The 55,878-nt window shown below is 72.8% G+C and carries 54 protein-coding genes (2 of these 54 only partly in view); 40 read left to right on the forward strand and 14 right to left on the reverse strand.

All coding sequences use genetic code 11. The features are described 5' to 3' along the window. Positions 1-209, reverse strand: the 5' end (the start) of a protein-coding gene (locus OG357_RS31960; protein WP_329624433.1) for an amino acid deaminase/aldolase. Its footprint begins 994 nt before the window's first position; only the first 209 of its 1,203 coding nucleotides appear in the window; it begins with the start codon at positions 207-209; its stop codon lies beyond the left edge, outside the window. Positions 210-332: 123 nt separating this feature from the next. Between OG357_RS31960 and OG357_RS31965 the strand changes: the two genes are divergently transcribed. Genes OG357_RS31965 through OG357_RS31975 form a run of 3 tightly spaced genes read left to right on the forward strand, consistent with a single transcriptional unit; the run spans position 333 to position 4,097 of the window. Then, positions 333-2,093, forward strand: coding sequence for a hypothetical protein (locus OG357_RS31965; RefSeq protein WP_329624434.1), 1,761 nt, complete (start codon positions 333-335; stop codon positions 2,091-2,093). A gap of 23 nt (positions 2,094-2,116) precedes the next feature. Beyond that, complete coding sequence (gene mycP, locus OG357_RS31970) at positions 2,117-3,319, forward strand: type VII secretion-associated serine protease mycosin (protein WP_329625758.1); 1,203 nt, start codon at positions 2,117-2,119, stop codon at positions 3,317-3,319. A 46-nt stretch (positions 3,320-3,365) separates the two neighbouring features. Further along, complete coding sequence (locus OG357_RS31975; protein ID WP_329624435.1) at positions 3,366-4,097, forward strand: SseB family protein; 732 nt, start codon at positions 3,366-3,368, stop codon at positions 4,095-4,097. A 33-nt stretch (positions 4,098-4,130) separates the two neighbouring features. On the opposite strand, the gene OG357_RS31980 is transcribed toward OG357_RS31975, so the two are convergent. Continuing rightward, a complete protein-coding gene (locus tag OG357_RS31980; RefSeq protein ID WP_329624436.1) occupies positions 4,131-4,508 on the reverse strand; it encodes a DUF1844 domain-containing protein in 378 nt (125 codons plus the stop codon). A gap of 357 nt (positions 4,509-4,865) precedes the next feature. On the opposite strand from OG357_RS31980, the gene infC reads away from it, so the two are divergent. The 10 genes from infC (at position 4,866) to OG357_RS32030 (ending at position 16,001) form a co-directional block, all read left to right on the forward strand. Further along, positions 4,866-5,561, forward strand: a complete 696-nt coding sequence (infC, locus tag OG357_RS31985; protein WP_329625759.1) for a translation initiation factor IF-3 — start codon at positions 4,866-4,868, stop codon at positions 5,559-5,561. Positions 5,562-5,683: 122 nt separating this feature from the next. Further along, positions 5,684-5,878 (forward strand): 50S ribosomal protein L35, encoded by a 195-nt coding sequence (rpmI, locus tag OG357_RS31990; RefSeq protein WP_024760685.1) that lies wholly within the window; start codon positions 5,684-5,686, stop codon positions 5,876-5,878. A 106-nt stretch (positions 5,879-5,984) separates the two neighbouring features. After that, complete coding sequence (gene rplT, locus OG357_RS31995) at positions 5,985-6,371, forward strand: 50S ribosomal protein L20 (RefSeq protein WP_024760684.1); 387 nt, start codon at positions 5,985-5,987, stop codon at positions 6,369-6,371. A 128-nt stretch (positions 6,372-6,499) separates the two neighbouring features. Continuing rightward, positions 6,500-7,339, forward strand: coding sequence for a TrmH family RNA methyltransferase (locus OG357_RS32000; protein ID WP_329624437.1), 840 nt, complete (start codon positions 6,500-6,502; stop codon positions 7,337-7,339). An 81-nt stretch (positions 7,340-7,420) separates the two neighbouring features. Further along, positions 7,421-8,599 carry a sensor histidine kinase gene (locus OG357_RS32005; protein ID WP_329624438.1) on the forward strand — a complete coding sequence of 393 codons (1,179 nt, stop codon included), beginning with the start codon at positions 7,421-7,423 and terminating at the stop codon, positions 8,597-8,599. A 169-nt stretch (positions 8,600-8,768) separates the two neighbouring features. Next, positions 8,769-9,896 (forward strand): phenylalanine--tRNA ligase subunit alpha, encoded by a 1,128-nt coding sequence (gene pheS / locus OG357_RS32010; protein WP_317593859.1) that lies wholly within the window; start codon positions 8,769-8,771, stop codon positions 9,894-9,896. Continuing rightward, positions 9,896-12,424, forward strand: coding sequence for a phenylalanine--tRNA ligase subunit beta (gene pheT, locus OG357_RS32015; RefSeq protein WP_329624439.1), 2,529 nt, complete (start codon positions 9,896-9,898; stop codon positions 12,422-12,424). Before pheS ends, pheT begins: the two co-directional genes overlap by 1 nt. A gap of 274 nt (positions 12,425-12,698) precedes the next feature. Then, positions 12,699-13,766 carry a PP2C family protein-serine/threonine phosphatase gene (locus tag OG357_RS32020; protein WP_329624440.1) on the forward strand — a complete coding sequence of 356 codons (1,068 nt, stop codon included), beginning with the start codon at positions 12,699-12,701 and terminating at the stop codon, positions 13,764-13,766. Positions 13,767-14,056: 290 nt separating this feature from the next. Next, on the forward strand, positions 14,057-15,400 hold the full coding sequence (locus OG357_RS32025) for a transcriptional regulator (protein WP_329624441.1): 1,344 nt from the start codon (positions 14,057-14,059) through the stop codon (positions 15,398-15,400). A gap of 70 nt (positions 15,401-15,470) precedes the next feature. After that, positions 15,471-16,001, forward strand: coding sequence for an NUDIX hydrolase (locus OG357_RS32030; protein WP_329624442.1), 531 nt, complete (start codon positions 15,471-15,473; stop codon positions 15,999-16,001). A 67-nt stretch (positions 16,002-16,068) separates the two neighbouring features. Here OG357_RS32030 and OG357_RS32035 read toward each other — a convergent pair whose 3' ends face one another. Then, positions 16,069-16,929: a 3-hydroxybutyryl-CoA dehydrogenase gene (locus OG357_RS32035; protein ID WP_329624443.1), complete on the reverse strand. Its 861-nt coding sequence runs from the start codon at positions 16,927-16,929 to the stop codon at positions 16,069-16,071. Between the two features lie 170 nt (positions 16,930-17,099). Here OG357_RS32035 and OG357_RS32040 point away from each other — a divergent pair, with 170 nt between their 5' ends. Next, complete coding sequence (locus OG357_RS32040; RefSeq protein WP_443066763.1) at positions 17,100-18,398, forward strand: glycoside hydrolase family 10 protein; 1,299 nt, start codon at positions 17,100-17,102, stop codon at positions 18,396-18,398. Here OG357_RS32040 and OG357_RS32045 read toward each other — a convergent pair. Beyond that, complete coding sequence (locus OG357_RS32045) at positions 18,374-18,577, reverse strand: DUF1918 domain-containing protein (protein WP_141298608.1); 204 nt, start codon at positions 18,575-18,577, stop codon at positions 18,374-18,376. The genes OG357_RS32040 and OG357_RS32045 overlap by 25 nt on opposite strands. 83 nt (positions 18,578-18,660) lie before the next feature. Further along, the gene (locus OG357_RS32050) at positions 18,661-19,629 is read right to left on the reverse strand and encodes a DMT family transporter (protein WP_329624445.1); all 969 of its coding nucleotides are present in this window, start codon (positions 19,627-19,629) and stop codon (positions 18,661-18,663) included. On the opposite strand from OG357_RS32050, the gene OG357_RS32055 reads away from it, so the two are divergent. The 4 genes from OG357_RS32055 to OG357_RS32070 all read left to right on the forward strand — a co-directional run bounded on the left by OG357_RS32055 (position 19,628) and on the right by OG357_RS32070 (position 23,692). Beyond that, positions 19,628-21,061, forward strand: coding sequence for an aminotransferase-like domain-containing protein (locus OG357_RS32055; RefSeq protein ID WP_329624446.1), 1,434 nt, complete (start codon positions 19,628-19,630; stop codon positions 21,059-21,061). The genes OG357_RS32050 and OG357_RS32055 overlap by 2 nt on opposite strands. A 104-nt stretch (positions 21,062-21,165) precedes the next feature. Continuing rightward, a complete protein-coding gene (locus tag OG357_RS32060) occupies positions 21,166-21,627 on the forward strand; it encodes a GNAT family N-acetyltransferase (protein WP_329624447.1) in 462 nt (153 codons plus the stop codon). Between the two features lie 69 nt (positions 21,628-21,696). Continuing rightward, entirely contained in the window at positions 21,697-22,272 is a 576-nt protein-coding gene (locus OG357_RS32065) for a histidine phosphatase family protein (RefSeq protein ID WP_329625760.1), read from the forward strand. Between the two features lie 238 nt (positions 22,273-22,510). Further along, the gene (locus OG357_RS32070; protein ID WP_329624448.1) at positions 22,511-23,692 is read left to right on the forward strand and encodes a methyltransferase; all 1,182 of its coding nucleotides are present in this window, start codon (positions 22,511-22,513) and stop codon (positions 23,690-23,692) included. A gap of 16 nt (positions 23,693-23,708) precedes the next feature. Here the strand turns inward: OG357_RS32070 and OG357_RS32075 are convergent, their stop codons facing one another. The 3 genes from OG357_RS32075 to OG357_RS32085 form a co-directional block, all read right to left on the reverse strand. Beyond that, positions 23,709-24,110: a VOC family protein gene (locus tag OG357_RS32075; protein WP_329624449.1), complete on the reverse strand. Its 402-nt coding sequence runs from the start codon at positions 24,108-24,110 to the stop codon at positions 23,709-23,711. A 122-nt stretch (positions 24,111-24,232) separates the two neighbouring features. Next, complete coding sequence (locus OG357_RS32080; protein WP_329624450.1) at positions 24,233-25,831, reverse strand: ABC-F family ATP-binding cassette domain-containing protein; 1,599 nt, start codon at positions 25,829-25,831, stop codon at positions 24,233-24,235. A gap of 165 nt (positions 25,832-25,996) precedes the next feature. Further along, the gene (locus OG357_RS32085) at positions 25,997-26,854 is read right to left on the reverse strand and encodes a sigma factor-like helix-turn-helix DNA-binding protein (protein WP_329624451.1); all 858 of its coding nucleotides are present in this window, start codon (positions 26,852-26,854) and stop codon (positions 25,997-25,999) included. 151 nt (positions 26,855-27,005) lie between these two features. On the opposite strand from OG357_RS32085, the gene argC reads away from it, so the two are divergent. The 5 genes from argC to OG357_RS32110 are packed head-to-tail and all read left to right on the forward strand — an operon-like array spanning position 27,006 to position 31,865. Beyond that, positions 27,006-28,034, forward strand: coding sequence for an N-acetyl-gamma-glutamyl-phosphate reductase (gene argC / locus OG357_RS32090; protein WP_329624452.1), 1,029 nt, complete (start codon positions 27,006-27,008; stop codon positions 28,032-28,034). Further along, positions 28,031-29,197, forward strand: a complete 1,167-nt coding sequence (argJ, locus tag OG357_RS32095; RefSeq protein WP_329624453.1) for a bifunctional glutamate N-acetyltransferase/amino-acid acetyltransferase ArgJ — start codon at positions 28,031-28,033, stop codon at positions 29,195-29,197. Before argC ends, argJ begins: the two co-directional genes overlap by 4 nt. Then, positions 29,194-30,114: an acetylglutamate kinase gene (gene argB, locus OG357_RS32100; RefSeq protein ID WP_329624454.1), complete on the forward strand. Its 921-nt coding sequence runs from the start codon at positions 29,194-29,196 to the stop codon at positions 30,112-30,114. The genes argJ and argB overlap by 4 nt, the downstream gene beginning before the upstream one ends. 4 nt (positions 30,115-30,118) lie before the next feature. Beyond that, positions 30,119-31,324, forward strand: coding sequence for an acetylornithine transaminase (locus OG357_RS32105; protein ID WP_329624455.1), 1,206 nt, complete (start codon positions 30,119-30,121; stop codon positions 31,322-31,324). 7 nt (positions 31,325-31,331) lie between these two features. Then, positions 31,332-31,865: an arginine repressor gene (locus tag OG357_RS32110; protein WP_329624456.1), complete on the forward strand. Its 534-nt coding sequence runs from the start codon at positions 31,332-31,334 to the stop codon at positions 31,863-31,865. A gap of 145 nt (positions 31,866-32,010) precedes the next feature. Here the strand turns inward: OG357_RS32110 and OG357_RS32115 are convergent, their stop codons facing one another. Continuing rightward, complete coding sequence (locus OG357_RS32115) at positions 32,011-32,145, reverse strand: hypothetical protein (RefSeq protein ID WP_329624457.1); 135 nt, start codon at positions 32,143-32,145, stop codon at positions 32,011-32,013. 210 nt (positions 32,146-32,355) lie between these two features. On the opposite strand from OG357_RS32115, the gene argH reads away from it, so the two are divergent. After that, positions 32,356-33,783, forward strand: coding sequence for an argininosuccinate lyase (gene argH / locus OG357_RS32120; RefSeq protein WP_329624458.1), 1,428 nt, complete (start codon positions 32,356-32,358; stop codon positions 33,781-33,783). Between the two features lie 11 nt (positions 33,784-33,794). Here argH and OG357_RS32125 read toward each other — a convergent pair whose 3' ends face one another. Further along, a complete protein-coding gene (locus tag OG357_RS32125; RefSeq protein ID WP_329624459.1) occupies positions 33,795-34,304 on the reverse strand; it encodes an HAD domain-containing protein in 510 nt (169 codons plus the stop codon). Positions 34,305-34,388: 84 nt separating this feature from the next. Here OG357_RS32125 and OG357_RS32130 point away from each other — a divergent pair, with 84 nt between their 5' ends. Continuing rightward, positions 34,389-34,940, forward strand: a complete 552-nt coding sequence (locus OG357_RS32130) for a TetR/AcrR family transcriptional regulator (protein WP_329624460.1) — start codon at positions 34,389-34,391, stop codon at positions 34,938-34,940. Continuing rightward, on the forward strand, positions 34,937-36,481 hold the full coding sequence (locus OG357_RS32135) for an MFS transporter (protein WP_329624461.1): 1,545 nt from the start codon (positions 34,937-34,939) through the stop codon (positions 36,479-36,481). The genes OG357_RS32130 and OG357_RS32135 overlap by 4 nt, the downstream gene beginning before the upstream one ends. A gap of 68 nt (positions 36,482-36,549) precedes the next feature. Here the strand turns inward: OG357_RS32135 and OG357_RS32140 are convergent, their stop codons facing one another. Further along, the gene (locus OG357_RS32140; RefSeq protein WP_329624462.1) at positions 36,550-37,221 is read right to left on the reverse strand and encodes a lysophospholipid acyltransferase family protein; all 672 of its coding nucleotides are present in this window, start codon (positions 37,219-37,221) and stop codon (positions 36,550-36,552) included. Between the two features lie 227 nt (positions 37,222-37,448). On the opposite strand from OG357_RS32140, the gene OG357_RS32145 reads away from it, so the two are divergent. The 3 genes from OG357_RS32145 to OG357_RS32155 all read left to right on the forward strand — a co-directional run bounded on the left by OG357_RS32145 (position 37,449) and on the right by OG357_RS32155 (position 39,895). Further along, entirely contained in the window at positions 37,449-38,624 is a 1,176-nt protein-coding gene (locus tag OG357_RS32145; protein ID WP_329624463.1) for a glycerophosphodiester phosphodiesterase, read from the forward strand. A gap of 124 nt (positions 38,625-38,748) precedes the next feature. Further along, positions 38,749-39,363 carry a sigma-70 family RNA polymerase sigma factor gene (locus OG357_RS32150; protein WP_329624464.1) on the forward strand — a complete coding sequence of 205 codons (615 nt, stop codon included), beginning with the start codon at positions 38,749-38,751 and terminating at the stop codon, positions 39,361-39,363. Between the two features lie 37 nt (positions 39,364-39,400). After that, positions 39,401-39,895: a GNAT family N-acetyltransferase gene (locus OG357_RS32155; RefSeq protein ID WP_329624465.1), complete on the forward strand. Its 495-nt coding sequence runs from the start codon at positions 39,401-39,403 to the stop codon at positions 39,893-39,895. A 16-nt stretch (positions 39,896-39,911) separates the two neighbouring features. On the opposite strand, the gene OG357_RS32160 is transcribed toward OG357_RS32155, so the two are convergent. Together OG357_RS32160 and OG357_RS32165 are read right to left on the reverse strand one after the other, a co-directional pair. After that, complete coding sequence (locus OG357_RS32160) at positions 39,912-40,343, reverse strand: hypothetical protein (protein ID WP_329624466.1); 432 nt, start codon at positions 40,341-40,343, stop codon at positions 39,912-39,914. Positions 40,344-40,345: 2 nt separating this feature from the next. Then, positions 40,346-40,708, reverse strand: a complete 363-nt coding sequence (locus tag OG357_RS32165) for a hypothetical protein (RefSeq protein WP_329624467.1) — start codon at positions 40,706-40,708, stop codon at positions 40,346-40,348. 627 nt (positions 40,709-41,335) lie between these two features. Here OG357_RS32165 and OG357_RS32170 point away from each other — a divergent pair. The 8 genes from OG357_RS32170 (at position 41,336) to OG357_RS32205 (ending at position 52,512) form a co-directional block, all read left to right on the forward strand. Beyond that, positions 41,336-42,409 (forward strand): methionine ABC transporter ATP-binding protein, encoded by a 1,074-nt coding sequence (locus OG357_RS32170; RefSeq protein ID WP_329624468.1) that lies wholly within the window; start codon positions 41,336-41,338, stop codon positions 42,407-42,409. Continuing rightward, positions 42,406-43,074, forward strand: coding sequence for a methionine ABC transporter permease (locus OG357_RS32175; RefSeq protein WP_329624469.1), 669 nt, complete (start codon positions 42,406-42,408; stop codon positions 43,072-43,074). Before OG357_RS32170 ends, OG357_RS32175 begins: the two co-directional genes overlap by 4 nt. A gap of 96 nt (positions 43,075-43,170) precedes the next feature. Next, complete coding sequence (locus OG357_RS32180; protein ID WP_317593830.1) at positions 43,171-44,034, forward strand: MetQ/NlpA family ABC transporter substrate-binding protein; 864 nt, start codon at positions 43,171-43,173, stop codon at positions 44,032-44,034. Between the two features lie 183 nt (positions 44,035-44,217). Then, complete coding sequence (locus OG357_RS32185) at positions 44,218-44,853, forward strand: GNAT family N-acetyltransferase (protein WP_329624470.1); 636 nt, start codon at positions 44,218-44,220, stop codon at positions 44,851-44,853. A 72-nt stretch (positions 44,854-44,925) separates the two neighbouring features. Continuing rightward, positions 44,926-46,206, forward strand: coding sequence for a precorrin-6y C5,15-methyltransferase (decarboxylating) subunit CbiE (cbiE, locus tag OG357_RS32190; RefSeq protein WP_329624471.1), 1,281 nt, complete (start codon positions 44,926-44,928; stop codon positions 46,204-46,206). 306 nt (positions 46,207-46,512) lie between these two features. After that, positions 46,513-50,058, forward strand: coding sequence for a nicotinate-nucleotide--dimethylbenzimidazole phosphoribosyltransferase (cobT, locus tag OG357_RS32195; protein WP_329624472.1), 3,546 nt, complete (start codon positions 46,513-46,515; stop codon positions 50,056-50,058). Between the two features lie 318 nt (positions 50,059-50,376). Beyond that, positions 50,377-51,618, forward strand: coding sequence for a uroporphyrinogen-III C-methyltransferase (gene cobA / locus OG357_RS32200; protein WP_329624473.1), 1,242 nt, complete (start codon positions 50,377-50,379; stop codon positions 51,616-51,618). Between the two features lie 75 nt (positions 51,619-51,693). Further along, positions 51,694-52,512 carry a TrmH family RNA methyltransferase gene (locus tag OG357_RS32205; protein ID WP_317593825.1) on the forward strand — a complete coding sequence of 273 codons (819 nt, stop codon included), beginning with the start codon at positions 51,694-51,696 and terminating at the stop codon, positions 52,510-52,512. A gap of 122 nt (positions 52,513-52,634) precedes the next feature. Here OG357_RS32205 and OG357_RS32210 read toward each other — a convergent pair whose 3' ends face one another. Next, complete coding sequence (locus OG357_RS32210) at positions 52,635-53,819, reverse strand: serine/threonine-protein kinase (protein ID WP_329624474.1); 1,185 nt, start codon at positions 53,817-53,819, stop codon at positions 52,635-52,637. A gap of 561 nt (positions 53,820-54,380) precedes the next feature. Between OG357_RS32210 and OG357_RS32215 the strand changes: the two genes are divergently transcribed. From OG357_RS32215 to OG357_RS32225, 3 genes are all read left to right on the forward strand, one after another. Next, complete coding sequence (locus tag OG357_RS32215) at positions 54,381-54,548, forward strand: hypothetical protein (protein ID WP_024758747.1); 168 nt, start codon at positions 54,381-54,383, stop codon at positions 54,546-54,548. Positions 54,549-54,850: 302 nt separating this feature from the next. After that, on the forward strand, positions 54,851-55,786 hold the full coding sequence (locus tag OG357_RS32220) for an aminoglycoside phosphotransferase family protein (protein WP_329625761.1): 936 nt from the start codon (positions 54,851-54,853) through the stop codon (positions 55,784-55,786). Positions 55,787-55,833: 47 nt separating this feature from the next. Next, positions 55,834-55,878 carry the beginning of a TFIIB-type zinc ribbon-containing protein gene (locus OG357_RS32225; RefSeq protein WP_329624475.1) on the forward strand. 237 nt of this gene lie beyond the right edge of the window, so the window shows 45 of its 282 coding nt (coding positions 1-45); its start codon is at positions 55,834-55,836; its stop codon lies off the right edge, out of view.

A 55,878-nucleotide genomic window follows, 5' to 3' on the forward strand; every position in this document is an offset into this window, starting at 1 on the left:
CCGGCGAACCCGTCCCGCGCGAGCACCCGCTCCAGGAGCGCGCGGCAGCGCACGGACTTGCTCGCGACGCGGATCGGCTTGCCGGCGGCCCGGCGGACGAGATCCGCCGCGTTGTCGTCGAAGGCCTCCAGGTCGACGATCGCCACGGGCGCGTCGAGGTGAGCGGTGGCACGGTCGTATCGGGCCCGGTCGGCGGCGCGGGGAGTCATGGCCCGAGCTTGCCAGACAGGTATACGGGTGGGTAGCCCCCGACCCCGGTCCGCCCGGTTCCCCCACGGCGGGGAACAGCCCGTAGAGTGGCGGGCATTGTCGACACGAGCAGGGGGACGGGGATGACTGCCGAACACCCACGTCCCACGTCCCGCATCACCGACGCCCTCCTCCCGACCCCACCCGCACCCCCGGCCCCGGAGGCCGCGGCGGCGCGCTCCGGTACCCCGCAGCCCCCCGCACCTCTCGCGGCGTCGAGTGCCCGGATCCTCTCCGAGCGCCCGACGGCGGCCGGCGATCCGCCGCCCCCGACAGCCCCGCCCCGCTCGGCCGCCCCGGTGCACTCCACGCCGAGGACCACCCCGGCCCCCGCGCCCCTCGCGCCACCGGCCGCCCAGGTCGGAACCGAGCGACCCACGGCAACGCCGGGCAGCCCACTGCCCGCTGGAAGACCCCTGCCCCCGATGGCGCCGCCGCGCCCCGCGTCGGCCGTGCCGGCGGCTCCCGAGCCGCCCGCGACTTCGGTCACCCGGGCGCCCGCGTACCCGCCCGCCCCGACCCACCCGGCCCCCGAGGCGCCCGCGCCCGCGGCCACCCCGCCGACGGCTCCTCAGCGCCCGGCCGCCCCCGAGGCGCTCCGATCGGCCACGGCCGGCGGCGCCCTGCGGCAGCCGCGCCCGGCGAGCCCGCCGGCGTCGTCCGTGCCCGCCCGCCCCGCCTCCCCGCCCGCCGCCGGCGGCCCGGCGGTCCCTCCGGCCGCCTCGGCTCCCGGGCCGTCCGGCCGGACCTCGGTTCCGCACCACGTTCCGGACACCTCCGAGGCGCGGCGCGGATCCGCGTCCCCGCGCCCTGCCGCCGACTCCGCCTCCGCGCCGCTGTCGCCCCGTCAGGCGCCCGCGCCCGCCCGCGCCTGGGCGTCGCCGAACGGAGCGGGCGACCTGCCGGCGGTGGAGACCACCACCCGGCTGCGGCCGATCCGTGACACGCCGCGCACGGCTCACCCGACGCGACCCGTGACCGCGCCCGTGTCCGCGCCCGTGACCGCGTACGGATACGGGCTCGCCGGCGCCCTGCCGCCCGAGGCGCCCGCCGAGACCACGACCCGGCTGCGCCCCGTACGCGAGCGCCGCACCGGGCGCGTGGTCGCGGTCACGGCCTGCGTCGTCCTCGGGGTCGGACTCATCGGCGGGGCCCTCGCCGGGATATGGCTGGCCTCCGCCGACCCCGCGCGCCCCGCCGAACCCGCCGGGTACACCGAGGCGAAGGACCTCTGGCACAACGCCCCCGTGGACACCCTCTTCCCCCGCACCCTCGCGGGCCCCGGCGCGGGCCCCGGTGCCGCCGCACGCACCTGGACCCGGATCGTCGTCGCCCCGGACACGCCCTGCTCGCCCGTCGTCCTGGCCAAGGGCCTGCTCGCCACCCTCACGCCGCTCGGCTGCGAGCGCGTCCTGCGTGCCACGTACACCGACGCCACCGCCAGCAGCGTGATCACCGTCGGCCTGGTCTTCACCCGAGCCGACGCCGAGGCGCAGCGCACGCTCGGCCAGGGCGGCCTCACCGCCCGCCTCGGCCCGGACGTCCCCCCGGCCCTCTCCGGGCCCTCCACCGTCGCGGCCCGCTTCGGCGCCCGGCAGCGCGCGAGCTGGTGGGCGAGTGCCCCCGCCGACCTCCCCGTCGTCGTCACCGCCGTCTCCGGCTTCGCCGACGGCCGGGCCGTCGACCGCCCGCTCCCCGCCGACCAGGCCATGGCCCGGGGCCGTACCGACGCTACCGCCCAGTCCGGCCTCGGCCACGAGGCCAAGGGCATCACCGCCCGCTTCGAAGCGCTGCTGCGCAAGACCGTCGCCGCGACCGTCAAGGAGAAGGAGAACGCCCGGTGACCCGCCCGACCTGCCCCCGGGCGATGACCTCCGCCCGGGCGATCACCTCCACCCGGGCGGCCACGTCCACCCGGGCGACCGCCGTCGTCCTCCTCGCCGCCGCCTTCTCCGTGCTGCCCGCGACCACCGCCCCCGCCCACGCCGACACCATCCGGGCCCGGCAGTGGGGCCTGGAGGCCATGCACACCACCGAGGCCTGGCGCACCACCAAGGGCGAGGGCATCAAGGTCGCCGTCCTCGACACCGGCGTCGACGCCGACCACCCGGACCTGGCCGGCTCCGTCCTCCCCGGCCGCGACCTCATCGGATTCGGCGCCTCCAAGGGTGACCGCGCCTGGGCCCGTCACGGCACCGCGATGGCCGGCATCATCGCCGGGCACGGCCACGGCCCCGGCGACGAGAGCGGCGTCCTCGGCGTCGCCCCCGACGTCGAGATCCTGCCCGTCCGGGTCATTCTGGAAAGCAGCGACAAGGCCCGCGACAAGGCCCGCAAGACCCGCGGCACCGCCCTCGCCGAGGGCATCCGCTGGGCCGCCGACCACGGCGCCGACGTCATCAACCTCTCCCTCGGCGACGACTCCAAGTCCGCCCACCCCGACGCGGGCGAGGACGCCGCCGTCCAGTACGCCCTCGCCAAGGGCGTCTCCGTCGTCGCCTCCGCCGGCAACGGCGGCGAGAAGGGCGACCACATCTCGTACCCCGCCGCCTACCCCGGCGTCATCGCCGTCACCGCCGTCGACCGCTACGGCACCCACGCCTCGTTCTCCACCCGCCGCTGGTACGCCACGGTCAGCGCCCCCGGCCTCGAGATCGTCATCGCCGACCCCGACCGCCGCTACTACGAGGGCTGGGGCACCAGCGCCGCCGCCGCGTTCGTCTCCGGCGCCGTCGCGCTCGTCAGGTCCGCCCACCCCGACCTCACCCCGGCCCAGATCAAGCAGCTGCTCATCGACACCGCCCGCAACCGCCCCAAGGGTGGCCGCAGCGACGCCAAGGGGTACGGGACGGTCGACCCGGCCGCCGCCATCAAGGCCGGGGCCACGCGCAAGGGCGGCGACCCCAAGAACACCACCACCGGCTACCGGGGGCAGTACTTCGGCCCCGGCCCGACCCCCGCCGTCGAGGAGAGCCGCCCCGTCGGCCTCCTCGCCCCCGCCGCCGGCGGACTCGGCGTCCTGCTGCTCCTGGCCGCGATCGCCCTCGGGCGTACGAGGCGCACCCGCTGACGACCCGGCGGACAGGACTGCCCGCGTAGCCCGTTAGGCTCGGTGCGTGGCGCTCAAGAACATTCCGGACCCTGGTTTCTCCGACGACGACGGCACCGCCGACCCGCGGCTCGCCGCGGCCCTCGCGGCCTGGGCGGAGGACAGGACCGCCCACGGCCCGGTCCTCGAAGCGCTCAAGGGCGCCCGGCTGCTCGTCCCCGTGGTCGCCCTCCTCGGCGAGGTGGAGACCGACGAGAACGGCCTGCGCCGTGAGAAGACCAGCGACATGGCGGTCCCCACCCTCACCGCGGGCGACCGCCGGGCCCTGCCCGCCTTCACCTCGATCGCCTCGCTCGCCCTGTGGGACCCGGAGGCCCGGCCCGTGGCCGTACCGCTCCACCAGGCGCTCCAGGCCGCCGCCCACGAGAAGGCCGACACCGTCGTCCTGGACCTCGCGGGCCCCGTCCCGTACCAGCTCACGGGACCGGCGCTGCTCGCCCTCGCCGAGGGCCGCTCCAGCACCGACCCGCTCGACGACCCGGCCGTACGGGAGGCCGTACGGGCCGCCGTCGCCGCCGAGCCCGCGGTCCTCCGCGCCCACCTGGGCCCCGGCAGCGCCGACGGCACCCTCGCCCTGGTCCTCGGCGGGGACGCCGCCCCGGCGGAGGCCGCCCAGCGCGTCGCCCGCGCCCTCGCGGCCGACGAAACACTGAGGGCCCGCCTGGTGCGGGGCCTCGACCTGGCACTGCTGCCGGCCTCGGCCACGCCTCCCGGCGAGCCCTTCTACGTCAAGCGGTAGTAACGGAGAGACGTCCTAGCCGTACACCGACTCCTAGCCGTACACCGGACCGGTGTACTTCTCGCCAGGACCCTGGCCCGGCTCGTCCGGGATCAGGGACGCCTCGCGGAAGGCGAGCTGAAGGGACTTCAGGCCGTCCCGCAGGGGAGCGGCGTGGAAGGAGGAGATCTCCGTCGCGCCGGCGTCCAGCAGGCCCGCGAGCGCGTGCACCAGCTTGCGGGCCTCGTCGAGGTCCTTGTACTTGTCGCCCTCCTCGGTGAGCCCGAGCTTCACCGCGGCGGCGCTCATCAGGTTGACGGCGACCGTCACGATCACCTCGACGGCCGGGACCTCCGCGATGTCGCGGGTCATGGCGTCGAAGTCGGGGTTTTCGGGGGAGTCCGCGGACTCGTTCTGGGGGGTCTCGCTCATGCCTCATACGATAGGCCGGTCCTCGGTTAGCGGAGACCGCCGGGTCCTGCTAACCTTGTGTAACGACCGGCCGGACACCTATGTGCCCGGCCCACAAGTGGAGGCTCCGTACTCCCACCTGACCACCCTCGCGGGTGGCGGGTCACCGGTCAGGTGGTCCCCATCGTTCCGTACGGACGATGGAACCGCCCGATTCTGCGCCCCGCGGTTGACTGCGGCGGTGCTCCGGTATTTCCGTGGAGCCCCGCCTGTGTCCCGTCCGGGGCGTTTTTTGTGCGCCGGCTCGGTTGGTCTCAGTGAAACAGACGTTGCGCGTCCGTCCGCCAGGCGGTCGCGTGGTGCTACCGAGGAGGATCCATCAGCGCCGAGCCCCGCATCAACGACAGGATTCGCGTTCCCGAGGTGCGACTTGTCGGACCCAGCGGCGAGCAGGTCGGGATTGTTCCGCTTGCCAAGGCCCTGGAGCTCGCACAGGAGTACGACCTCGATCTGGTCGAGGTCGCGGCGACCGCCCGTCCGCCCGTGTGCAAGCTCATGGACTACGGGAAGTTCAAGTACGAGTCGGCCATGAAGGCCCGTGAGGCGCGCAAGAACCAGGCGCACACGGTCATCAAGGAGATGAAGCTCCGGCCGAAGATCGACCCGCACGACTACGACACCAAGAAGGGTCACGTCGTCCGGTTCCTCAAGCAGGGCGACAAGGTCAAGATCACGATCATGTTCCGTGGTCGTGAGCAGTCCCGCCCCGAGCTTGGTTTCCGGCTGCTTCAGCGGCTGGCGTCGGACGTCGAGGAGCTTGGCTTCATCGAGTCCAACCCGAAGCAGGACGGCCGGAACATGATCATGGTTCTCGGCCCGCACAAGAAGAAGACCGAGGCCATGGCCGAGGCGCGTGAGGCCCAGGCCGCACGCAAGGCCGAGCGCCAGGGCGTCGCCGCCGACGAGGCGTCCGACGCTCCGGTCGAGGAGGCTCAGGTCGAGGAGACCGAGGCCGCCGAGGCTCCGGTCGCCGAGGCCGAGGCCGACGCTCCGGTCGAGAACCCCGAGGCGTGACCCGACGGGCTGCCATCCAGGCAGCCCCGGGCCCCGCCCGGAACCACCACACTAAGAATTGACGCTCCCGGCAGTCCGGTCTCCACACCGGGGGAGCGCCACTGACGAGGAGATACGGCGCGATGCCGAAGAACAAGACGCACTCCGGTGCCAAGAAGCGCTTCAAGGTCACCGGCACCGGCAAGATCATGCGCGAGCGCGCCGGCAAGCGCCACCTGCTCGAGCACAAGTCGTCCAAGCTGACGCGTCGCCTCACCGGCAACGCCGAGATGGCCCCGGGTGACGCCGCCAAGATCAAGAAGATGCTGGGCATCTGATCTGATCTCCCGCCCTCGGCGACGGGGGCATCCGGCTCAGACCGGGATCCATTCGTTTTTCGGGTCGTGTGAGGACCACCACGACCCCGCTACAAGGAGTTAACAAGTGGCACGCGTCAAGCGGGCAGTCAACGCCCACAAGAAGCGCCGGGCAATCCTCGAGGCGGCCTCCGGCTACCGCGGTCAGCGTTCGCGCCTGTACCGCAAGGCCAAGGAGCAGGTCACCCACTCGCTGGTCTACAACTACAACGACCGCAAGAAGCGCAAGGGCGACTTCCGCCGTCTGTGGATCCAGCGCATCAACGCCGCTGCCCGTCAGAACGGCATGACGTACAACCGCCTCATCCAGGGTCTGAACGCCGCCAACATCGAGGTGGACCGCAAGATCCTCGCCGAGCTGGCCGTCAACGACATCAACGCGTTCGCCGCGCTGGTCGAGGTCGCGCAGAAGGCTCTGCCGGCTGACGTCAACGCCCCGAAGGCCGCCGCCTGATCTTCCAGGCCGCAGTACCTCTGCCCGGACCCGCAGGCGCGTGCGCCTGCGGGTCCGGGTGCGTCGGCCCCGAAGTCGCCGTCCCCCTCGAAGACCTCGAAGACTCGAAGAGAGAACCGCCGCACCTCATGGTCACCCCCGAGCTGATCTCCCCGCGTTCCCCGCGCGTCGTCGCCGCCCGGCGGCTCGCCAAGCGCAACTTCCGGGGCAAGGACCGCCTCTTCATCGCCGAGGGCCCGCAGGCCGTCCGTGAGGCCGTCGAGCACCGCGGGGCGAGCGGGGAACCGACCCTCGTCGAGCTCTTCACCACCGTCGAGGCCGCCGAGCGGTACGCCCCGATCATCGAGGCCGCGCTCGCCTCCGGAGCCCGTGTCCACCACGCCTCCGACGCCGTCCTCGCCGAGGTCTCCCAGACCGTCACCCCGCAGGGGATCGTCGGCGTCTGCCGCTTCCTGGACTCGCCCTTCGAGGAGATCGTCGCCGCCCGGCCCAAGCTGGTCGCCGTCCTCGCCCACGTCCGGGACCCCGGGAACGCCGGCACCGTACTGCGCTGCGCCGACGCCGCCGGCGCCGACGCCGTAGTCCTCACCGACGCCTCCGTCGACCTGTACAACCCCAAGTCCGTCCGCGCCTCCGTCGGCTCCCTCTTCCACCTGCCGGTCGCCGTCGGCGTCCCCGTGGAGCAGGCCGTCGCCGGGCTCAAGAGCGCCGGCGTACGGATCCTCGCCGCCGACGGAGCGGGCCAGGACGACCTCGACGCCGAACTGGACGCCGGCACCATGGGCGGGCCCACCGCCTGGATCTTCGGCAACGAGGCCTGGGGCCTGCCCGAGGAGACCAGGGCCCTCGCCGACGCCGTCGTCCGCGTCCCCATCCACGGCAAGGCCGAGAGCCTCAACCTCGCGACCGCGGCCGCCGTCTGCCTGTACGCCTCCGCCCGCGCCCAGCGCCCCCGAACCTCCGCCTGAAGGGTCCATTCCGGCGCCCCCGCCCAGTAGAGTGACCCTTTCGGGGGCCCACTGCGCTACACGGAGGGGTGGGATACGGGGATGACGGTCGGCACGGACAGTCCCGCACAGGCACGGAGCGCCGCACCGCACGCCCCGGAGGAGCCCGGAGCCGCCGGGACACCCGCGGACGACACGGCCTCCACCGCCGACACCACCACCGCCTTCGCCGGGGTCCACCCCGACGACCTGCCCGACGGCCTCGTCATCGCCGACGAGAGCGGTCGGGTCGTCTGCTTCAACGCCGCCGCCGGCCGCATCACCGCCGTACCCGCCGACCGTGCCCTCGGCCTCCCCCTCGACCAGGCCCTCCCCCTTGAGGACCTCAAGGGGCGCCGCTGGTGGACCCTGACCGACCCGTACGGCGGACTCGCCACCCGCCGCGGCCAGCCCGAGCGCAATCTGCTGCTCCCCGGCGGCCGCGAGGTCCTCGTCTCCGCCCGGTACGTCCGCGAGTACCCCACAGGCCCCGTCCGCCGCGTCGTGGTCTCCCTGCGCGGCACCGACGCCCGCCGCCGCACCGAGCGCAGCCACGCCGAGCTCATCGCCACCGTCGCCCACGAGCTGCGTTCCCCGCTCACCTCCGTCAAGGGCTTCACGGCGACCCTCCTCGACAAGTGGGAGCGGTTCACCGACGAGCAGAAGCGGCTGATGCTGGAGACCGTCGACGCCGACGCGGGCCGCATCAAGCGCCTCATCGCCGAGCTCCTCGACATCTCCCGGATCGACTCCGGCCGCCTCGAGGTACGCCGCCAGCCCGTCGACCTCGCCGCCGCCATCGGCCGCCACATCCAGGTCCACACCACCGGCGGCCAGTCCCCGGACCGCTTCTTCGTACGGATCAGGCCGCAGCTGCCCGCGCTCTGGGCCGACCCCGACAAGATCGACCAGATCCTCGGCAACCTCCTGGAAAACGCGGTGCGCCACGGCGACGGAACCGTCACCATCGAGGTGGCACCCGGTACGGCGGGCGACGACGGAGAAGAGGGGACGGAGGTCACCGTGAGCGACGAGGGCCCCGGCATCCCCGAAGCGTCGATGAGCCGCGTCTTCACCCGCTTCTGGCGGGGCAGCAAACGCGGTGGCACCGGCCTCGGCCTCTACATCGTCAAGGGCATCGTCGAGGCCCACGGCGGCACCATCACCGTCGGACGGGGCCCCCGCGGCGGGGCCGAGTTCCGATTTACCCTGCCCGTCGGCACCCCGGCCCATCTCATCTGACGAGATCCGACCAGTTTCGGACAAGATCCAGACGAGATCAGAGGCCGCCCGGCCTGCCCACGGGCTCATCACCGTCCGAGCGCCCCGTTAGACTCGACCTTTGGCACGTTTGCGCCCTTGTCGTCGAGCGGGGCCGCGCCCAGCCAGCCAAACGGAAGCACGGGAAGAGATGTCGGCACCGAATAAGTCGTACGACCCGGTCGAGGTCGAGGCCTTGAAACCGGAAGAGATCGAGCGCATGCGGGACGAGGCGCTCGCCGCCTTCGCGGCCGCCGGCGACCTCGACGCGCTCGCGCACGCGAAGACCGCGCATACCGGCGGCACCTCGCCGCTGGCGCTCGCCAATCGCGAGATCGGCGCCCTGCCCCCGCAGGCCAAGGCCGCCGCCGGAAAGGTCGTGGGCCAGGCCCGCGGCGCGGTCTCCAAGGCGCTCGCCGCCCGCCAGACCGAGCTGGAGGCCGAGCGGGACGCCCGCGTCCTCGTCGAGGAGGCCGTCGACGTCACCCTGCCGTACGACCGTGTCCCGGCCGGCGCCCGGCACCCGCTGACGACGCTCATGGAGCGCGTCGCGGACGTCTTCGTCTCCATGGGGTACGAGGTCGCCGAGGGCCCCGAGGTCGAGGCGGAGTGGTTCAACTTCGACGCCCTCAACTTCGTCCCGGACCACCCGGCGCGCCAGATGCAGGACACGTTCTTCATCCAGGGCCCAGAGGGCACCACGGGTGACGAGTCCGGCGTCGTGCTGCGCACGCACACCTCGCCGGTCCAGGCCCGCACCCTCCTCGACCGGGAGCCCCCGGTCTACGTGGTGTGCCCCGGCCGCGTCTACCGCACCGACGAGCTCGACGCCACGCACACCCCGGTCTTCCACCAGATCGAGCTGCTCGCCGTCGACGAGGGCCTGACCATGGCCGACCTCAAGGGCACCCTGGACCACATGGTCCAGGCGCTCTTCGGCCCGGACATGAAGACCCGGCTCCGCCCGAACTTCTTCCCCTTCACCGAGCCGTCCGCCGAGATGGACATGCTCTGCTACGTCTGCCGCGGCGAGTCCGTCGGCAACCCGGACCGTCCCTGCCGCACCTGCGGCAGCGAGGGCTGGATCGAGCTCGGCGGCTGCGGCATGGTCAACCCGAAGGTGCTCGTCGCCTGCGGTGTGGACCCCGAGAAGTACAGCGGATTCGCCTTCGGGTTCGGCATCGAGCGGATGCTGATGTTCCGCCACAACGTCGACGACATGCGAGACATGGTCGAGGGTGACGTCCGGTTCACCCGGCCGTTCGGGATGGAGATCTGATGCGGGTCCCGCTTTCTTGGCTGCGGGAGTACGTCGACCTGCCGGCGACGGAGACCGGCCGAGACGTCCAGGCCAAACTCATTTCGGCAGGCCTCGAGGTCGAGACCGTCGAGCAGCTCGGCACCGGCCTGACCGGCCCGCTGGTGGTCGGCAAGGTCCTCACCATCGAGGAACTGACGGAGTTCAAGAAGCCCATCCGCTTCTGCACCGTCGACGTCGGCCAGGCCAACGGCACCGGCGAGCCGCAGGAGATCATCTGCGGCGCCCGGAACTTCGCCGTCGGCGACAAGGTCGTCGTGGCCCTGCCCGGCGCCGTCCTCCCCGGTGACTTCCGGATCGCCGAGCGCAAGACGTACGGCCGGGTGTCCCGCGGCATGATCTGCTCCGGCGACGAGCTGGGCATGGGCGACGACGGCACGCACGGCATCATCGTGCTCCCGCCGGAGTACGAGATCGGCATCGACGCCACGGTCCTCCTGGAGCTGTACGACGAGGTCCTCGACATCGCCGTCACCCCGGACCGCGGCTACTGCCTCTCCCTGCGCGGCATCGCCCGCGAGCTCGCCATCGCGTACGGCCTGCCGCTGCGCGACCCGGCGCTCCTCGACGTGCCCGCGCCGAACGCGTACGGCTACCCGGTCCAGGTCTCCGACCCGATCGGCTGCGACCGCTTCACCGCGCGCACCGTCGTCGGCCTCGCGCCCGAGGCGCGCTCCCCGATCTGGCTGCAGCGCCGCCTGCAGAAGGCCGGCATGCGCCCGATCTCGCTGGCCGTGGACGTCACCAACTACGTGATGCTGGAACTCGGTCAGCCGCTGCACGCCTACGACCGGAGCCGTCTCGACGGCCCCATCGGGGTGCGCCGCGCCGAGGCCGGCGAGAAGATCACGACCCTCGACGGCACCGTCCGCGTCCTGGACGCGGCGGACCTGGTCATCACCGACAACCGCGGTCCGATCGGCATCGCCGGCGTCATGGGCGGCGCGAACACGGAGATCGCCGACCCGGTGACCGACCCGGAGACCGGCTTCGTCACCGGCACCTCCGAGGTCGTCATCGAGGCCGCGCACTTCGACGCGATCTCGATCGCGCGCACCGCCCGCCGCCACAAGCTGTCCTCCGAGGCGTCCAAGCGCTTCGAGCGTGGCGTCGACCCGCAGGCCGCCGCCGCTGCCGCGCAGCGCACCGTCGACCTGCTCGTGCTGCTCGCGGGCGGCACGGCCGAGGCCGGCGTCACCGAGATCAGCGCCTCGTCCGCGCCGCGCACGATCACCATGCCGGCGAACCACCCGGACAAGGTCGCGGGCGTCGACTACGGCCGTGAGACCGTCGTCCGCCGCCTCCAGGAGGTCGGCTGCGACGTCTACGGCCAGGACGAGATCGTCGTCACGGTGCCCTCGTGGCGCCCCGACCTCAGCGAGCCGAACGACCTCGCCGAAGAGGTCATCCGTCTGGAGGGCTACGAGAACCTGCCCTCCACGCTGCCGAAGCCCCCGGCCGGCCGCGGGCTCACCGAGCGCCAGCGCACCCACCGCCGGGTGGGCCGCGCCCTGGCCGGCGCCGGCTACGTCGAGGCGCTCAGCTACCCGTTCATCGGCGAGCAGGCCCTCGACAACCTCGGTCTCGACGCGGACGACGCCCGTCGTCGGCTCGTGACCCTGGTCAACCCGCTCTCGGACGAGGAGCCCGCGCTCCGTACGACGCTGCTCCCGGGCCTGCTCGGCGCGCTCCGTCGCAACGACAGTCGCGGCAGCCACGACCTGGCGCTCTTCGAGACCGGTCTCGTCTTCCGGCCCGAGGGACAGCCCGGCGTCGCCGTCCGGCTGCCCGTCGACCGCCGTCCCACCGACGAGGAGGTCGCCGTCGTCAACGCCGCGCTGCCCGCGCAGCCGCGTCGCGCCGCCGTCGTCCTCGCCGGTGCGCGCGAGCAGGCCGGCTGGTGGGGCAAGGGCCGTCCGTCCGACTGGGCGGACGCGGTCGAGGCCGGCCGGACCGTGGCCGTCGAGGCCGGGGTCGAGCTGATCATCAGCGCCGATCAGCACGCCCCGTGGCACCCGGGCCGCTGCGCCGCGTTCCACGCCGAGATCGACGGCGAGAAGGTCCTCGTCGGCCACGCCGGCGAGCTCCACCCGCGCGTCGTGAAGGCGTTCGGCCTCCCGGCCCGCAGCTGCGCGATGGAGATCGACCTGGACCTCCTGGAGAAGGCGAACGAGGGCCCGCTCAAGGCCCCCCGGATCTCCTCCTTCCCGGTCGCCACCCAGGACGTCGCCCTGGTCGTCGCCACCGAGGTCCCGGCCGCCGAGGTCGAGGCCGCCCTCACCGAGGGCGCGGGTGAGCTCCTGGAGTCCATCCGCCTGTTCGACGTCTACACCGGCGATCAGCTGGACGAGGGCACCAAGTCCCTGGCGTACGCGCTGAAGTTCCGCGCCACGGACCGCACCCTCACGGTCGACGAGGCCACCGCGGCCCGCGACGCGGCGGTCGCCCTGGCGTCCGAGCGCACGGGGGCCGTCCTGCGCGGCGCCTGACGCGCACGAGCACGACACGGAGGGCCGCCCCGGGTACGCACCCGGGGCGGCCCTCCGCCGTTCTGATCGGTCGTCTGCTCGTGGTTCGTCCGCCCGTGCGCGTGGCGGAGGCCTGGCGAAAGGCGGCGCGCCGGGGGCGCTCACTCCTTCGGGTGAGATCGCCGAGGGGTGTTCCCCCGTGGCCCGTACGGTCGGCAGAATCGACGCGGCCGCAGGGGCGGACCTGTGGGCCGCAGGGCCTTCGGGCGCTGTCGGGGCTCGGGAAGGGCCGTGCATGATCCGTTCCAGGTCGTTGGTCTCCGCTGGCTCCCGGCTCCGCCGGCTGGCCCCGCTCGCTCTTCCCACCGCCTGGGGCGCGGTGGCCGTGGTGTGGAAGTTCGGCTGTCCGCTGGCCCGGCAGCCGGGGCTGCCCATGCGGATCGCCACCAGCGTCGTCTTCCTCACCGTCGGCACCGGGCTCGTCCTCGGCGTCCGGCGGGGGCTCGCCCGCGAGTTGGCCCGGGTCCGGGCCGTCGCCGACGCCGCGCAGCAGGTGCTGTTGCGGCCGCCGCCCGCCCGACTCGACGGACTGGCGCTCGCCGCCGGGCAGTTGTCGGCCTCGCGGGGCGCCTCCGTCGGCGGGGACCTGTACGAGGCGGTGGCCACCCCGTACGGCGTGCGGATCGTCGTCGGGGACGTGCGGGGGCACGGGCTCGCCGCGCTCGGTGCCGTGGTGGCCGTGCTGGGGAGTTTTCGCGAGGCCGCACATGACGAAGCGGAACTCGGCGGTGTCCTGCGGCGGTTGGAGCGGGCCCTCGAACGGCATCTGCGGGAGCGGGCGCGCGACGAGCATCCGGCGCGGAGCGGGGTGGAGCCGGAGCATCCGGTGGCCGAGGAGTTCGTGACCCTGCTGCTCCTGGAGGTCGCGGCCGACGGGCGGCTTTCGGTGCTCAACTGCGGTCACCCGGGCCCGTACCGCCTCGGACGGCGGGTGGAGCGGCTGCCGCTCGGCGATCCGCTTCCCCCGCTCGGGGTCCTTCCGCTGCCCGCCGTGCTCGCGCCGTACGCCGGCTCCCGGCTGCTTCCCGGCGAGACGCTGGTCCTGTACACCGACGGGGCGGAGGAGGCCCGTGATCACCGCGGCCGGTTCTTCGCCCTCGACGACGCCCTGGCCAGGATGGCCGGCGAAGCGCCCGCGATGCTGGTCCGCCGGGTCCACGCGGCACTCCTCGACCACACGGGCGGTCGCCTCTCCGACGACATCGCGCTCCTCGTCGTCCGCAACGACCGTGTCCGGGTGCCGGCGCAGCCCGCCGAACCCGGGCTGCGCCGCCCCCGGCCCGCCCCCTCCTCCCACTGTTGAGCGGAGGGGCCGGCGCCGGCGTCGCCCGCCCCGCCACGGAGTGTCGGGCAGATCAGCGGGGCGGGCGACGCGGACCGGGCGGCCGCACTGTAAGAGGGGGGAGCCGGCGGCCCGGTCGTCGCCTTGCGGCGAGAAGCACAGTCAAGCGGTGCGGGGCCGGGCGGGGCAGAGTACGCGGACCGGAAGAACGGGTACTTCGTTCACACCCCGTGCGAAATCGCCCGTAGGGATTCGGCCACGGGCCGCGTCCGACACCCCTAGGCTGAGTTCACCGAGCGACCGGAGGGGGCATGCAGCCCAACACCCTGCTCGACGCCCTGCTCGACGAAGCGGGCGTCTCCCACGCCGGGCTCGCCGCCCGCGTGAACCGGGCCGGCCGGGCCAGGGGCATCCCCCTGCGCTACGAACACACCGCCGTGGCCCGCTGGTTGAAGGGCCAGCGGCCGCGTGGCCAGGTGCCCGACCTGATCTGCGAGGTGCTCGCCGCCCGGCTGCACCGGCAGGTGACCCTGGACGACATCGGCCTCGGAGTGCCGGGCGGACCGCCGCCCGCCTTCGGTACGCCGCTCTCCGGCTTCGTCGACCGCGCGTCGGCCCTGTGGCGATCCGACGAGCAGCAGCGCCCGCACATGGTCGGCGCGCAGGCCGTGACGGGCACCCCTGCGGTGATGCCGGTGTGGGAGTGGGAGAACCCGCCGGAGGACATGGACGTCTCCCGCGACGGCCGGGGGACCACGGTGTCCGCGACCGACATCGCCGTACTGAGCGCCGCTCGCTCCCACTACGAGCAGATGTACCGCAAGGCGGGGGGCATCGCGACGCGCGCCCGCATCGTCGGCTTCCTCACCACCGAGACCGCGCCGCTCCTCCGCGGCGCGTACAGCGACGCGCTCGGCCGGCGACTGCACCGGGCCACCGGCGGCCTGGTGGCGGTGGCCGGAATCTGCGCGTACGACGCGGACGCGCACGGTCTCGCCCAGCACTACTTCCATCAGGCGCTGCGGCTCGCGAAGGCCAGTGGCGACCGGGGCCTCGGCGCCTATGTCATCGCGCTCCTGGTCAACCAGTCGCTGTTCATGGGGGAGTACCGGCAGGCGGTGGCGTTCGCGGAGGCGGCGCTGCGGGCCGCCGGGCGCCGGATCACCCCGGCGCTCGCCGCCGATCTGACGGCGATGCAGGCGAAGGCGTACGCGCATCTGGGCGACGGGGCGGCCGCGCTGGCCTGCATCCGGCGGGCGGAGACGGAGGCGGAGCGGATCAGTCCGGGCGCGGAACCGGCGGAGACGGGGTACGTACAGCCGGGTTTCGTCAACGTGCAGGTGGCGGAGGCCCTGCTCAGCCTGGGTGATCTCCCCGCGGCCCACGAGCACGCCTCGGCGGCGGTCCTGACTCCCTCGCACGACCGGGGCCGGGTGCACCGGCTGGCCATGCTGTGCCAGATCGAACTGCGGCGGGGCGAGGTCGACGGGGCGGCGCGCACGGCGGTGGAGATGACCGAGCGGGCCCGGGGGATGGAGTCGCGGCGGCTGCGGGACCGCCTGCGGCAGGTGCGGGAGCATCTCCTCGCGAGCGGCGGAGGGGACGCCCGGGAGGCGGCGGATCTCATCGACGGGACTCTGCGCGTTCCCCTGTAGCCCCGTAGACCTCCAACTGCTGCGATATTGCCACCAAACAAGCACCGACCAGTCGGAAGGTGGCAAGAACGTGCAGTGGACGAAACTGAGCGAACACTCTGTCTATGAGAATCACTGGTTCCAGGTGAACCTCGCGGACGTCGAACTTCCGGACGGCCGCCACCTCGACCACTATCTGATCCGGCTCCGCCCGGTCGCCGTCGCGACCGCCGTCAACGAGGCCGACGAAGTCCTGATGCTCTGGCGCCACCGCTTCATCACCGACAGCTGGGGCTGGGAACTGGCCGCCGGTATCGTCGAGGACGGGGAGGACATCGAGACCGCCGCCGCGCGCGAGATGGAGGAGGAGACCGGCTGGCGGCCGGGGCCGCTGCGCCATCTCCTCACCGTCGAGCCGTCGAACGGTCTCACCGACGCCCGCCATCACCTCTACTGGGCGGAACGGGCCACGTACACCGGTCCGCCCGAGGACGCGTTCGAGTCCTCACGGCGGGCCTGGATCCCGCTCAAACAGATCCCCGACATGATCGCCCGCGGCGAGATACCGGCCGCCAACATGGTCGCCGGGCTGCTCATGCTCCACCACCTGCGTCTCGGCTGAGACAGCGGGAAATGCCGGACGGCCCGTACCTGTGCGTGAGTGCGGGCCGTCCGGTGTTCAGGGGAGGTCAGGAGTACGGGTAGAAGCCCGAGCCCGTCTTCCGGCCGAGCCGGCCCGCGTCCACCATGCGCTGGAGCAGCGGGGGAGCGGCGTACAGCGGCTCCTTGAACTCGGCGTACATCGAGTCGGCGATCGAGGCGATCGTGTCCAGACCGATGAGGTCGGAGAGCTTCAGCGGGCCCATCGGGTGGGCGCAGCCGTACTCCATGCCGTTGTCGATGTCCTCGCGGCTCGCGATGCCCGACTCGAACATCCGGATCGCGGAGAGCAGGTACGGCACGAGCAGGGCGTTGACGACGAAGCCGGAGCGGTCCTGCGCGCGGATCGCGTGCTTGCCGAGCGCCTTCTCGGCGAAGGCCTGCGCACGGCTGATCGTGCCCTCGGAGGTGGTGAGGGCCGGGATCAGCTCGACGAGCTTCTGCACCGGGGCCGGGTTGAAGAAGTGGATGCCGATGACGTGGTCGGGGCGGGAGGTCGCCACGGCCAGCTTGACGAGCGGGATGGAGGAGGTGTTCGAGGCCAGGATGGCGTCGGGCCGGGTCATCACCTGGTCGAGCACCTGGAAGATCTCGGTCTTGACCTGCTCGTTCTCCACGACCGCCTCGATCACGAGGTCGCGGTCGGCGAACTCGCCGAGGTCCGTGGTGAAGCTGAGGCGGGCGAGCGTCGCGTCCCGCTCCTCCTCGCTGATCTTGCCGCGTTCGGCGGCCTTCGCCAGCGAGTTGTAGAGCCGCGTGCGACCGAATTCCAGCGCCTCGCCGGTGGTCTCGGCGACCTTCACCTCAAGGCCGCTCCGGGCACACACCTCTGCGATGCCCGCGCCCATCTGGCCGCAACCCACCACTCCGACGCGCTCAATGTCGGCCATGGAGTCCGTCACCTCGTGCCTTTCGCTCTTCTCTGGCGGCGGGCCCCGTGTGATTCCGGTGCGTCCGCCTCGACCCCCACGACGTTACCGCTCATTAACCGATGATCGATCGTCCGGGGCGGGCATGCTGTCCGGGTGGGTGTGACGTATCCGACAGAAGAGGGGTACAAGTGCGGCCTATCGGCAGAAGAGGGTTCGTGGCCGGCGCCACCGGGGCGGCGCTCATGGTGACGGGAGCGACAACGGGAACGGCAGGGGGGACGGCGCCGGCCTCCGCCGCGTCCCCGGACCGGGGGAAAGGGCCTCACCGCAAGCGCGAGTTCCGGGGCATGTGGGTGGCCACGGTCGCCAACCGCGACTGGCCCTCCCGGTCCGGCCTGACCGCCGAGGAACAGCGCGCCGAGCTCCTCGCCCATCTCGACACGGCCGTCGAGCGCCACCTCAACGCGGTGGTCCTCCAGGTCCGCCCGACCGCCGATGCGCTGTGGCCCTCGCCGTACGAGCCGTGGGCCCAGTGCCTGACCGGTGTACAGGGTCGCGATCCGGGCTGGGACCCGCTGGGCACGGCGGTCGAGGAGGCCCACGCGCGCGGGCTCGAACTGCACGCCTGGTTCAACCCGTACCGAGTGGCGAATCACACGGATCCGACCCGGCTCGTCACCGACCACCCGGCCCGGCTCCATCCGGAGTGGGTCCTGCCCTACGGCGGAAAGCTGTACTACAACCCCGGCCTGCCCGAGGTCCGCCGCTTCGTCCAGGACGCGATGCTGGACGCGCTGCGCCGCTACGACATCGACGCCGTGCACTGGGACGACTACTTCTATCCGTACCCGGTGGCCGGGCAGGTCTTCGCCGACGACGAGGCGTACGCGCGGTACGGGGCGGACTTCCCCGACAAGGCGTCCTGGCGGCGGAACAACACCGACCTGCTGGTCTCCGAGATGGCCGCCCGGATCAAGGACACCAAGAAGCACGTGGCATTCGGGATAAGCCCCTTCGGTGTGTGGCGGAACATCGCCACCGACCCCGAAGGCTCGGACACCCGCGCCGGAGTCCAGACGTACGACGATCTGTACGCCGACACCCGCAAGTGGATCCGGGAGGGCTGGATCGACCACGTCGTCCCGCAGCTGTACTGGAACATCGGCCTGCCGGCCGCCGACTACGCGAAGCTGCTGCCCTGGTGGGACGCGGTCGTCCGCGGGACCGGCGTCGGCCTGTACATCGGCGAGGCGCTCTACAAGGCGGGCGATCCCGCCCAGCCGACGGCCTGGCAGGACCCGAAGGAGCTGTCACGCCACCTGGGGCTCGCCGCCACGTACCGGTCGGTCGGCGGGCACTGCTTCTTCGCGGCGAAAGAGGTCGCCGCGGACCGGGCCGGGGCGATGGCCGCCGTGGTGGCCGATCACTACCCGACCAGGGTCCGTCCGCCGAAGGAGAGGGCTCAGCGGGCCTCCGCCCCCGGGTGATGGCGTACGACGGTGTCGGGGCCCGGCGACATCAGGGCCTCGTGACCGTCGTCGTCGAACTTCACGCGGTACGGGGGAGTGCCGTTCTCCCCGAGTACCTGCAGAACCTCGGCCGTACGGTCGTGCTGACCGACGGTGCGGCCGTGCATCAGCAACTTGTCTCCCACGCTCGCCTGCATCGGGGTGACCTCCTCGCGAACGCGCCAGTCCTACTCGGAGTCTCTGACTGCCATTGTGACCCGCGCCACCCCGATCCGTCGCGTCAGCTCTTCGCCCGCTGGGTGACCGCGATGCAGACGAGGACGCCCACGGCGGCGAGCGGGGCGGCGAGAGGCAGCGACTCGCCGAGCAGGAACACCGACCAGATCAGGGTGAGGAGCGGCTGCGAGAGCTGGAGCTGGCTGGCCTTGGGGATGCCGATCTCGGCCATGCCCCGGTACCAGACGTACAGGCCGAAGAAGGTGGAACCGGCGGCCACCCACACCAGGCCGATGACGCCGTGGGCGGTGAGGTGGACCGGCTCGATCGACAGCGTGACCGCCGAGGCGACCGCCATCAGCGGCAGGCAGAAGACCAGGGCCCAGCCGATGACCTGCCAGCCCGGCATGAGCGACGCGAGCCGGCCGCCCTCCGTGTAGCCGGCGGCGCACACGAGCAGCGCCCCGAAGAGGTACACGTCGCTCGTGGACACCGCGCCGCCGCTCTGCTGGAGCGTGAAGCCGAGCACCACGACGGCTCCGGCGACGGCGGCGCACCAGAAGGTACGGGACGGACGCCGGCCCGTCCGGATCGCGGCGAGCGTCGCCGTGGTGAGCGGCAGCAGGCCCACGACGACGGCGGCGTGCGAGGTGGTGGAGGTCTGCAGGGCCAGCGTCGTCAGGAGCGGGAAGCCGATGACGACACCACCGGCGACGACGGCGAGACCGGCCCAGTGGCGGCGCTCCGGCAGCGGCACCCGGCCGGCGAGGAGGAAGGCGCCCGCGATGAGTGCGGCGAGGGTGGAGCGCACGGCCACCAAGGACCAGGGCCCGAAGCTCTCCAGGCCCCACACGGTCGACGGGAAGGTCAGCGAGAAGGAGACCACGCCGAGGAGGGCGAGCAGGGTGCCGCGCGTCGGGGGAGCGGGCGTCTCAGCTCCGGAGGCCGGCCCTGCGGAGGTGGTCGGAGTGCTTCCCTCGGTGGCGGTGACCGCTATCGTCGCGGTGGCAGTAGCGCTATCCTGTGGTCTCATGCATGAGCGTAGCAGTGTCGCGGAACTGGCAGAATCCCTGAGAGCGGAGCTCAACCGCTACTCTCCAGGTGGAAAACTGCCGTCGAGTCGGGCACTCGTCGAGCGCTACCGCGTCTCCCCGGTCACCGTGACCCGGGCCCTCGCCCAGCTCGCCGCCGAAGGGCTCGTCGTCACCCGCCCCGGCGCCGGCGTCTTCCGCGCCGAGCCGCGTGCCACCCCGGTCGCCGGGGACACCTCCTGGCAAGAACTCGCGCTCAGCGCGGACACCGCCACCGAACTCGTCCCCCGGGCCGTCGACGCCTCCGGCGTCCTCGTCACTCTCTCCGTGCCGCCGCCGGGAGTGATCGAGTTCAACGGCGGCTACCTCCACCACTCCCTCCAGCCCGAGCGGGCCCTCGCCGCCGCCCTCGCCCGCGCCGGCCGCCGCCCCGGCGCCTGGGGACGACCGCCCACGGACGGCCTGCCCGAACTGCGCGAGTGGTTCGCCCGCGAGATCGGCGGCAGCGTCACCGCCGCCGAGGTGCTGATCACCGCGGGCGGCCAGTCCGCCATCAGCACCGCCCTGCGCGCCCTCGCCCCGCCCGGCACCCCCGTGCTCGTCGAATCGCCCACCTACCCGGGCATGCTCGCCGTCGCCCGCGCCGCCGGACTCCGGCCCGTCCCCGTACCGGGCGACGCCGACGGGGTCCGCCCCGAACTCCTCGAAGCCGCCTTCCGGGCCACCGGGGCCAGGGTCTTCGTCTGCCAGCCGCTCTTCCAGAACCCGACCGGCACCGCGCTCGCCCCGGAACGGCGCCGGGAGGTCGTCCGCATCGCCCGCGCCGCCGGAGCCTTCGTCGTCGAGGACGACTTCGCCCGCCGTCTCGTCCACGAGGACGCGGGGCCGCTCCCCGCCACGCTCGCCGCCGAGGACCCCGACGGCGTCGTCGTCCACGTCTGCTCGCTCACCAAGCCGACTTCGCCCAGCCTCCGCGTCGGCGCCCTCGCCGCCCGCGGCCCCGTCCTGGAACGCCTGCGCGCCATCCAGGTCGTCGACAGCTTCTTCGTCCCCCGGCCCCTCCAGGAGGCCGCCCTCGAACTCGTCGGCGCCCCGGCCTGGCACCGACACCTCCGGGCCGTCTCCCAGGAGCTCAGGAGCCGCAGGGAGGCCATGACCGCGGCCGTCGCCCTCCACCTCCCCGAGTTCGCCCTGCCGCGCGTCCCCTCCGGCGGCTACCACCTCTGGATCCGACTCCCCGACACGCTGCCCGAGGCCTCGCTCCTCGCCACGGCCCTGCGCACCGGCGTCGCCGTCGCTCCGGGCCGCCCCTACTTCTGCGCCGAACCCCCCGCAGGCCACATCCGGCTGAGTTTCGCGGGTGTGGCGGGCCCCACCGAGATCGCGGAAGGAGTGCGCCGCCTGAGGACGGCCGTCGACGAACTCGCCGCCTGAGCGGCGGCCCGGTCCGGGCGAGGGGCCCGGACCGGGCGGCACGGCGATGCCCGGGCGTGGCAAATTCACCTGACAAGAGCCCGCGCCCCTGGGACCCTGCGGCCATGAACTCCAGCACCACCCCCGCCCCCTCCGGCACCGCCGTCATGCACGGGGCGTACGAGATCTCAGCCGATCCCGCACGGATCGACGCGGCCCGCGTCCACCACTGGCTCTCCTCGGACGCCTACTGGGCCCTCGGCCGACCTCGGGAGAAGCAGGACGCGGCCATCGCGGGATCGCTCAACTTCGGCGCCTATCACGGCGAGACCGGCGCGATGGCCGCGTACGCGCGCATCGTCACCGACTACGCCACCTTCGCCTGGCTCTGCGACGTCTACGTCGACCCGGGGGCCCGCGGCACCGGCCTCGGCACCGCGCTCGTCGCCGCCGTCCGCGACCACCTCGCGCCGCACGGACTGCGCCGCATCCTGCTCGCCACCGCCGACGCGCACGGTGTGTACGAGAAGGTCGGTTTCACGCCACTGCAGAATCCGGACAAGTGGATGGCTCTCGGGCAGCAGTGACCCGGCGGCCCTCCGGTCCCGGGAAATGACCCCTTGACCTGGGCGCCCACCGGCCTCACGATCGCGGCCATGGGTCTTCGGGTGACGCTCGTCGCGGCGGCACGCAGCTCCTCCCTGCTCGCCGAACGTTTCGACGACGACCGGCCGCTCGACGAGGCCGGCTGGTACGAGGTGCAGGTCGCCGCGCCCGCGCTCATCCCGCTCGGCGCGGCCGAACTGCGCTACTGCTCCCCGACCCCGCGCAGCCGCGCCACCGGCACCGCCCTCGGCTACGCCCCCCTCGCCCAGCCCGCGCTGCGCGAGTGCGACATGGGCCGCTGGCGCGGCCTCACCCTCGCCGAGGTCGCCGCCCTCGAACCGGCCGCCGTCGACGCCTGGCTCACCGACGCCCGCACCGCCCCGCACGGCGGGGAACCGCTCCTCGCCTTCATCACCCGCATAGGGAACTGGCTCGACACCCGTCCCGCCGAGGACTGCTCCATCGTCGCCGTCGCCGAACCCTCTGTCGTCCGGGCCGCCCTCGTGTACGCCCTGAAGGCGCCGCCCTCCACGTACTGGAACGTCGACGTCCGCCCGCTCTCCACCGTCACGCTCACCGGCCGCCCCGGCCTCCGGCACCTCCATCTCGACGCCGCCCTGCGCTGAACGACGGGCCGTGTGCCCTCGTAGCGGACGGGGGTACGGACACGCCGACGGTACGGAGCGCGGTCCAGCACAATCAGGCGACGGCCGGCCTCCTCACCGGCCCTGCCGCCGGCCCGCCTTTCCCGGGGCCCCGGACGCCCGAAGCCTCTTCGCCGCGCTCCGGCAGGGGCGCACCGCCGCCACCGGCGAGCAGGCGGAGGGGGAGCGGAAGGCCGCGACCGGCTAGCCTGAGAGCACGATGAACCGTTTGACCACGTCATGGGGCGCCTTCACGCTGACCCGCCACCCCGAGGACCCGCGCGATCCGCTGCGGGCCTGGGACGCGTCCGACGAGTACCTCCTGGGCCACCTGGCCGAGAGCGGTACCGACCTGTCCGGCTCCGTCGCCGTGCTCGGCGACCGCTGGGGAGCCCTCGTCACCGCACTCCAGGCCGCCGGGGCCGGCGAGCTCGTCCAGATCTCCGACTCCTACCTCGGCCGGCAGGCCACGCGGGCCAACCTCGCGCGCGCCGGGGCCGCTCCGGACGCCGTCCGGCTGCTGACCACGCAGGACCCGCCACCCGAGCGGATCGACGTCCTCCTCGTCCGCGTCCCCAAGAGCCTCGCGCTCCTGGAGGACCAGCTGCACCGGCTCGCCCCCGCCGTGCACGAGGACACCGTGATCGTCGGCACCGGCATGGTCAAGGACATCCACACCTCCACACTCCGCCTCTTCGAGCGGATCCTGGGGACCACCCGCACCTCGCTCGCGGTGAAGAAGGCCCGGCTGATCCACACCACGCGCGAGCCCGGCATCGCCCCGCGCCCGAACCCCTGGCCGCACCGGTACGCCCTCCCGGCGGACACCCCCGCGCCCGGCCTCCCCGGCCTGACCGTCACCAACCACGCCGGGGTCTTCTGCGCCGACCGCCTCGACATCGGCACCCGCTTCCTGCTCGCGAACCTGCCCGGTGACCTCGGCCGGGCCCGGGTCGCCGACCTCGGCTGCGGCAACGGCGTGGTGGGTCTCGCCATCGCCCTCCACGAACCCGACGCGGAACTGGTCTTCACCGACGAGTCGTACCAGGCGGTCGCCTCGGCCGAGGAGAACTTCCGCACCCACGTGGGCGAAGGACGCAAGGCCGAGTTCATCGTCGGCGACGGGCTCTCGGACCTGCCCGCCGGCTCGGTCGACCTCGTCCTCAACAACCCGCCGTTCCACAGCCACCAGGCCACCACCGACCGCACGGCCCGCCGCATGTTCACGGAAGCACGGCGCGCACTGCGGCCGGGCGGCGAACTGTGGGTCGTCGGCAACCGCCACCTCGGCTACCACGTGACCCTCCGCCGCATCTTCGGGAACAGCGAGCTCGTCGCGAGCGACCCGAAGTTCGTGGTCATCCGGGCCGTACGTCAGCCCGATCGCGAGGACACCGCCTGAGGCATCGGCCTCAGGTTCAGCCCCAGGAACGGGAGCACAGGACGAGCTGGTAGCCGTCGGGGTCGGCGACGGTGACGCCGTACTCGTCCCAGTACGGGTTGTGCGCGGGTATCCGCGTACCGCCCGCCGCGATCAGCCGCTCGACCTGCTCCTCCTCGACGGGCGCGCCGAGGTAGACGACGAACAGGTCCTCGACGGTGGGGGTGGGCTCCACCGGGTGCTCGGGGTCGCGCGTCAGCTCGAAGTGCCAGCCTCCGCCGGCCGGGCCGACCATGAGGAGGTCGTGCTTGCCGGGCTCCCGCGTGGGGGTCCGCCACTGCACGACGAGGCCGAGCCCGTCGACGTAGAACCGCTCGGCGGCGGCGAGGTCCCGCGAGGGACGGGCGATCCGTACGTGGGTCTGCGCATCGATGATCATGCCCTCCAGGTTACGAGGGCACGGGGCACCGGGCCCTCAGGGGTCTCCCCCTCGTGCCCCGGATTCGACCCTGACCCGCGGGTCGGGGTTCAGGGTCCCGGCGCCCCGATCATCCCTCCCCGTCACGCCAGGGTGACGAGCTCCCGGTACTCCTCGCTCCACAGGTCCTCGTCCGCGTCCGGGAGCAGCAGGACCCGCTCCGGGCGCAGCGCGTCGATGGCGCCCTCGTCGTGCGTGACCATCACGATCGCGCCCGGGTAGGTGCCCACGGCCGTCAGGACCTCGTCGCGGGAGGCGGGGTCCAGATTGTTCGTGGGCTCGTCGAGGAGCAGCACGTTGGCGCCGGAGTGGACGAGGGCGGCCAGCGCCAGCCTGGTCTTCTCGCCGCCGGACAGCACTCCGGCCGGCTTGTCGGCGTCGTCGCCCCGGAACAGGAAGGCGCCCAGCACCGCCCGTACCTCACCGTCCGTCAGGTGCGGTGCGGCCGCCGCGAGGTTCTCCCGGACCGTGCGGTCCCGGTCCAGCGTGTCGTGCTCCTGGGCGAAGTACCCGAGGCGCAGGCCGTGGCCGCGTACGACCCGTCCCGCGTCGGGCGTCTCCGCCCCGGCGAGGAGCCGCAGCAGCGTCGTCTTCCCGGCTCCGTTGAGCCCGAGGACGACCAGCCGGCTGCCCCGGTCCACCGCCAGGTCCACCCCGCCGAGGACGGGGCGTTCCCCGTAGGCCTTGGTTAGCGAGACCGCACCCAGCGGCGTACGACCGCAGGGCGCGGGCTCGGGCAGCCGGATGCGGGCGACCCGCTCGGCCCGGCGCGCGGGGTCGAGCCCGGCGAGCATCCGGTCGGCCCGGCGCGCCATGCTGCGGGCCGTCGTCGCCGTCGCCACCCGGGACTTCATGCGGTCCGCCTGCGCGTGCAGCGTGGCCGCCTTCCGCTCGGCGTTGGCGCGCTCGCGCACCCGGCGCCGCTCGTCGGCGTCCCGCTGCGCGAGGTAGACCTGCCAGCCGGTGTTGTGGACGTCGAGCGCGGCGCGCCCCGGATCGAGGTGGAAGACCCGGTTGACGGTGTCGGTGAGGAGCCGGACGTCGTGGCTGATCAGCACCAGGCCGCCCCGGTGGGCGGTCAGGAAGCCGCGCAGCCAGCCGATCGAGTCGGCGTCCAGGTGGTTGGTCGGCTCGTCGAGGAGCAGGGTGTCCTCCGGGCCGTGACCGGCGAAGAGGATCCGGGCCAGCTCGACCCGGCGCTTCTGCCCGCCGGACAGCCGGCCGACGGGCCGGTCCATCACCTCGGCGGGCAGGCCCAGCCCGGCGGCGACCCGGGCCGCCTCCGCCTCGGCCGCGTACCCGCCGCCCGTCTCGAACGCGGCCTCCGCCCGGTCGTACGCGGCGAGCGCCCGCGCGTCGGGCGCCTCGCCGAGCCGGCGGGCCGCCTCCGCGAGCCGCCGGACGGCCAGGTCGAGACCGCGCGCGGAGAGGATCCGGTCGGTGACGGACACGGTCGGGTCGGCGGCCCGCGAGTCCTGCGCGAGATGGCCGACGGAGCCGGTACGGGTGACGGTGCCGGCAGCCGGGGCACGCAGCCCGGCCAGGGTGTCGAGCAGGGTGGTCTTGCCGGCGCCGTTGCGGCCGACGAGGCCGATCCGGTCGCCGGGGGCGATGTGGAAGGAGACGCCGGACAGCAGGAGCCGGGCGCCGACGCGCACGTCGGCACCACGAAAGGTGATCATGGGATAACGCTCCGAAACAGCTGAGGGACACACGGGTGGCGTGGGCGTGGGTCCGCAGCTAGGAGATTCGGGGCGTGGACATGACGCCGAGGCTAACGGAGTGGGCACCCCGACGCACCGGAATTCCGCCCCGCCGCGGGCCCGCCCCCTTGCCGTCCCGCCCGCTCACCCGTCGGGGAAGGCCAGATCCAGGGCGCGTACCCGGTCCTCCCCTGTGACGATGTCGAGGGCGACGATCCGGTCGTGCCGGAGCGCGAACGCCACCGCGGAGACCGGGACGCCAGCCACGAAGGCGACGAGCCCGACGGACCCGTCGACCAGGGCGGGCCTCGCCGCGTCGGCGAGGCGGGCGAAGGCGGCGGCCGCCTCCGCGACGGCCGGGGCGCCGTGGACCGGCCCGCGCGCGGAGTACGCCACGACGTCCGGGGTGAGGACGGCGGCCAGTGCGCGCGCGTCACGCGCGCGTGCGGCCGCGAGAAACCGGTCCGCCACCGCGCGCTGCCGGCCCGGTACGCCGTCGGTCCGCGCGGTCCCGCCGCCCCGTAGCCGCTCCCGGGCGCGCCGGGCGAGCCGCGCCGCGTCCACGGGAGAGCCGCCGGTGACCCGGGCGGTCTCGTCCGGCGGCAGTCCGAAGAGGTCGTGCAGGACGTAGGCGAGCCGCTCCTCGGTCCCGAGGGTCTCCAGGGCCACGAGCAGCGCGAGCCACACGGAGTCCACCCCGCCCGCGCCCCTGGCGCCGACCCCGTCCAGATCTCCGACCCCGTCCGGATCTCCGCCCCCAGGCCCCGGCCGTCCCGCGGCCGCCCGTTCCCGGAGTCCGCGGACGCACGCCTGCCCCACGTGGGCCGCCAGCCAGGCCCGTACGGCGGCCGTGCTGTCCCGCGCGAGCTCCGCCCGTGCCGTCGCGAGCACGTCCTCGGCCTCGGCCCGCGACCCCATCATGCGCAGGGCCACGCCCCGGAGCTGCTCCTGATCGGCGTCGAAGCGCCTGGTCAGAGCGGTGAGCAATGTGTCGTCGTGCATGGGGCCTCACTCCTCGTCGGTTCCGTCACCGCCTTGACGCGAGGACACCCCCCGATGTGACACGAGGTGGGTTCCTCGGGCTTCGGACGGTCGGTCGTTGCATAAAACTGCGGACGCACGTATAGTCATGCCATCCACGAGGAGGGTTTCGATGAAGGTACGAGCAGCGGTCGCCGGCGCGAGCGGATACGCGGGCGGAGAGCTCCTGCGCCTCCTTCTCGCCCACCCCCACGTCGAGATCGGCACCCTGACGGGCCACTCCAACGCGGGCCAGAAGCTCGGCGCCCTCCAGCCCCACCTGCTCCCGCTCGCCGACCGTGTCCTCGCGCCGACCGCGCCCGAGGAGCTCGCCGGGCACGACGTCGTGTTCCTGGCGCTGCCGCACGGGCAGTCGGCCGCCGTCGCCGAGCAGCTCGGTCCCGACGTCCTCGTCGTGGACATGGGCGCCGACTTCCGGCTGGAGAACCCCGCCGACTGGGAGACGTACTACGGCTCCCCGCACGCCGGGACCTGGCCCTACGGCCTGCCCGAACTGCCGGGCGCCCGCGCCGCGCTCGAAGGGTCCAAGCGCATCGCGGTGCCGGGCTGCTACCCCACCGCCGTCTCGCTCGCGCTCTTCCCTGCGTACGCGAACGGCCTCGCCGAGCCCGAAGCCGTGATCGTCGCCGCATCCGGGACCTCCGGCGCGGGCAAGGCCGCCAAGCCCCACCTCCTCGGCAGCGAGGTCATGGGCAGCATGTCGCCGTACGGCGTCGGCGGCGGTCACCGCCACACCCCCGAGATGATCCAGAATCTCAGCGGTCCTGCGGGGGAGCGGGTCACCGTCTCCTTCACGCCCACCCTGGCCCCGATGCCCCGCGGCATCCTCGCCACCTGCACGGCCACCGCGAAGCCGGGCGTCACCGCCGGATCCGTACGGGACGCGTACGAGAAGGCCTTCGCCGACGAGCCCTTCGTCCACCTGCTCCCCGAGGGGCAGTGGCCGGCGACGGCGTCCGTCTACGGTTCCAACGCCGTTCAGGTGCAGGTCACGTACGACGCGGCCGCGAACCGGATCATCGCCATCAGCGCCATCGACAACCTCACCAAGGGCACCGCAGGCGGTGCGGTGCAGAGCATGAACATCGCCCTGGGCCTCCCCGAGGACACCGGACTTTCCACGATTGGAGTTGCGCCGTGAGCGTGACCGCAGCGAAGGGATTCACGGCAGCGGGCATCGCCGCCGGAATCAAGCAGAACGGCAACCCGGACCTGGCCCTCGTGGTCAACACCGGGCCCCGCCGCGCCGCCGCGGGAGTCTTCACCTCCAACCGCGTCAAGGCCGCGCCGGTCCTCTGGTCCCAGCAGGTCCTCGCCGACGGCGAACTGACCGCCGTCGTCCTCAACTCCGGCGGCGCCAACGCCTGCACCGGCCCCCAGGGCTTCCAGGACACCCACGCCACCGCTGAGAAGGTCGCCGAGGTCCTGAGCGCCAAGGGCCCGGAAGTCGGCGCCGGCGACGTCGCCGTCGCCTCCACCGGCCTCATCGGCATCCTGCTCCCCATGGACAAGCTCCTCCCCGGCGTCGAGAAGGCCGCGGACGAACTCTCCGCGCACGGCGGCGAGAAGGCCGCCATCGCCATCAAGACCACCGACACCGTCCACAAGACCTCCGTGGTCACCAAGGGAGGGTGGACGGTCGGCGGAATGGCCAAGGGCGCCGGCATGCTCGCCCCCGGCCTCGCCACCATGCTCGTCGTCCTCACCACCGACGCCGACGTCGACACCAAGGGCCTGGACAGCGCCCTCCGGGGCGCCACCCGCGTCACCTTCGACCGGGTCGACTCCGACGGCTGCATGTCCACCAACGACACCGTGCTCCTCCTCGCCTCCGGCGCCTCCGGCATCACCCCCGCGCAGGACGAGTTCACCGAGGCCGTACGGGCCGTCTGCGACGACCTCGCCCGCCAGCTCATCGGCGACGCCGAGGGCGCCAGCAAGGACATCCGCATCGAGGTGATCAACGCCGCGACCGAGGACGACGCCGTCGAGGTGGGCCGGTCCATCGCCCGGAACAACCTCCTCAAGTGCGCCATCCACGGCGAGGACCCCAACTGGGGCCGGGTGCTCTCCGCCATCGGCACCACGAGGGCGGCCTTCGACCCGGACCGGCTCAACGTCGCCATCAACGGCGTGTGGGTCTGCAGGAACGGCTCCGTCGGCGAGGACCGCGAGCTCGTCGACATGCGCTACCGGGAGGTCACCATCACCGCCGACCTGGCCGCCGGCTCCGAGTCCGCCGTCATCTGGGCGAACGACCTCACCGCCGACTACGTCCACGAGAACAGCGCGTACTCGTCGTGAACAAGGCCGACAACCCCAACACGCCCGCGCGGAAGCACACCGCCCTCCCGAAGGCTCAGATCCTCATCGAGGCCCTGCCCTGGCTCACCCGCCACCACGGCAAGACCGTCGTCATCAAGTTCGGCGGAAACGCCATGATCGACGAGGACCTGAAGGCCGCCTTCGCCCAGGACGTCGTCTTCCTGCGCCACGCCGGTCTCAAGCCGGTCGTCGTGCACGGCGGCGGCCCCCAGATCAGCGCCGCGCTCGACAAGCACGGCATCGTCAGCGAGTTCAAGGCCGGCCTGCGCGTCACCACCGAGGACGCCATGGACGTCGTACGGATGGTCCTCGCCGGGCAGGTCCAGCGCGAGCTCGTCGGGCTGCTCAACCAGCACGGCCCGTTCGCCATCGGCATGACGGGCGAGGACGCCCACACCATCACGGCCACCAAGCACCGGCCGGTCATCGAGGGCGAACAGGTCGACATCGGCCGGGTCGGCGAGATCACCGCCATCGACACCGGCGCCATCGAGGCGCTCCTGGAGGACGGCCGCATCCCGGTCATCTCCTCCATCGCCCGCTCCCAGGACGACGGACATGTCTACAACGTCAATGCTGATACGGCGGCTGCGGCACTCGCTGCGGCGCTGGGTGCCGAGACGCTGATGGTCCTGACCGACGTCGAGGGCCTCTACGAGGACTGGCCGAACAGCGACGAGGTCATCAGCAGGCTCACCGCGAGCCAGCTGGAGAAGCTGCTGCCCGAGCTCTCCAGCGGCATGGTCCCCAAGATGGAGGGCTGCCTGCACGCCGTACGGAACGGGGTCACCACGGCCCGCGTGATCGACGGCCGGGTCCAGCACTCGATCCTGCTGGAGATCTTCACCGACGAGGGCATCGGCACGATGGTCGTGCCCGACGGACAGGGGGACTGAACCGATGAGCAGCACCGGCAACGAGCAGCTGACCCAGCGGTGGCAGGGCTCGCTCATGAACAACTACGGCACCCCCCGGCTGCCCCTCGTCCGCGGTGAGGGCGCCAAGGTCTGGGACGCCGACGGCAAGGAGTACCTCGACTTCGTCGGCGGCATCGCCGTCAACGCCCTCGGCCACGGACACCCGGCGATCGTCGAGGCCGTGACCCGGCAGGTCCAGAGCCTCGGGCACGTGTCCAACCTCTTCGTCGCCGAGCCGCCCGTCGCCCTCGCCGAGCGGCTGCTCGGCCTCTTCGGCCGGCCCGGCAAGGTCTTCTTCTGCAACTCGGGCGCCGAGGCCAACGAGGCCGCGTTCAAGATCGGCCGGCTCACCGGCCGGACGCACATGGTCGCCACCGACGGCGGCTTCCACGGCCGGACCATGGGCTCCCTCGCGCTCACCGGCCAGCCCGGCAAGCAGACCCCCTTCCTGCCGCTGCCCGGTGACGTCACCCACGTCCCGTACGGCGACGTCGAGGCACTGCGCGCCGCGGTCACCGAGGACACGGCCTTCGTGATCATCGAGCCGATCCAGGGCGAGAACGGCGTCGTCGTCCCGCCCCCCGGCTACCTCAAGGCCGCCCGGGAGATCACCCGCGCCACCGGCACCCTCCTCGTCCTCGACGAGGTCCAGACCGGCATCGGCCGCTGCGGCCACTGGTTCGAGTACCAGGCCCACGAGGGCGTCGAGCCGGATGTCGTGACCCTGGCCAAGGGGCTCGGCGGCGGCCTCCCGCTCGGCGCGACCGTCGCCTTCGGCCCGGCCGCGGACCTCTTCGGCCCCGGCCACCACGGCACCACCTTCGGCGGCAACCCGATCGCCTGCGCCGCCGGACTCGCCGTCCTGGACACCCTCGGGGCCGACGCGGCCCTCGACCACGTGAAGGCGGTCGGGGAGCGGCTGAGGCAGGGAATCGAAGGTCTGAACCACCCGCTGGTCTCCCACGTCCGTGGAGCGGGCCTCCTGCTGGGTATCGTGCTCACCGGGCCCCTCGCACCCCAGGTGCAGCAGGCGGCCCAGGACGCCGGCCTCCTGGTGAACGCGCCCGCCCCCGATGTCGTCAGGATCATGCCTCCGCTGGTCCTCACCGACGCCGAGGCGGACACCTTCCTCCGGGCCCTCCCCGGAGTCCTCGACGTGGCGAACGGGCAAGGACGAACCGGAGAATGAGACGACGATGACCGACGCGCAGGAGAACGAGCACGGCGGGCCGTCCGTTCCGCAGACCCGCACCGCACGCCACCGCAGGATCGTCGACATCCTCAACCGCCAGCCGGTGCGCTCGCAGAGCCAGCTCGCCAAGCTCCTCGCGGACGACGGGCTGAGCGTCACTCAGGCGACGCTCTCCCGCGACCTCGACGAGCTGGGCGCGGTGAAGATCCGCAACACCGGTGGAGAGCTGATCTACGCGGTGCCCAGCGAGGGCGGCTTCCGCACGCCGCAGGCCCCGCTCGGCGAGTCCGCCAAGGAGGAGCGCATGCGGCGCCTCTCCGGCGAACTCCTGATCTCCGCCGAGGCGTCCGCCAACCTGGTGGTGCTGAGGACCCCGCCGGGCGCGGCCCAGTTCCTCGCGTCGGCCATCGACCAGGCCGAACTCCACGCGATCCTCGGCACGATCGCGGGCGACGACACCCTCCTGCTGATCAGCCGGGACCCGACGGGCGGCCAGGGACTCGCCGACCACCTGCTGCGCCTGGCGCAGAAGGGCTGACCTGACGTAGTACCCCGCCAGTACGGGCTGATCGCCGTCGGACCGCTCCGCGTCCGACGGCGATGTGCTGTCGGCGCGGAGCCACGACCGGCCGTCGCCCCGCCGCCGTTGACGCGCGGAAAGATCCCGGCCCCACGCCCGCGCCTCACGTCCCGGGTGTCCGAGTGCGATCCCGCCCGCGGACGAGGCGGAGCACCCGGAGCACCCACGCGCCCGCGTCGGCCCCCTCCAGGGCCCGGGCCAGGTGGTCCGTGGCGTCCACGTGCGCGCTGCTCGACATGGCCGGAGCCTAGGACTCAGGACGGCAGGACCGCCCCTGATTGTCGGGATCCCCTGGATCGCCGGGCCGGCTGCCGGCCTGCCCGGCATCGCGTTGACAAAACATACGGTGCACCGCATAGTTATGCCTAGTAGAGGGTGTGCGATCGGCGCCCGGCATGACCTGGCGCGACCCGCACACGTACACCCACCCTCCTGAGGAGTAGCAGCTGTGAGCAGCAACAACGGTGACGTCCGGCTCTGGGGCGGCCGGTTCGCCGACGGCCCCGCCGAGGCCCTCGCGAAGCTGTCCGCGTCGGTCCACTTCGACTGGCGTCTCGCGCCGTACGACATCGCCGGCTCCCGCGCCCACGCGCGCGTGCTGCACAAGGCGGGCCTGCTCACCGAGGACGAGCTGACGCGCATGCTCGCGGGCCTCGACCTGCTGGAGGCGGACGTCGCCGACGGCTCCTTCGTCGGCACCATCGCCGACGAGGACGTCCACACCGCCCTGGAGCGCGGCCTCCTGGAGCGCCTCGGCCCCGACCTCGGCGGCAAGCTGCGCGCCGGCCGGTCCCGGAACGACCAGGTCGCCACCCTCTTCCGGATGTACCTCAGGGACCACGCCCGCGTCATCGGCGGCCTCATCGCCGACCTCCAGGACGCCCTGGTCGGCCTCGCCGAGGCGCACGCGGACGTCGCCATGCCCGGCCGTACGCATCTCCAGCACGCCCAGCCGGTGCTCTTCGCCCACCACGTCCTGGCCCACGCCCAGTCCCTGTCCCGGGACGGCGAGCGACTGCGCCAGTGGGACACCCGGACGGCCGTCTCCCCGTACGGCTCCGGCGCCCTCGCGGGCTCCTCGCTCGGGCTCGACCCGGAGGCGGTCGCCAAGGACCTCGGCTTCGAGCGCGGCTCGGTCGGCAACTCGATCGACGGCACGGCCTCCCGTGACTTCGTGGCGGAGTTCGCCTTCATCACGGCGATGATCGGGGTGAACCTCTCCCGGATCGCGGAGGAGATCATCATCTGGAACACGAAGGAGTTCTCCTTCGTGACCCTGCACGACGCCTTCTCCACGGGCTCGTCGATCATGCCGCAGAAGAAGAACCCGGACATCGCCGAGCTGGCGCGGGGCAAGTCGGGCCGTCTCATCGGCAACCTGACGGGCCTGCTCGCCACCCTCAAGGCCCTCCCGCTCGCGTACAACCGCGACCTCCAGGAGGACAAGGAGCCGGTCTTCGACTCCTGCGACCAGCTGGAGGTCCTGCTGCCCGCCTTCACCGGCATGATGGCCACGCTCACGGTCCACCGCGAGCGCATGGAGGAGCTGGCCCCGGCGGGCTTCTCGCTCGCGACGGACATCGCGGAGTGGCTGGTCAAGCAGGGCGTGCCGTTCCGGGTGGCGCACGAGGTCGCCGGCGAGTGCGTGAAGGTCGCCGAGGCCGAGGGCAAGGAGCTGGACGAGCTCACGGACGAGCAGTTCGCCAAGATCTCCGAGCACCTCACCCCCGAGGTCCGCACGGTCCTCAACGTCCCCGGCGCCCTCGCCTCCCGCGACGGCCGCGGCGGCACCGCCCCCTCGGCGGTCGCCACCCAGCTCGTCGAGGTCAAGGCCGACCTGGTGATCCAGCACGCCTGGGCCAACGCCAAGAAGTAGCCCTCAGGACGTCACAGCGCCGCCGCCCACTCCGCGAGCGCGTCGAAGTCCGGCCGGAGCAGTCCGAGCCGGGGGTCGACGTGCAGCAACAGGGCGGCGGCGAGGTGGTTCTGCTCCACGTACTCGTGGTCGTACGACGTGATGTCGTCGTCGACCCAGGCGAACGGCCGCCCCTCCGCGTACTCCAGGATGTACTGCGTCTTCCAGAAGGTCCCGCGAGGGGCCTTTCCGTGCATCCGGGGCCAGTCGATGAACGGCAGCTCGGGCAGCCCGAGGCGAGGTCCGATCCAATCGTTCGCCTCGCCCTTCCACGTCGTCGCCCACACCAGCTCGTACGCCTCGGCGAGCGCGAGCAGCTCACCCCCGTGCGCCGGATTCAGCCACACCCGCAGCGGCTTCGTCTCGAACCAGCCGCCCGGCCGCATGCGGTGCGTCGTGTACCCCTGCGGGCGCCGCTCGCGCTGCGCCGCGTACGGATTCAGCGGCCCGTCCACATCGATCAGCAGTAGTGGCTTCGTCATGTTCACAGCATTCCGTCCCCGACGCGGTGAGGCATCGAAATATCGAATGAGACAATGATGTCTCATTCGGTGTATGGTCGTCTCATGTCAGTCGATCGCACCCAGGTGCTCCACAGCGCCGCCGCCCTGCTCTCCCGCAAGGCGACCGCCACCATGGACGAGGTCGCGCGGGCCGCCGGGATCGGTCGGGCCACGCTGCACCGGCACTTCGCCGGGCGCGACGCCCTGGTCAGGGCTCTGGAGGAGCTCGGGATCCAGGAGCTGGAGGCGGCCCTCGACCGGGCCCGTCTCGACGAGGGGACCGCCGACGAGGCCGTACGCCGGCTCGTCGCCGGGATGGAGCCGATGGCACCCCTGCTGTCGTTCCTCGTGACCGAGAACCAGCTCTTCGAGGGCGACCAGCAGAACGAAGGCTGGGCCCGCCTCGACGCCCGGGTCTCCGACCTCTTCAAGCGCGGCCAGGAAGAGGGCACCTTCCGGATCGATCTGACCCCCGCCTGGCTCACCGAGGCCCTCTACGGGCTCATCGGTTCGGCCGCCTGGGCCGTGCAGGACGGCCGGGTCGCCGCCAAGGACTTCCAGTACATGATCGTCGAGCTGTTGCTCGGCGGAGCGCGCAGGAGCGTGGAGAAGTGAGCATCAGTACCCTCAAGCACCCCGACCATATCGAGGGCGTCCGCCGCCCCGGCCGGTGGCTCGCCCTTTCCGTCCTCGTCCTGGCCGTCCTGCTCGTGGCGGTGGACGCGACGGTCCTCGGCCTCGCCACCCCCTTCCTCTCAGAGGACCTCAAGCCCTCCGGCTCCCAGCTGCTCTGGATCGGCGACGTCTACTCGTTCGTCATCGCCGGACTCCTGGTCTCCATGGGCAGCCTCGGCGACCGCATCGGCCGCAAGAAGCTGCTGCTCATCGGCGCCACGGCCTTCGGTGCGGTCTCCGTCCTGAACGCCTACGCGACCAGCCCCGAGATGATGATCGTGGCCCGCGCGCTGCTCGGCGTCGCCGGCGCCACCCTGATGCCGTCCACCCTGGCGCTCATCCGGAACCTCTTCCACGACCCGCGCGAGCGCAGCCTCGCCATCGGCATCTGGGGCGCCATGGCCTCGGCCGGTGCCGCCGTCGGACCGGTCGTCGGCGGATTCCTCCTGGAGCACTTCTGGTGGGGCTCGGTCTTCCTCATCAACCTGCCCGTCATGGCGGTCCTCGTCCTCGTCGGCATCAAGATGATCCCCGAGTCGAAGAACCCGAACCCGGGCCCCTGGGACCTCGCCAGCGTCGGCCTCTCCCTCGTCGGCGTGATCGCCGTCGTGTACGCGATCAAGGAACTGGCCTCCCACGGCCTCTCCCTCGACGCGGCCGTCGGCGCCCTCATCGGTGCCGCCGCCCTGACCTGGTTCGTCCGCAGGCAGCTGACCCTGCCCGCGCCGCTCCTGGACATGCGCCTCTTCCGCAACCGCGGATTCTCCGGCGCCGTCCTCGCCGACCTGCTGACCATCCTGGGCCTCTCCGGCCTGGTGTTCTTCCTGTCCCAGTTCTTCCAGCTGGTCCAGGGCCGGCAGCCCCTGGAGGCCGGTCTCGCCGAGCTCCCCGCGGCGATCGGCGCCGTCACGGCCGGTCTCGTCGCCGGTGTCGTCGCCCGACGGTTCTCCGTGCGGTCCGTCGTGGCGGGCGGTCTCGCGGCCGTCGGCCTCTCCCTCGCCGTCCTGACGACGATCGACGGAAACACCGGCTATCCGCTGCTCGGCGCGAGCCTGCTCGTCGTCGGTGTGGGCGCCGGCTTCGCCTTCACCGTCACCGCCGACGTGATCCTCTCCAGCGTCCCGAAGGACCAGGCGGGCTCCGCCTCCGCCGTCTCCGAGACCGCGTACGAGCTCGGCGCCGCGCTCGGCATCGCCGTACTCGGCTCGATCGTGACCGGCGTCTACCGGAACTTCGCCACCCCGACCGGTGTCCCCACCGACATCGCCTCGGCCGCCCACGAGTCGCTCGGCGGCGCGGTGGAGGCCTCCGGCGCCCTCGCCCCGGAGACGGCGACGGCCCTGGTGTCGGCCGCCCAGCTGGCCTTCGTCGACGGTCTGCGGATCGCGGCCGGTGTCGGCGCGGCGGTCCTCCTCGCGGCCTCGGTCGCGGCCTGGTTCCTGCTCAGGGGCCAGAAGCTGGAGGACGGCGTCGAGCACTGACGGCAGGGGAACGCGACGGGGCCCCGTACAGCCGAGCTGTACGGGGCCCCGTCACACGCGCACGAGCGTTACGCGGCCTTCGCCTTCGTGGCGTACATGTCCACGTACTCCTGACCGGACAGCCGCATCACCTCGGCCATCACCGAGTCCGTCACCGCCCGCAGGACATAGCGGTCGCGGTCCATCCCGTCGTACCGCGAGAACTCCATCGGCTCGCCGAAGCGGACCGTGACCTTGCCCGGCCGCGGCACCCCCGCCCCGCCCGGCTGGATCTTGTCGGTGCCGATCATCGCGAACGGCACCACCGGCGCACCGGTCATCAGGGTGAGGCGCGCGATGCCCGTACGGCCCCGGTACAGCCGGCCGTCGGGGGAGCGGGTGCCCTCCGGGTAGATCGAGAAGATCTTGCCCTCCTCCAGGACCCGCCGCCCGGTCATCAGCGCCGCCACACCGCCGCGCCCGCCGTCCCGGTCCACCGGGATCATGCCGACGCTGGTGAAGAACCAGGCCATCGCCCGGCCCTTGACGCCCTTGCCCGTCACGTACTCGTCCTTGCCGATGAAGAAGACCTGACGGTCCAGGCAGATCGGCATGATCATCGAGTCGATGAAGGTCAGGTGGTTGCCCGCGAGGATGACGGGACCGGTCCCCGGGATGTTCTCGGCGCCCTCCACGCGGGGGCGGAACATCAGGCGCATGACCGGCCCGAGCACTGCCTTGATGATCGCGAGACGGGACAACGGTTCCTCCGGGTGACGCGCGGGCGGGGGTCGGGCCAGCTGACGGTGCAGCTGGCGACGATACTCGCGGGTCACCGCCGTACGCACATCGGGTTCACCGAGTGGATACGCAGTGTTGACGTGTGTTTCCGCCATGTTCGGCAGAGGTCTGCCGTCCGTAGGGCCTTCTTGCCTAGCGTCGGAGCTCCCCGTTGACAGGTGCGGGGCATCACACACGAGGAGCCTTCATGACCCAGGGCGAGCGCCGGACCCCGGCACGACGGACCGTTCTCGGAGCGGCCGGAGCGGCGGCGGTACTGGGGGCCTCGACGGCCCTCCCCACGGGCACCGCCCACGCCGACGAGGCCCGGGGCGACAGCCGCGGCCACGGCCACGGCTACCGCTCCCTCCCCGTCCCCACCGTCATCGCCCACCGCGGCGCCAGCGGCTACCGCCCCGAGCACACCCTCGGCTCCTACCGGCACGCCCTCGACCTCGGCGCCCACGTCATCGAGCAGGACCTCGTCCCCACCCGGGACGGCCACCTCGTCTGCCGCCACGAGAACGACATCACCGGCACCACCGACGTCGCCGACCACCCCGAATTCGCCTCCCGGAAGACCACCAAGAGCGTCGACGGCACCTCGTACACCGGCTGGTTCACCGAGGACTTCACCCTCGCGGAGCTCAAGACCCTGCGGGCGAAGGAGCGCATCCCCGGCACCCGCCAGGAGAACACCCTCTACGACGGCCGCTGGACGATCCCCACCTTCGAGGAGGTGCTCCGCTGGGCCGAGGAGGAGGGCCGCCGCCGGGGCCGCGACGTCTGGCTGCACGTCGAGACCAAGCACCCCACCTACTTCCGCTCCCTCGGCCTCGGCCTGGAGGAGCGGCTCGCCAAGCTCCTGCGCCGCTACGGACGCCACCGCGCGAACTCCCCGGTCTTCCTCCAGTCCTTCGAGCCCAGCAGCATCCAGCGCCTGGCGAAGCTGGTCGACTCCCCGGGAGTGGTCCTGCTCTCCGCCGCGAGCAGCCGCCCCTGGGACTTCGTCCAGGCCGGTGACCCGCGCACCGTCGCCGACCTGGTCACGCCCGAGGGCCTGCGCTGGATCGCCTCGTACGCGCAGGGCATCGGCCCCACGCTCGACCTGGTGATCCCGAAGGACGCGGCCGGCCGCCTCGGCACCCCGACCACCCTCGTCCGCGACGCGCACGCCGAGGGGCTGCTCCTCCACCCGTACACGCACCGCAACGAGAACAGCTTCCTGCCCGCCGACTTCCGCCGGGGCACGGACCCGACGGCCTACGGCGACGCCTTCGGGGCGCTGAAGCGGTACCTGGAGACGGGGATCGACGGCATCTTCTCCGACAATCCCGACACCGCGCTGCTCGCCGCCGCGGACCTCACGGCCGCCCGCGGCTGACTGGCTCGGGAGCTCGGGAGGAGGCCGTCCGGCCCCGCGGCCGTTCGGGCCGGCACGACCTCCTCCCGGGTGGTTTACGCCCCGTACCGCAACCGCATCCGCGCACCCCGACATCGTGCCGGTCATGACCTCCCCCGAGACCACGACGTACGCGGACCCGGCCCCCGCCCCCGCTTCCGACTCCCTCGCGACCCCCGACTCCCCTGCGACCCCCGGCCTCCTCGCCGCCCTCGCCCCGCTGCTCGCCGCCGAGTCGGACGCCGAGGCCCCGGCAGCCGGCATCGACCCCGGCGACCTCGAACAGGCCGTCTGGCTCCGTCTCCTGGAGCGCCTCCAGGAGGCGGGTGCCCCCGAGCGCCCCGCCGACTGGCTGCGCCGCGCCGTCCGCGCCGAGGCCCGCCGAGCCCGCCGGACCACCGACCGGGAGCGCCCGTACCAGGGCGAGCCGGCCCCGCCGCCGGACACCGAAGGAGGACCGGAAGGCTCCCCGGAGACCTCGCTCCTCGTCGCCGAACGCCACCGCACCCTGCGCGCCGCCGTCACTCGAACGCCCGGCCGGTGCCCGCGCCTGCTCACCGCGATGCTCGATCCGCAAGACCCCACCTACCGGGAAATCGCAGGAGAGTTGGGTATCTCACAAGGCAGTTTGGGGCCGATGCGTTCCCGTTGCCTGGGATGCCTGCGCAGAATGCTGGCTGCAGAGGTTCCCGCCCCCGGCCGACGGGGAAGGGTGCGATAAACCGACGGCGAACCACATGAGCGGGAGGCGTGCACACATGGGCCTGAGTGTGACCATCTCAGCAGCGGACGCGCAGGACGCGGAGCACATCCTGAAGCTGCAGTACCTCTGCTACCAGAGCGAGGCGGAGCTGTACGGAGACTGGTCCATCGAACCGCTCACCCAGTCGCTCGACGCCCTGCGCGCCGAACTGGACGAGGGATACGGCCTGGTGGCCCGGCTCGGCGACGAGGTCGTCGCCTCGGTGCGGGCCCGCCTCGACGAGGACGGCACGGTACGGATCGCCAAGCTGATCGTCCACCCGCGCATGCAGCGCCACGGCCTGGGCGGCCGTCTCCTCGACGGCATCGAGCGCCACTTCGCCGCCGAGACCGCACCGGCCGAGCCCGCCGCCAAGCGCTTCCAGCTCTTCACCGGCCACCGCAGCGAGGGCAATCTGCGGCTCTACCGCAGCAAGGGGTACGCACAGGTGGCGGCCCGCGAACTGGGCCCCAAACTCACCCTGGTGACCCTGGAGAAGGACGCCGCCTGACTCAGGTGGCGACGGCTCAGGAGGCCACCGCGCGCGACCGGCGCAGCCACCAGATGCCGGTCAGCGGCAACAGCACCGGAATGAAGAGGTAGCCGTAGCCGTAGTCCGACCAGACCGTCGCGTCCGGGAAGGCGGACGGCTCCACCAGCGTCCAGGTCCCCACGATCAGCACGCCCGCGAGCTCGGCGGCGCAGCAGACCAGCGCCGCCCTGCGAGCCGTCTCCCCGCCCCGTACCAGGGTGTAGGTGATGAAGGCGTAGACCACGGCCGCCACCGCCGACAGGCCGTACGCGAGCGGCGCCCGGTCGAACTCGGTCGCGATCTGGTAGATCGAGCGGGAGACCGCGCCGACCGACATCACGCCGTACAGCCAGACGAGCAGGATGCCCGGGCCCGAGACGAGACGGGTCCTCGCGCCCTGTGCCGCCTTCTCCTGCGTCTCGGTCATGGTCAGCCCACCGTCCAGATGTCGTAGAGACGCACTTCGAGAACGGCCAGGACCACCGCACCGGCGGCCACCGTCGCCGAGCCCCACCGGCTGCGCTCCGCGAGCGACATGAACCCGGCGATCGGCACCGCGCACAGCGCACCCAGCAGATAGGCGACGAAGATCGTCGTGCCCTCCTCGGCCTTCTCGCCGCGCACGAGCTGCACGATGCCGACGATCAGCTGGGCCAGGACCAGGAAGGTCACCACGGCCATGCCGATGAAGTGCCAGTCCTTGGTCGGCTGGTCCCGGAAGGCGGCGAAGCCGCACCAGGCGGCGAGGGCGAGCGCGGCCACGGAGACCGTGACCGTCATGGCGTCGAGCATGCGCCCGAGGGTATTACGGTCCGAAAGGCCCGATGCGCTCGCCCCCCGCCTCCCCGGCGCTCACCCCTGCCACTCCGGCGCTCACCCCCGCCTCCCCACTTCCGCACCCGGTAGGTGGCGGACGCACCGACCGTGGCCTTGGCCACACCTGCGGCCCGCTCCCGGTCCGGAGCCGCGCCGTCGGCCCCGCCCGCCCGGGCCCGTCCTCGCAGGCCACGCACCGGGCAGCGCCCCACGTACGACCCGCCGGCGGGTGTCCGCATGGCATCTCAACGACGTCCGCTATTCGGACGCCCCCCTTTCGTTCGCGAGTGCGCATGCTTTACTTGCAGACATGACCACGACGAGCAGCCGCACCCTTGCGACCGAGGCGATCACGACGCCCGGTGCTCGTTGTATGTGTCGAATGTGCGCCTTCTGAGGGCCCCCGCAGCGTCTCGCGCCCCGAAGCGAGACCAGACGGCCGAGCCGATCCTCCCGCCATCCGGCGATGGACCGTGCCTGCCCCGCGCGCACACCGCCTCCGGCCACCAGCCGGACCGGCCTCCGTGCGCCTGACTGTCCGAACGACGAATGCCCCGTGCCCGGCGGACCCCGCGCCGCGCACTCGACAGTGACGGAAACCCTGTGATCACCACTTCGGGCCTGACCAAGGTCTACGAGTCGCGCGGCCGCCAGGTCACCGCTCTGGACGGCGTCGACCTGCACGTCCGCGAGGGCGAGGTCTTCGGCGTGATCGGCCAGAGCGGCGCCGGCAAGTCCTCGCTCATCCGCTGCGTCAACCTCCTGGAGCGCCCCACCTCCGGCACCGTGACCGTCGACGGAGTCGACCTCACCGCCCTCGCCGGAAAGGGCCGCCGCGCCGGGAAGAACCTGCGCCGGGCGCGCAGCAGCATCGGCATGGTCTTCCAGCACTTCAACCTGCTGTCCTCCCGCACGGTCAAGGACAACATCGAGCTCCCGCTGGAGATCCTCGGCGTCTCCGGCGCCGAGCGCTCCCGCCGTGCCCTCGAACTCCTCGACCTCGTCGGCCTCGCCGACAAGGCCAAGTCCTACCCGGGCCAGCTCTCCGGCGGCCAGAAGCAGCGCGTCGGCATCGCCCGCGCCCTCGCAGGCGAGCCCAAGGTCCTCCTCTCCGACGAGGCCACCAGCGCCCTCGACCCGGAGACCACCCGCTCCATCCTCCAGCTCCTGCGCGACCTCAACCGGCAGCTCGGTCTCACCGTCCTGCTCATCACGCACGAGATGGACGTCGTCAAGACGATCTGCGACTCCGCCGCCCTGATGCAGCACGGCCGCGTGATCGAGTCCGGCACCGTCACCGGACTGCTCGCCACCCCCGGCTCCCAGCTGGCGGCCGAGCTCTTCCCGGTCAGCGGTGCCCCGACGGGCCCCGACCGCACGGTCGTCGACGTCACCTTCCACGGCGAGTCCGCGACCCAGCCGGTCATCTCCCAGCTCTCCCGCACGTACAACATCGACATCTCGATCCTCGGGGCGGCGATGGACACCGTGGGCGGCAAGCAGATCGGCCGGATGCGGATCGAGCTCCCCGGACGGTACGAGGACAACGTCGTCCCGGTCGGCTTCCTGCGCGAGCAGGGCCTCCAGGTCGAACCCGTCGACCCCGATGAAGCCGCCGAAGCGGTCACCGCACCGGCCGACGCCGTGCCCGTACTGGCCAAGGAAGGTGCCAAGTGACCTGGTCCGAGATGCAGCCGCTGCTGGAGCAGGGCACCGTCGACACGCTCTACATGGTCCTCTGGGCCACCGTCGTCACCGTGCTCGGCGGCCTGCCGCTCGGCATCCTCCTCGTCCTCACGGACAAGGGCGGACTGCTGCAGAACCGGCCGGTGAACAAGATCGTCGGTGCGATCGTGAACATCGGGCGTTCGCTGCCCTTCATCATCCTGCTGATCGCCCTGATCCCGTTCACCACCTTCGTCGTCGGCACCTTCATCGGCCCCACCGCGATGATCGTGCCGCTCGCCATCGGTGCCATCCCCTTCTTCGCGCGCCTCGTCGAGACGGCGATCCGCGAGGTCGACCACGGGCTCGTCGAGGCCGTCCAGGCCATGGGCGGCGGCATCCCGACCATCGTCCGCAAGGTGCTGCTCCCGCAGGCCCTGCCCTCGCTCGTCTCGGGCGTCACCACCACGGTGATCGTGCTCATCGGCTACTCGGCGATGGCCGGCGCGGTCGGCGGCGAGGGCCTCGGCTCCAAGGCCGTCACCTACGGATACCAGCGCTTCGACACGACGTTCATGCTCGTCACCGTCGTCGTCCTGGTCCTCATCGTGACCGTCGTCCAGCTCGTCGGCGACGGAGTCGTCCGGCTCCTCGCCCGCCGGGGCCGCACGGCCTGAGCCGTACCGCCCCACCCCCCAAGGCTTCGTTTTTCGAAGAACAGCCCGGACTTGTTGTCCAGGCGTCCACCGCACCACCGGAAAGAGGCACTCTTCGTGCGTAAGAACATCAAGCTCACCGCCGGTATCGCCGCCACCGCCGCCCTCGCCCTCGGCCTCACCGCCTGCGGCACCTCCTCGGACCCGTCCTCCTCCAAGGACTCGGCCGGCTCCGGCGACGCCTCCAAGCCGCTCGTCGTCGCCGCGTCCCCGACGCCGCACGCCGACATCCTCAACTACGTCAAGGACAACCTGGCCGAGAAGGCGGGCCTGAAGCTGGAGGTGAAGGAGTTCACGGACTACGTCCTGCCGAACACCGCCACCCAGTCCGGCCAGGTCGACGCCAACTTCTTCCAGCACAAGCCGTACCTCGACGACTTCAACCAGAAGAACAAGACCACCATCGTCCCGGTGGTCAACGTCCACCTGGAGCCGCTGGGCCTCTACTCCAAGAGCCTCAAGTCGGTGAAGGACATCAAGGCGGGCCAGACGATCGCCGTCCCCAACGACACCACCAACGGCGGCCGCGCGCTCCAGCTGCTCGCCGAGAACGGCCTGATCACCATCAAGCCGGGTGTCGGCACCAACGCCAAGCTCTCCGACATCACCGACAAGAAGGGCCTGGAGTTCAAGGAGCTGGAGGCCGCCACCGTGCCCCGCGCCCTGAACGACGTGGACGCCGCCGTCATCAACGGCAACTACGCCATCGAGGCCAAGCTCCAGCCGGCGAAGGACGCCCTCGTCCTGGAGAAGGCCGACGGCAACCCGTACGCCAACTTCCTCGCCGTCAAGGAGGGCAACGAGAAGGACGCCCGCGTGCAGAAGCTCGCCGAGCTCCTCAACTCGCCCGAGGTGAAGAAGTACATCGAGGACACCTACAAGGGCTCGGTCATCCCGGCCTTCGGCGCCGTCGCCAAGTAGGACCCGGCGTCCGAGGAACCGTCAGACCGGTTTCCCCGTACAGTCCTTGTGACGAAGGCCCCCGCATCCCGTCCGATGCGCGGGCCTTCGCCACACCCCCACCCGGCCATGCGCGCCGACGGCCGCATGCTGCATGCTGTGCGTTCACGGTCGATTCGGACGGTCCACGGCATGGAGCTGAGCATGACTACCACCTTTCCGGACATCTCCATCAACACGGACCGGTTGGTGCTGCGCGCGCTCGAAGAGGCCGACGCCCCGGCTCTGGCCGAGATGATGAACGACGAGATGGTCGGGGCATGGACGGCCGTACCCCAGCCGTACACCGAGGACGCCGCCCGCCGCTGGATCACCGAGTACGCCCCCACCGAACGCGCCGCCGGCCGAGGCCTCGACCTCGCCGTCACCGAGTTCCTCACCCAGCGGCTCGTGGGCATCGTCCAGCTGGGCAACACCAATTGGCGTGTGCGCTCCACCGAGCTCTCCTACATCATCGCCCCGTGGGCCCGCGGTGAGGGGTACGCCTCCGAAGCCGCGCTCGCCACCGCCCAGTGGCTCTTCGGCGACCAGAAGTTCGAGCGCCTCGAACTGCGTACGGCGGCGGACAACACCGCCTCCCAGCAGGTCGCCCAGAAGATCGGCTGCATCAGCGAAGGCGTCCTCCGCAACGCCTGCATAGCGCGCACCCGTACCGAGGACGGCGGCTGGACCGACCTGCGCACCGACTTCATCGTCTGGGGCCTGCTCCCCGAGGACCTCGACGGCGTCGCCGACCAGATGGCCGAGGCCGGATACTCCTCGTACACCGACTGGAGCTGAGCCCCGCAGACCAACCCGGGGTACGCTCGGCACGCCCCCGACCTGCGACAACACCACAGGAGACAGACGACGATGGCGGACCGCGTCACGGTGATCGGCTGGGACGGCTCGCCCCTCACCTCGGCGGCCACGTCCGCGCTCTCCGCCGCCACCCTCGTGGCCGGCGCGGCCCACCACCTGGCGCTGCCCGAGGTACCCCCCGCGGCCGAACGCGTCCGCCTCGGCAGCGTCGACCTCGCCGCCCGCCGCATCGCGGGCCACCGCGGCACCGCCGTCGTCCTCGCCGACGGCGACCCCGGCTTCTTCGGCGTCGTCCGCACCCTGCGCGCCCCCGAGCACGGCCTGGAGGTCGAGGTCGTCCCTGCGGTCTCCTCCGTCGCCGCCGCCTTCGCCCGCGCCGGGATGCCCTGGGAGGACGCCCGGATCGTCGTCGCCCACCAGCGCACCCTGCGGCGCGCCGTGAACGTCTGCCGCGCCCACCCCAAGGTCGCCGTCCTCACCTCGCCGGGCGCGGGACCGGCCGAACTGGCCCTCCTCCTCGACGGGGTCCACCGCACCTTCGTCGTCTGCGAGGAACTCGGCACCGACCGTGAACGGGTCTCCGTCCTCACCTCCGACAGCGCCGCCGACCACGCCTGGCGCGACCCCAACGTCGTCCTCGTCATCGGGGGAGTGGGCGGCGCGGGCAGCCACACCCCGGCCGTCCCCTGGCTGATGGGCCAGGACCCGGCCGTGCGGTCCGTACGGGGCTGGGGCCTGCCCGCCGAGGAGTACGCCCCCGGGGGGTACGACCCGCGGGGGTACGGCCCCGGCACCACCGGCGCCACCCCGCCGGCCCGGCCCGGAGCCGGCGAGGACCCGGCCCTGCGCGCCGCCCAGCTCGCCCGGCTCGGCCCCCGCGTCGGCGACCTCGTCTGGGACATCGGCTGCGCGGGCGGCGCCTTCGCCGTCGAGGCCGCCCGCTTCGGCGCCGCCGTCATCGCCGTGGACACCGACCCGGCCGCCTGCGCCCGCACCGAAGCGGCCGCCCGCCGCCACGGCGTACCACTCCAGACCGTCCCCGGCCGCGCCCCGCACGTCCTGGAAGACCTGCCCGAACCCGATGTCGTACGCATCGCGGCCGGCGGTGTCCCCGTCGTCACCGCCTGCACCGACCGGCGCCCCGAGCGCATCGTCGCCCACGCCTCCACCCGCGACGAGGCGGAGGCCATCGGCACCGCCCTCGCCGACGGCGGCTACACCGTCGAGAGCCTCCTCCTCCAGACCGTCGGGCTCGACCCGGACGACTGGTCGGAGCGCGAGCGTTCGGTCGTCTTCCTGCTGGCCGGACGCAGGAGCGACAGCGCCCCGTGACCCTGCCGCCCCGCGGGGGCAGGTAGGCTGGCCGATTGTTGTACCGCACCGGGACGTTCGGCATTTAGTTCTCGTATGTCTTGAATTGGCGGCCCTTCCGGCTTGCTGATGTGGTACGGAGCATGGGGGGACCGCGCGACGTGGCGCAGTCCACAGCACGCCGTGGCGGATCTGCCTGCCACGACGGCCGAGGGCCGCGACAATGAGTGGGTGTCCGCGCGTCCTTCGTGCCGCGCGGCGCGTGCGCTCGTTGTTCTCGACGGGCGCAGGTCTGAAGGAAGCACAAGCGATGGGCGAGGGGTACGCATGACGGACACCGGCCAGGTCTCGGGCGAGGGACTGCCGGAGAACGCAGGCATGGTCGAGCAGCCGGGCATCCCCGCACCGGGCGCGTACACCTTCCTGGACCCCTCCGAGCACGCAGCCGAAGACGACGACATCCTTCTCATGCCGGGCGCCCAGGGCGCCTGGAGCGAGCACCCGCCGGGCGTCGCGCCCGCGCCGCCGGTCGCCGTACCGGCCCCCCAGGTGCCCCCCGTGGTCCCGCACCAGGGCGGGCTGCCCGTGACCGCCGCCGCGTCGGCGGCCCCGGAGACGGCCGCCCCGATGGGCGACCCGCTCACCGACCCCCTCACGGGCCCGCTCCCGGACTCCTTCGTCCTCGCCGACGTACTGACCGCTCCTCAGGCCCAGACGCAGGCGCAGGCAATCGGCACGCCGGCACACGGCACCCCGATGCACGGCACTCCGGCGCACGGCACGCCCGCCCAGGCCACCCCGGCGCACGGCGTCCCCGTCGCCGCGCAGGAGCCCGTCCTCGCCGACCACGGCTACGAGCCCGGCATTCTCGACACCGGCGCGCACGAGGCCGCGGGCCGCGACACCGGGTCGGTCGACCTCGGCGGCGTCCGCGTGCCGCCGCCCGCCGGCGCACCGACCCCGCCGCCCGCCCGGCGCCCCCTGCACATGGGTCCGCCCGTGCCCGAGGTCACCGGTGGCGTCGTGCTCTCGCTCGCCGACCGAGGCCCGGCCGCCGCGCCCGCCCAGGTCCCGCAGCCCGCGCCGGTCGCGGCCACCGCGCCCGCGCAGATGCCCGTACGGAACCCGGGACCGCCGACGACGGGCCCCGAGTACTTCGACATCCCGCAGGACCGGCAGCTCGCGCCGCAGGGCGCCGAGCCGTGGGCCGCGCAGCCGCAGGAGGCCGTGGCCCCCCAGCCGGTCGCCCCCGCAGAAACGGTCGTCCCGACGACCGGCCAGTTCGTCCAGGTGGAGGGCTCCGTCCCGACGGCCCCGCACCTGGCCCCCATCCCGGCCGCCGAGGCCGAGGAGCCGGCCGAGGCTCCCGTGGCCGTCGCACCCGAGGCGCCGGCGGAGGAGCCCGCCGAGGCCGTCGTGGCTGTCGCCCCGGAGCCCGTCGAGCCCCAGGCCACCGTGCCGGCCCCGCGCGAGGCCGAGCCCGCCGCGGAGGCACCCGCGCCCGCCCCCGAGGCGGAACAGGCGCCGGAGCCGGAGCCCGCCGAGGAGCCGGTGCAGGCGGCCGAGCCCGTCGTGCAGATCCCGGCAGAGCCGATCGCCGAGCCCGTCGTCGTGCCCGAGGCTCCCGTGGAGCAGGCACCGGTGGAGACGCTCGTCGTCGCGGAGGCCACCCCCGAGCCCCTGCCCGAGCAGGCACCGGAGGCGCAGGCAGAGATCCAGGCCGAGGCCGCGCCGCAAGAACAGCCGGAGCATCCGGAGCAGCCCACCCCTGCCGAGCCCACGGACACGGCGGCGGCGCAGCCCGAGGCCGTCGCGGCCGAGGCCGCGGCCCTGGCCCCGGAGCCGGAGGCGACCCCCGAGGTAGAGGCGGACACCGACCTCGAAGGCTTCGTGGACGCCGCGGACCTGGTGGAAGCGGACGAACTCCCCGCGGCCGAACAGCTCACCGCCACGGACGAGCCGACCGTCACCGAGCAGCTCACGGCCGCCGAAGAGCTCACCGTCACCGACGAACTTCCCGTCACCGAAGAGCTGACCGCCACGGCCGAAGCCGCCGCCACGGCCGAAGCCGCCGCCACGGCCGACGTCATCGCCGTGGACGACGACATCGCCACCGGCGAGGAGCAGGCCGTGGCCCCCGGCGCCCCGGCGCCCGGCTACGACGACGCCGAGCGCGAGGCGGTCCTGCGCGTGATGCGCGAGCGTCGCGACATCCGCAACGGCTTCCGCTCCGACCCGATCCCGCACGAGGTGCTGCTCCGCGTCCTGGAGGCCGCCCACACGGCCCCCAGCGTCGGCCACTCGCAGCCCTGGGACTTCGTCGTCATCCGCTCCGCCGAGACCCGGCAGACGATGCACGAGCTGGCCCAGCGGCAGCGCGACGCGTACGCCAAGTCGCTGCCGAAGGCCCGGGCCAAGCAGTTCAAGGAACTGAAGATCGAGGCCATCCTCGACACCCCGGTCAACATCGTCGTGACCGCCGACCCCACCCGGGGCGGCCGCCACACCCTGGGCCGCTACACGCAGCCGCAGATGGCCCCGTACTCCTCGGCGCTCGCCGTCGAGAACCTCTGGCTCGCCGCCCGCGCCGAGGGCCTCGGCGTCGGCTGGGTCAGCTTCTTCGACGAGCGCGAGATGGTCCGTACGCTCGGCCTGCCCGAGCACCTCGAAGTCGTCGCGTACCTCTGCGTGGGATACGTCGACGAGTTCCCCGAGGAGCCCGAGCTGATGCAGGCGGGCTGGTCCAAGCGCCGTCCGCTGGCCTGGGTCGTCCACGAGGAGACGTACGGCCGCCGCGCCCTGCCCGGCGAGGAGCCGCACGACCTGCTCCAGGAGACCGTCGCCAACATCCGCCCGCTGGACGCCAAGGCGCTCGGCGAGGCCTGGGAGCGCCAGAAGCGCATGACCAAGCCCGCGGGGGCCCTGGGCATGCTGGAGATCATCTCGGCGCAGCTCGCCGGCCTCTCCCGCATCTGCCCTCCCCCGATCCCGGAGCCGGCGGCCGTCGCGATCTTCGCCGGCGACCACGGGGTCCACGCCCAGGGCGTCACGCCCTGGCCGCAGGAGGTCACCGGCCAGATGGTGGCCAACTTCCTCGGCGGGGGAGCGGTCTGCAACGCCTTCGCCAACCAGGTGGGTGCCGAGGTCTGCGTCATCGACGTGGGCGTGGCATCCGAACTCCCGGCGACCCCCGGTCTCCTTCCCCGCAAGGTCCGCGCGGGCACCGGCGACTTCACGACGGGTCTCGCGATGACCCACGAGGAAGTACTCGCCGCGATCGAGGTGGGCATCGAAACGGCCCGCGACCTCGTGGCCGCGGGCAACAAGGCGATCCTCACCGGCGAGATGGGCATCGCGAACACGACCGCGTCCGCCGCACTGATCTCGGTCTACACCGGGGTCGACGCCGCCGAGGTCACGGGCCGCGGCACCGGCATCAACGACGAGACGCACGCCCGCAAGGTGGACGTGGTCCGCCGCGCCCTCGACCTGCACAAGCCGGACCCGGCGGACCCGATCGGCGTCCTCTCGGCGATCGGCGGCCTGGAGCACGCGGCCCTCGTCGGCCTGATCCTGGGCGCGGCCTCGCTCCGTACCCCGGTGATCCTCGACGGCGTCTCGACCGGCGCGGCGGCCCTCGTGGCCCGCGCGATCGCCCCGGAGTCGCTCGCGGCCTGCATCGCAGGACACCGCAGCGCGGAGCCGGGCCACGTGGCGGCCCTGAACAAGCTGGGCCTGCGCCCGCTGGTCGACCTGGACCTCCGCCTGGGCGAAGGCACGGGAGCCCTCCTGGCGCTCCCCCTGGTCCAGAGCGCGGCCCGAGCGATGCACGAGGTGGCCACGTTCGACTCGGCGGGAGTCACCGAGAAGTAGCACCACGGCGCGTCTCCCACCCACAGAGGGGAGTGGGGGACGCGCAGGGGGCGTGTTCGGGACGTAGAGCGTGTTTTGTGGCGCATGGGAGCCTCCGGCCCTCATGCGCCCGCAGGCGCCGTAAAACATGCAGTCCCGAACACGCTCCCGGAGCGTCCCCCACGCACGGACGCACCACGGGGAGATCCGTCACAGCGTGACGGCCCCTCACCCCGGATATCGTGGGGCACCGGGGAGGTCCCCACCCCCCACCCCACCAGCCGCTTCACCGCAGCAGCGGCCCGCACACGCACAGCCTCTCCGAGGAGCCGCTCACCCATGGCCGAGCACACCGAGAACGCGACGCACCCCGCCTACCCCGTCGGACTGCGCCTCGCCGGCCGCCGCGTCGTCGTTCTCGGCGGCGGCCAGGTGGCCCAGCGCCGCCTGCCCGCGCTGATCGCCGCGGGCGCCGACATCACGCTGATCTCCCCGTCCGCAACCCCCTCCGTAGAGGCGATGGCCGAGGCGGGCGAGATCGCGTGGGTGAAGCGGCGGTACGAGGACGGTGACCTCGCCGACACCTGGTACGCGCTGGTGGCCACCACCGACGCGACCGCCAACGCCACGGCCTCCGCCGAGGCCGAGCGGACCCGTACCTGGTGCGTGCGCTCCGACGACGCCGAGTCGGCCACCGCCTGGACCCCGGCCACCGGCCGCGACGCGGGCATCACCGTCGCGGTGCTCACCGGCCACGACCCCCGCCGCTCCGCCGCCGTGCGCGACGCGATCGTCGAGGGCCTCCGTGACGGTTCCCTCGCCGCCCCCGCACACCGCACCCGTACGCCCTTCGTCGCCCTGGTCGGCGGCGGCCCGGGCGACCCGGACCTGATCACCGTCCGCGGACGCCGGCTGCTCGCCGAAGCCGACGTGGTGATCGCCGACCGGCTCGGCCCCCGTGACCTCCTCGACGAACTGCCCCCGCACGTCGAGGTGATCGACGCGGCGAAGATCCCGTACGGGCGCTTCATGGCCCAGGAGGCCATCAACAACGCGCTGATCGAGCACGCGAAGGCCGGAAAGTCGGTCGTCCGCCTCAAGGGCGGCGACCCCTTCGTCTTCGGCCGTGGCATGGAAGAGGCCCAGGCGCTCGCCGTCGAAGGCATCGCCTGCACGGTGGTCCCCGGCATCTCCAGCTCGATCTCGGTCCCGGGCGCGGCCGGCATCCCGGTCACGCACCGCGGGGTGGCCCACGAGTTCACGGTGGTGAGCGGGCACGTCGCTCCCGACGACCCGCGCTCGCTCGTCGACTGGGCGTCCCTCGCGAAGCTCACCGGCACCCTCGTCATCCTCATGGGCGTCGACAAGATCGGAAAGATCGCCGAGGCGCTCATCGCCCACGGCAAGAGCCCGGAGACCCCGCTGGCGCTCGTCCAGGAGGGCACCACGGCGACCCAGCGCCGGGTGGACGCCACGCTCGCGACGGTCGCCGAGACCGTCAAGGCCGAGGAGGTCCGTCCGCCGGCGGTCATCGTCATCGGTGACGTCGTCACCGAGGGTCCCGGCAAGCTGGTGAAGTGACCAGGGGTAACTGAAACCTGTCACCACCCGCCGCACACCATTGGCACCACACCCCGGACAAGGCAGTATCACCCCGTGGCCGAACTCATCACGATCGACGACCCCGACGACCCGCGCCTGCGCGACTACACCGGCCTGACCGACGTCGAGCTCCGACGCAGACGCGAGCCCGCCGAGGGCCTGTTCATCGCGGAGGGCGAGAAGGTCATCCGCCGCGCCAGGCAGGCGGGGTACGAGATGCGGTCGATGCTGCTCTCCGCCAAGTGGGTCGACGTCATGCGCGACGTCATCGACGAGGTCCCGGCGCCGGTGTACGCGGTCCAGCCGGACCTCGCCGAACGCGTCACCGGGTACCACGTGCACCGCGGCGCGCTCGCCTCGATGCAGCGCAAGCCGCTCCCGGACGCGACGGAGCTGCTCGCCGGCGCGCGCCGGGTGGTGATCATGGAGTCGGTCAACGACCACACCAACATCGGCGCGATCTTCCGCAGCGCGGCCGCCCTGGGCATGGACGCCGTCCTGCTCTCCCCGGACTGCGCGGACCCGCTCTACCGACGCTCCGTCAAGGTCTCGATGGGCGCGGTCTTCTCCGTCCCGTACGCCCGCCTGGACACCTGGCCCCGCGGCCTGGAGGCGGTACGGGAAGCGGGGTTCAAGCTGCTCGCGCTGACCCCGGCGGAGAAGGCGACGTCGATCGACGAAGCGGCCCCGCACCGGCTGGAGCGGGTGGCGCTGATGCTCGGAGCGGAGGGCGACGGCCTCTCCACGCAGGCGCTGCGCGCGGCAGACGAATGGGTCCGGATCCCGATGGCCCACGGAGTCGACTCGCTGAACGTGGGCGCGGCGGCGGCGGTCGCGTTCTACGCGGTGGCGACGGGCCGCCCGGAGTCCTGACAGAAGCCGACGGAGGTCAGACGCCCTCCCGACAGCGAAGAGCCGACCGAGGCCAGACGACCTCCCGGCAGCGAAGAGAGCCGACCGCGGTCCGACGACCCTCCGGTCGGCTTTCCGCCGTTCTAGCCCTGCAAGGCCTGCGCGGCGGCGATGCCCAGGGCCACGACCAGGGTCACGACCACGAAGACGAAGAGCCGCTGGCGCAGCAGACGGGGGTTGGCGGGACGCCGTCCCGTCGACGTCGAGCGGGCGCCCGGCCGGGTGCCGGGACGTGACTGGGGGGCCCGGGAGCCGCCGGTCCGCGGCCCGGCGGAGGGCCGTGAGGCCGGGCCCGTCCCCCGCGCCTGCCCCCGCTGCTCGCGCTCCGCGTCCCGCTCGGGACCGTGACCGCGGGTGTCCCGCTCCGTGTACCGCTCGGTCGGCCGTGCGGTGTTCCGCTCCTCGGCCCGCTCCCGCTGGACGGGCGGACGCGAGACCGGCAGGCCCTGCGCCTCGCGGGCGGCGATCTCCTTGAGCCGCATCGACAGCTGGAGCGTGCTGGGACGTTCCTCCGGGTCCTTCGCCAGACAGGCCCGGATCAGCGGGGCCAGCGCGTCGGGGACGCCGTGGAGCTGCGGTTCCTCGTGCACGACCCGGTAGAGCATGACCTCCGAACTCCCGTGCCCGAAAGGGGAGTCGGCCATTGCCGCGTACGCGAGGGTGGCGCCGAGCGAGAACACGTCCGTGGCGGGGGTGACGGCCGCGCCGCGCACCTGCTCCGGGGCGAGGAAGCCGGGCGAGCCCACGGCCGTCCCCACGTGGGTGAGCGTGCTGGCTCCCGTGGCCCAGGCGATCCCGAAGTCGATGATCCGGGGACCCTTGGGGGAGAGCAGGATGTTCGAGGGCTTCAGGTCGCGGTGGACGACCCCGGCCTCGTGGACGGCGACGAGGCCCTCCGAGAGCGCGGCCCCGATGGAGGCCACATCGGCGGCGCGCAGGCCGCCCTCCTCGGCGACCCGGTCGTGCAGTGAGGGGCCGGGCACGTACTGGGTGGCGAACCAGGGGCGCTCGGCCTCCAGGTCGGCGGCGACCAGCCGGGCCGTGCAGCCGCCGCGGATCCGCCGGGCCGCGGAGACCTCGCGGGCGAAGCGGGACCGGAACTCCTGGTCCTCGGCCAGGTCGGGGCGGATCACCTTGAGCGCCACGCGCTGACCGCGCCGGTCGGACCCGAGGTACACGACCCCCATCCCGCCGGCCCCCAGCCTGCGGTGGAGCCGGAACGACCCGACGATCCGCGGATCCTCGCGCCGGAGCCGCATCATCGCCATGTCCGTCCCCTCGTCCGTTCGACGTGGCACAGCTTACGTAGTGGCGCCCGAACGTGCTCATAGGCCGCGCCCTCGCACCGGGATCGATTGTCAGTGCTGAGGGGGACGGCAAGACCGAGCATGAACCCGACCGCCGCCTCAACCACCTTGCTCAGCAGATCACTTGACGGAGGGTCGCGAGAGCCCCGGCACGGCTCGGACGGCGGCTCCCCGGGCTCCGGGACCCCGAGATCCGGACAGGCCCCGGCGAAGTGAGCGATGTCACGCCCGGTGACCTGCCCGACACCCGCCGAAGCGCGCGCGGCGGCACGCCCGTCCGGCCGGCCGCACCGGCTCCCGGACGGCCGACCCCTCCGGGAAGACCCCCACTTCCGGACGCCCGTCTCCACCCAGGGGAGTACTCCGCGCGGCCGGGCGTCATCCTCCGGGAGGCCCGCAAGTCGGTACGCGGGCATGACGTCCTGGCGCCTCCCGCTCCCTAGTGTTGTTGTCAGCGGCGGGTGCAGCACTCGTCCCCCGAGGTCACGTACCCGCCGCGCCAGACACGACAGGAGAGGAACCATGGCGTACACGGCACCGCGGTCGACCACCAGCCCTTCGGGCCGTCGTCACCCCTTGGTGGCCACGGCCATGGTCCTCCCTCTCGCGGCCCTGCTCGTGGTCGTCTTCGGCGGCTGGGAAGCAGTGGTCACACAGGCGTCGTCCGTGGGCGTGATGTTGGGGCGCTGAACAGCGCCCGGACCAGGGAGAGCGGCCCGGGTCAGGGACATCCGGCCATCAACCCCGTGGGGACGGGGGTGTGGCGGACGGCAGCGTGAGGCCGGTCAGCTGGGGAGCTGACCGGCCTTCGCGCATCCCCGGGACCCGTCCCCGTGGCCGTCGTACGGGGGAGCGGCGCGTACGCTCCCCGCGTGGACCCCGCCGCCCAGCCCTCACGGCCTTCACCGACCGCCCCGCCCTCACCCACCCCGACGCCGCCCGACCGGCCCGACCGGCTCGCTCCGCCCGCACACCTCACCCGGCTCGCCGCCGTGGCGCGCGCGGCCGCTCACCGCCCCGGTACGCCATGCCACTGCGCGAGCGATTCCGTCGGGGTACTCGCCGACCGGGACGACGGCACCGTCGTACGCCACGGGCCGCTCGTCGCCAAGGCGCACGCCCCGGACACGGACCCCGAGGCGCACCGTGCGCGGCTGGCGCTGGCCGCCCACCCCGACGTCGACGGCATCCTCCTGCCGCCGCTCCCGCTCCCGGTCCCGGCACAGGGAGGCGGCGGCGCCGCACTCGAAGGCCGTCCCGTCACCGTGTGGCCGTACGGGCCGCCCGTCGCCCCGGACGACCCCGACGCCGCCCCTTGGGAGGACGCGGCACGGCTCCTCGCGCTGCTCCACCGCACGCCGCCCCCGCCGGCACCGGCCCCGCGGCTCCCGGCGATGCGGGCCCCGCTCAAGGTGGCGCTCGCCGTGGACCGGATGCGCCGGACGGCGCCGGACCATCCGGCCGCCGGCATCGTGCTGAGTGCCTGGCGGACGATCCCCGACGCCGGCCCGTCGGGCCCCCGGCTGCTGTGTCACGGCGACTTCCACCTCGGCCAACTGGTGCGCGAGCCCCGGCCGGTGGGCGACGGGCCCTGGCGGCTCATCGACATCGACGACCTCGGCCTCGGCGATCCCGCGTGGGATCTGGCCCGCCCCGCCGCCTGGTTCGCCGCCGGCATCCTGCCGCCGGAGGTGTGGTCCCGTTTCCTCGGCGCGTACCAGGAGGCGGCCGGTCCGGCCGTCGGCGCCGATCCGTGGGTCCAACTCGACGTCCCGGCCCGGGCCCTGACGGTCCAGACGGCGGCTCTGGCCCTCGCCAAGTCCGTGGCCGAGCGCCGGCCGCTCGACGAGGTCGAGGACGTGATGATCGACACCTGCGCGCGGATAGCCGGACACCGAACCGATCCGGCCGCTTCGGCGTCCACGTAAAGTGAAAGGCACCATTCGAACGGCAATGTCAGGGAGTTGAGCCGAGCATGCAGTGTCCCAAGTGCCATGCGGCCATGCACACGTACAACCGC

It is taken from the genome of Streptomyces sp. NBC_01255, assembly GCF_036226445.1.
Taxonomy (GTDB): Bacteria; Actinomycetota; Actinomycetes; order Streptomycetales; family Streptomycetaceae; genus Streptomyces.

Excerpts from the sequence above, each read along its gene's own strand:
- mycP (WP_329625758.1), top strand. The coding sequence starts at position 2,117 with ATGACCTCCGCCCGGGCGATCACCTCCACCCGGGCGGCCACGTCCACC.
- OG357_RS32145 (WP_329624463.1), top strand. The coding sequence starts at position 37,449 with ATGACCCAGGGCGAGCGCCGGACCCCGGCACGACGGACCGTTCTCGGA.
- OG357_RS31965 (WP_329624434.1), top strand. The coding sequence starts at position 333 with ATGACTGCCGAACACCCACGTCCCACGTCCCGCATCACCGACGCCCTC.
- OG357_RS32075 (WP_329624449.1), bottom strand. The coding sequence starts at position 24,110 with ATGATCATCGATGCGCAGACCCACGTACGGATCGCCCGTCCCTCGCGG.
- OG357_RS32125 (WP_329624459.1), bottom strand. The coding sequence starts at position 34,304 with ATGACGAAGCCACTACTGCTGATCGATGTGGACGGGCCGCTGAATCCG.
- OG357_RS32065 (WP_329625760.1), top strand. The coding sequence starts at position 21,697 with ATGGGTCTTCGGGTGACGCTCGTCGCGGCGGCACGCAGCTCCTCCCTG.
- OG357_RS32210 (WP_329624474.1), bottom strand. The coding sequence starts at position 53,819 with ATGGCGATGATGCGGCTCCGGCGCGAGGATCCGCGGATCGTCGGGTCG.
- OG357_RS32160 (WP_329624466.1), bottom strand. The coding sequence starts at position 40,343 with ATGACCGAGACGCAGGAGAAGGCGGCACAGGGCGCGAGGACCCGTCTC.
- OG357_RS32150 (WP_329624464.1), top strand. The coding sequence starts at position 38,749 with ATGACCTCCCCCGAGACCACGACGTACGCGGACCCGGCCCCCGCCCCC.
- OG357_RS31980 (WP_329624436.1), bottom strand. The coding sequence starts at position 4,508 with ATGAGCGAGACCCCCCAGAACGAGTCCGCGGACTCCCCCGAAAACCCC.
- OG357_RS32060 (WP_329624447.1), top strand. The coding sequence starts at position 21,166 with ATGAACTCCAGCACCACCCCCGCCCCCTCCGGCACCGCCGTCATGCAC.
- OG357_RS32165 (WP_329624467.1), bottom strand. The coding sequence starts at position 40,708 with ATGCTCGACGCCATGACGGTCACGGTCTCCGTGGCCGCGCTCGCCCTC.
- argC (WP_329624452.1), top strand. The coding sequence starts at position 27,006 with ATGAAGGTACGAGCAGCGGTCGCCGGCGCGAGCGGATACGCGGGCGGA.
- OG357_RS32110 (WP_329624456.1), top strand. The coding sequence starts at position 31,332 with ATGACCGACGCGCAGGAGAACGAGCACGGCGGGCCGTCCGTTCCGCAG.
- pheS (WP_317593859.1), top strand. The coding sequence starts at position 8,769 with ATGTCGGCACCGAATAAGTCGTACGACCCGGTCGAGGTCGAGGCCTTG.
- OG357_RS32185 (WP_329624470.1), top strand. The coding sequence starts at position 44,218 with ATGACTACCACCTTTCCGGACATCTCCATCAACACGGACCGGTTGGTG.
- OG357_RS32005 (WP_329624438.1), top strand. The coding sequence starts at position 7,421 with ATGACGGTCGGCACGGACAGTCCCGCACAGGCACGGAGCGCCGCACCG.
- OG357_RS32050 (WP_329624445.1), bottom strand. The coding sequence starts at position 19,629 with ATGAGACCACAGGATAGCGCTACTGCCACCGCGACGATAGCGGTCACC.
- OG357_RS32215 (WP_024758747.1), top strand. The coding sequence starts at position 54,381 with ATGGCGTACACGGCACCGCGGTCGACCACCAGCCCTTCGGGCCGTCGT.
- OG357_RS32080 (WP_329624450.1), bottom strand. The coding sequence starts at position 25,831 with ATGATCACCTTTCGTGGTGCCGACGTGCGCGTCGGCGCCCGGCTCCTG.
- cbiE (WP_329624471.1), top strand. The coding sequence starts at position 44,926 with ATGGCGGACCGCGTCACGGTGATCGGCTGGGACGGCTCGCCCCTCACC.
- pheT (WP_329624439.1), top strand. The coding sequence starts at position 9,896 with ATGCGGGTCCCGCTTTCTTGGCTGCGGGAGTACGTCGACCTGCCGGCG.
- cobA (WP_329624473.1), top strand. The coding sequence starts at position 50,377 with ATGGCCGAGCACACCGAGAACGCGACGCACCCCGCCTACCCCGTCGGA.
- OG357_RS32070 (WP_329624448.1), top strand. The coding sequence starts at position 22,511 with ATGAACCGTTTGACCACGTCATGGGGCGCCTTCACGCTGACCCGCCAC.
- rpmI (WP_024760685.1), top strand. The coding sequence starts at position 5,684 with ATGCCGAAGAACAAGACGCACTCCGGTGCCAAGAAGCGCTTCAAGGTC.
- OG357_RS32045 (WP_141298608.1), bottom strand. The coding sequence starts at position 18,577 with ATGCAGGCGAGCGTGGGAGACAAGTTGCTGATGCACGGCCGCACCGTC.
- OG357_RS32020 (WP_329624440.1), top strand. The coding sequence starts at position 12,699 with ATGATCCGTTCCAGGTCGTTGGTCTCCGCTGGCTCCCGGCTCCGCCGG.
- OG357_RS32055 (WP_329624446.1), top strand. The coding sequence starts at position 19,628 with ATGCATGAGCGTAGCAGTGTCGCGGAACTGGCAGAATCCCTGAGAGCG.
- OG357_RS32130 (WP_329624460.1), top strand. The coding sequence starts at position 34,389 with ATGTCAGTCGATCGCACCCAGGTGCTCCACAGCGCCGCCGCCCTGCTC.
- OG357_RS32155 (WP_329624465.1), top strand. The coding sequence starts at position 39,401 with ATGGGCCTGAGTGTGACCATCTCAGCAGCGGACGCGCAGGACGCGGAG.
- OG357_RS32105 (WP_329624455.1), top strand. The coding sequence starts at position 30,119 with ATGAGCAGCACCGGCAACGAGCAGCTGACCCAGCGGTGGCAGGGCTCG.
- OG357_RS32025 (WP_329624441.1), top strand. The coding sequence starts at position 14,057 with ATGCAGCCCAACACCCTGCTCGACGCCCTGCTCGACGAAGCGGGCGTC.
- OG357_RS32035 (WP_329624443.1), bottom strand. The coding sequence starts at position 16,929 with ATGGCCGACATTGAGCGCGTCGGAGTGGTGGGTTGCGGCCAGATGGGC.
- cobT (WP_329624472.1), top strand. The coding sequence starts at position 46,513 with ATGACGGACACCGGCCAGGTCTCGGGCGAGGGACTGCCGGAGAACGCA.
- OG357_RS32000 (WP_329624437.1), top strand. The coding sequence starts at position 6,500 with ATGGTCACCCCCGAGCTGATCTCCCCGCGTTCCCCGCGCGTCGTCGCC.
- OG357_RS32115 (WP_329624457.1), bottom strand. The coding sequence starts at position 32,145 with ATGTCGAGCAGCGCGCACGTGGACGCCACGGACCACCTGGCCCGGGCC.
- OG357_RS32085 (WP_329624451.1), bottom strand. The coding sequence starts at position 26,854 with ATGCACGACGACACATTGCTCACCGCTCTGACCAGGCGCTTCGACGCC.